This window comes from Arcicella sp. GW821-FHT09D11, assembly GCF_059416265.1.
Genome location: NZ_JBWKOV010000001.1, coordinates 382,742 through 440,412 on the forward strand (window position 1 = coordinate 382,742; position 57,671 = coordinate 440,412).

At 35.4% G+C, this 57,671-nt stretch carries 49 protein-coding genes and 1 tRNA gene (2 of these 50 running past the window's edge); 28 read left to right on the top strand and 22 right to left on the bottom strand.

The features are described 5' to 3' along the window. From AC07N0_RS01495 to tsaD, 3 genes are all read right to left on the bottom strand, one after another. On the bottom strand, positions 1–1,067 hold the 5' portion of the coding sequence (locus AC07N0_RS01495; RefSeq protein ID WP_494587852.1) for a DEAD/DEAH box helicase. It extends 196 nt beyond the left edge of the window; the window shows 1,067 of its 1,263 coding nt (coding positions 1–1,067); the start codon lies at positions 1,065–1,067; its stop codon lies off the left edge, out of view. Between the two features lie 127 nt (positions 1,068–1,194). After that, entirely contained in the window at positions 1,195–2,307 is a 1,113-nt protein-coding gene (locus AC07N0_RS01500; RefSeq protein ID WP_494587853.1) for a DEAD/DEAH box helicase, read from the bottom strand. Positions 2,308–2,427: 120 nt separating this feature from the next. Continuing rightward, positions 2,428–3,426 carry a tRNA (adenosine(37)-N6)-threonylcarbamoyltransferase complex transferase subunit TsaD gene (gene tsaD, locus AC07N0_RS01505; RefSeq protein ID WP_323246167.1) on the bottom strand — a complete coding sequence of 333 codons (999 nt, stop codon included), beginning with the start codon at positions 3,424–3,426 and terminating at the stop codon, positions 2,428–2,430. 123 nt (positions 3,427–3,549) lie between these two features. Here tsaD and AC07N0_RS01510 point away from each other — a divergent pair, with 123 nt between their 5' ends. Continuing rightward, positions 3,550–8,079 carry a translocation/assembly module TamB domain-containing protein gene (locus tag AC07N0_RS01510; RefSeq protein ID WP_494587854.1) on the top strand — a complete coding sequence of 1,510 codons (4,530 nt, stop codon included), beginning with the start codon at positions 3,550–3,552 and terminating at the stop codon, positions 8,077–8,079. A gap of 1 nt (position 8,080) precedes the next feature. On the opposite strand, the gene dapF is transcribed toward AC07N0_RS01510, so the two are convergent. Continuing rightward, positions 8,081–8,857, bottom strand: a complete 777-nt coding sequence (gene dapF, locus AC07N0_RS01515) for a diaminopimelate epimerase (RefSeq protein WP_494587855.1) — start codon at positions 8,855–8,857, stop codon at positions 8,081–8,083. 37 nt (positions 8,858–8,894) lie between these two features. After that, positions 8,895–9,416, bottom strand: coding sequence for a DinB family protein (locus tag AC07N0_RS01520; protein ID WP_492800472.1), 522 nt, complete (start codon positions 9,414–9,416; stop codon positions 8,895–8,897). Positions 9,417–9,535: 119 nt separating this feature from the next. Between AC07N0_RS01520 and AC07N0_RS01525 the strand changes: the two genes are divergently transcribed. The 3 genes from AC07N0_RS01525 (at position 9,536) to AC07N0_RS01535 (ending at position 10,144) form a co-directional block, all read left to right on the top strand. Then, positions 9,536–9,609 (top strand) — tRNA-Asp (locus AC07N0_RS01525). An 82-nt stretch (positions 9,610–9,691) separates the two neighbouring features. Then, positions 9,692–9,907: a restriction endonuclease subunit S gene (locus AC07N0_RS01530; protein ID WP_494587856.1), complete on the top strand. Its 216-nt coding sequence runs from the start codon at positions 9,692–9,694 to the stop codon at positions 9,905–9,907. A gap of 60 nt (positions 9,908–9,967) precedes the next feature. Next, positions 9,968–10,144, top strand: a complete 177-nt coding sequence (locus tag AC07N0_RS01535) for a hypothetical protein (protein ID WP_494587857.1) — start codon at positions 9,968–9,970, stop codon at positions 10,142–10,144. A gap of 187 nt (positions 10,145–10,331) precedes the next feature. Here the strand turns inward: AC07N0_RS01535 and AC07N0_RS01540 are convergent, their stop codons facing one another. From AC07N0_RS01540 to AC07N0_RS01555, 4 genes are all read right to left on the bottom strand, one after another. Further along, entirely contained in the window at positions 10,332–11,753 is a 1,422-nt protein-coding gene (locus AC07N0_RS01540) for a RagB/SusD family nutrient uptake outer membrane protein (RefSeq protein ID WP_494587858.1), read from the bottom strand. Positions 11,754–11,795: 42 nt separating this feature from the next. Beyond that, positions 11,796–15,305, bottom strand: a complete 3,510-nt coding sequence (locus AC07N0_RS01545) for a TonB-dependent receptor (RefSeq protein ID WP_494587859.1) — start codon at positions 15,303–15,305, stop codon at positions 11,796–11,798. Positions 15,306–15,486: 181 nt separating this feature from the next. Continuing rightward, positions 15,487–16,587, bottom strand: a complete 1,101-nt coding sequence (locus AC07N0_RS01550; protein ID WP_494587860.1) for a FecR family protein — start codon at positions 16,585–16,587, stop codon at positions 15,487–15,489. A 132-nt stretch (positions 16,588–16,719) separates the two neighbouring features. Next, positions 16,720–17,328, bottom strand: coding sequence for an RNA polymerase sigma factor (locus AC07N0_RS01555; protein WP_494587861.1), 609 nt, complete (start codon positions 17,326–17,328; stop codon positions 16,720–16,722). A 233-nt stretch (positions 17,329–17,561) separates the two neighbouring features. Here AC07N0_RS01555 and AC07N0_RS01560 point away from each other — a divergent pair, with 233 nt between their 5' ends. The 4 genes from AC07N0_RS01560 (at position 17,562) to AC07N0_RS01575 (ending at position 20,402) form a co-directional block, all read left to right on the top strand. After that, the gene (locus tag AC07N0_RS01560; protein WP_494587862.1) at positions 17,562–17,786 is read left to right on the top strand and encodes a hypothetical protein; all 225 of its coding nucleotides are present in this window, start codon (positions 17,562–17,564) and stop codon (positions 17,784–17,786) included. Next, a complete protein-coding gene (locus AC07N0_RS01565; protein WP_492800505.1) occupies positions 17,786–18,526 on the top strand; it encodes an ATPase in 741 nt (246 codons plus the stop codon). Before AC07N0_RS01560 ends, AC07N0_RS01565 begins: the two co-directional genes overlap by 1 nt. A 93-nt stretch (positions 18,527–18,619) precedes the next feature. Then, positions 18,620–19,672 carry an arginyl-tRNA--protein arginylyltransferase gene (locus AC07N0_RS01570; protein WP_494587863.1) on the top strand — a complete coding sequence of 351 codons (1,053 nt, stop codon included), beginning with the start codon at positions 18,620–18,622 and terminating at the stop codon, positions 19,670–19,672. Between the two features lie 61 nt (positions 19,673–19,733). Then, entirely contained in the window at positions 19,734–20,402 is a 669-nt protein-coding gene (locus tag AC07N0_RS01575) for a Rossmann-fold NAD(P)-binding domain-containing protein (protein WP_494587864.1), read from the top strand. Here the strand turns inward: AC07N0_RS01575 and AC07N0_RS01580 are convergent. Beyond that, positions 20,399–21,523: an adenylate/guanylate cyclase domain-containing protein gene (locus tag AC07N0_RS01580; RefSeq protein WP_494587865.1), complete on the bottom strand. Its 1,125-nt coding sequence runs from the start codon at positions 21,521–21,523 to the stop codon at positions 20,399–20,401. The two genes, AC07N0_RS01575 and AC07N0_RS01580, sit on opposite strands and share 4 nt — an antisense overlap. A 268-nt stretch (positions 21,524–21,791) precedes the next feature. Here AC07N0_RS01580 and AC07N0_RS01585 point away from each other — a divergent pair, with 268 nt between their 5' ends. From AC07N0_RS01585 to AC07N0_RS01610, 6 genes are all read left to right on the top strand, one after another. Continuing rightward, positions 21,792–22,538, top strand: a complete 747-nt coding sequence (locus AC07N0_RS01585) for an acyl-CoA desaturase (RefSeq protein ID WP_494587866.1) — start codon at positions 21,792–21,794, stop codon at positions 22,536–22,538. A 99-nt stretch (positions 22,539–22,637) separates the two neighbouring features. Next, positions 22,638–23,450, top strand: a complete 813-nt coding sequence (locus AC07N0_RS01590) for a phytanoyl-CoA dioxygenase family protein (protein WP_494587867.1) — start codon at positions 22,638–22,640, stop codon at positions 23,448–23,450. Between the two features lie 140 nt (positions 23,451–23,590). Next, positions 23,591–23,977, top strand: a complete 387-nt coding sequence (locus AC07N0_RS01595) for a group III truncated hemoglobin (RefSeq protein WP_494587868.1) — start codon at positions 23,591–23,593, stop codon at positions 23,975–23,977. A gap of 211 nt (positions 23,978–24,188) precedes the next feature. Then, positions 24,189–25,268 (top strand): efflux RND transporter periplasmic adaptor subunit, encoded by a 1,080-nt coding sequence (locus AC07N0_RS01600; RefSeq protein WP_494587869.1) that lies wholly within the window; start codon positions 24,189–24,191, stop codon positions 25,266–25,268. Further along, positions 25,265–26,524, top strand: a complete 1,260-nt coding sequence (locus tag AC07N0_RS01605) for an ABC transporter permease (protein WP_494587870.1) — start codon at positions 25,265–25,267, stop codon at positions 26,522–26,524. Before AC07N0_RS01600 ends, AC07N0_RS01605 begins: the two co-directional genes overlap by 4 nt. A 1-nt stretch (position 26,525) precedes the next feature. After that, positions 26,526–27,209 (top strand): ABC transporter ATP-binding protein, encoded by a 684-nt coding sequence (locus AC07N0_RS01610; protein ID WP_494587871.1) that lies wholly within the window; start codon positions 26,526–26,528, stop codon positions 27,207–27,209. Positions 27,210–27,285: 76 nt separating this feature from the next. Here AC07N0_RS01610 and AC07N0_RS01615 read toward each other — a convergent pair whose 3' ends face one another. Further along, positions 27,286–29,388 carry an alpha-amylase family protein gene (locus AC07N0_RS01615; protein ID WP_494587872.1) on the bottom strand — a complete coding sequence of 701 codons (2,103 nt, stop codon included), beginning with the start codon at positions 29,386–29,388 and terminating at the stop codon, positions 27,286–27,288. Between the two features lie 165 nt (positions 29,389–29,553). Here AC07N0_RS01615 and AC07N0_RS01620 point away from each other — a divergent pair, with 165 nt between their 5' ends. Then, positions 29,554–30,540 carry an alpha/beta fold hydrolase gene (locus AC07N0_RS01620; protein ID WP_494587873.1) on the top strand — a complete coding sequence of 329 codons (987 nt, stop codon included), beginning with the start codon at positions 29,554–29,556 and terminating at the stop codon, positions 30,538–30,540. A gap of 245 nt (positions 30,541–30,785) precedes the next feature. Here AC07N0_RS01620 and AC07N0_RS01625 read toward each other — a convergent pair whose 3' ends face one another. Both AC07N0_RS01625 and hemN read right to left on the bottom strand, forming a co-directional pair. Next, positions 30,786–31,622, bottom strand: coding sequence for a universal stress protein (locus AC07N0_RS01625; RefSeq protein WP_494587874.1), 837 nt, complete (start codon positions 31,620–31,622; stop codon positions 30,786–30,788). Positions 31,623–31,808: 186 nt separating this feature from the next. Next, positions 31,809–33,170 carry an oxygen-independent coproporphyrinogen III oxidase gene (hemN, locus tag AC07N0_RS01630; RefSeq protein WP_494587875.1) on the bottom strand — a complete coding sequence of 454 codons (1,362 nt, stop codon included), beginning with the start codon at positions 33,168–33,170 and terminating at the stop codon, positions 31,809–31,811. 242 nt (positions 33,171–33,412) lie between these two features. Between hemN and ccoS the strand changes: the two genes are divergently transcribed. The 9 genes from ccoS to AC07N0_RS01675 all read left to right on the top strand — a co-directional run bounded on the left by ccoS (position 33,413) and on the right by AC07N0_RS01675 (position 44,393). Then, a complete protein-coding gene (ccoS, locus tag AC07N0_RS01635; RefSeq protein ID WP_309913645.1) occupies positions 33,413–33,556 on the top strand; it encodes a cbb3-type cytochrome oxidase assembly protein CcoS in 144 nt (47 codons plus the stop codon). 141 nt (positions 33,557–33,697) lie between these two features. Continuing rightward, positions 33,698–35,830 carry a cytochrome-c oxidase, cbb3-type subunit I gene (gene ccoN / locus AC07N0_RS01640; RefSeq protein ID WP_494587877.1) on the top strand — a complete coding sequence of 711 codons (2,133 nt, stop codon included), beginning with the start codon at positions 33,698–33,700 and terminating at the stop codon, positions 35,828–35,830. A gap of 305 nt (positions 35,831–36,135) precedes the next feature. After that, positions 36,136–37,038: a cbb3-type cytochrome c oxidase N-terminal domain-containing protein gene (locus AC07N0_RS01645; RefSeq protein ID WP_494587878.1), complete on the top strand. Its 903-nt coding sequence runs from the start codon at positions 36,136–36,138 to the stop codon at positions 37,036–37,038. A gap of 195 nt (positions 37,039–37,233) precedes the next feature. Continuing rightward, on the top strand, positions 37,234–38,646 hold the full coding sequence (ccoG, locus tag AC07N0_RS01650) for a cytochrome c oxidase accessory protein CcoG (RefSeq protein WP_494587879.1): 1,413 nt from the start codon (positions 37,234–37,236) through the stop codon (positions 38,644–38,646). 290 nt (positions 38,647–38,936) lie between these two features. Continuing rightward, entirely contained in the window at positions 38,937–39,362 is a 426-nt protein-coding gene (locus AC07N0_RS01655) for a FixH family protein (RefSeq protein ID WP_494587880.1), read from the top strand. Positions 39,363–39,435: 73 nt separating this feature from the next. After that, positions 39,436–40,149 (top strand): sulfite exporter TauE/SafE family protein, encoded by a 714-nt coding sequence (locus AC07N0_RS01660; protein ID WP_494587881.1) that lies wholly within the window; start codon positions 39,436–39,438, stop codon positions 40,147–40,149. Positions 40,150–40,237: 88 nt separating this feature from the next. Continuing rightward, entirely contained in the window at positions 40,238–41,062 is an 825-nt protein-coding gene (locus tag AC07N0_RS01665; RefSeq protein ID WP_492800529.1) for a universal stress protein, read from the top strand. 231 nt (positions 41,063–41,293) lie between these two features. Further along, positions 41,294–43,195 carry an AAA domain-containing protein gene (locus tag AC07N0_RS01670; protein WP_494588396.1) on the top strand — a complete coding sequence of 634 codons (1,902 nt, stop codon included), beginning with the start codon at positions 41,294–41,296 and terminating at the stop codon, positions 43,193–43,195. Positions 43,196–43,367: 172 nt separating this feature from the next. After that, on the top strand, positions 43,368–44,393 hold the full coding sequence (locus tag AC07N0_RS01675; RefSeq protein WP_494587883.1) for a 2-hydroxyacid dehydrogenase: 1,026 nt from the start codon (positions 43,368–43,370) through the stop codon (positions 44,391–44,393). 68 nt (positions 44,394–44,461) lie between these two features. Here the strand turns inward: AC07N0_RS01675 and AC07N0_RS01680 are convergent, their stop codons facing one another. From AC07N0_RS01680 to AC07N0_RS01695, 4 genes are all read right to left on the bottom strand, one after another. Further along, complete coding sequence (locus tag AC07N0_RS01680) at positions 44,462–46,057, bottom strand: hypothetical protein (RefSeq protein ID WP_494587884.1); 1,596 nt, start codon at positions 46,055–46,057, stop codon at positions 44,462–44,464. 44 nt (positions 46,058–46,101) lie between these two features. Continuing rightward, a complete protein-coding gene (locus AC07N0_RS01685; RefSeq protein WP_492800532.1) occupies positions 46,102–46,833 on the bottom strand; it encodes a hypothetical protein in 732 nt (243 codons plus the stop codon). A gap of 470 nt (positions 46,834–47,303) precedes the next feature. Beyond that, positions 47,304–47,675, bottom strand: coding sequence for a hypothetical protein (locus AC07N0_RS01690; protein ID WP_494587885.1), 372 nt, complete (start codon positions 47,673–47,675; stop codon positions 47,304–47,306). A gap of 11 nt (positions 47,676–47,686) precedes the next feature. Beyond that, complete coding sequence (locus tag AC07N0_RS01695) at positions 47,687–48,097, bottom strand: hypothetical protein (RefSeq protein ID WP_492800534.1); 411 nt, start codon at positions 48,095–48,097, stop codon at positions 47,687–47,689. Positions 48,098–48,257: 160 nt separating this feature from the next. Here AC07N0_RS01695 and AC07N0_RS01700 point away from each other — a divergent pair, with 160 nt between their 5' ends. Both AC07N0_RS01700 and AC07N0_RS01705 read left to right on the top strand, forming a co-directional pair. Next, positions 48,258–49,847, top strand: a complete 1,590-nt coding sequence (locus tag AC07N0_RS01700) for a sensor histidine kinase (protein WP_494587886.1) — start codon at positions 48,258–48,260, stop codon at positions 49,845–49,847. A 45-nt stretch (positions 49,848–49,892) separates the two neighbouring features. Further along, positions 49,893–50,951, top strand: coding sequence for a response regulator (locus tag AC07N0_RS01705; RefSeq protein WP_494587887.1), 1,059 nt, complete (start codon positions 49,893–49,895; stop codon positions 50,949–50,951). Between the two features lie 3 nt (positions 50,952–50,954). Here AC07N0_RS01705 and AC07N0_RS01710 read toward each other — a convergent pair whose 3' ends face one another. The 4 genes from AC07N0_RS01710 to AC07N0_RS01725 form a co-directional block, all read right to left on the bottom strand. Then, positions 50,955–51,599, bottom strand: coding sequence for a DUF3267 domain-containing protein (locus AC07N0_RS01710; protein ID WP_494587888.1), 645 nt, complete (start codon positions 51,597–51,599; stop codon positions 50,955–50,957). 60 nt (positions 51,600–51,659) lie between these two features. After that, a complete protein-coding gene (locus AC07N0_RS01715; RefSeq protein WP_309913598.1) occupies positions 51,660–52,397 on the bottom strand; it encodes a LytR/AlgR family response regulator transcription factor in 738 nt (245 codons plus the stop codon). A 54-nt stretch (positions 52,398–52,451) separates the two neighbouring features. After that, the gene (locus AC07N0_RS01720; protein ID WP_309913595.1) at positions 52,452–53,552 is read right to left on the bottom strand and encodes a sensor histidine kinase; all 1,101 of its coding nucleotides are present in this window, start codon (positions 53,550–53,552) and stop codon (positions 52,452–52,454) included. A gap of 216 nt (positions 53,553–53,768) precedes the next feature. Then, the gene (locus AC07N0_RS01725) at positions 53,769–54,428 is read right to left on the bottom strand and encodes a histidine phosphatase family protein (RefSeq protein ID WP_494587889.1); all 660 of its coding nucleotides are present in this window, start codon (positions 54,426–54,428) and stop codon (positions 53,769–53,771) included. 148 nt (positions 54,429–54,576) lie between these two features. Here AC07N0_RS01725 and AC07N0_RS01730 point away from each other — a divergent pair, with 148 nt between their 5' ends. Together AC07N0_RS01730 and AC07N0_RS01735 are read left to right on the top strand one after the other, a co-directional pair. Further along, positions 54,577–55,002, top strand: a complete 426-nt coding sequence (locus AC07N0_RS01730; protein WP_494587890.1) for a hotdog fold thioesterase — start codon at positions 54,577–54,579, stop codon at positions 55,000–55,002. Between the two features lie 141 nt (positions 55,003–55,143). Beyond that, positions 55,144–56,397: a chorismate-binding protein gene (locus AC07N0_RS01735; RefSeq protein ID WP_494587891.1), complete on the top strand. Its 1,254-nt coding sequence runs from the start codon at positions 55,144–55,146 to the stop codon at positions 56,395–56,397. Positions 56,398–56,402: 5 nt separating this feature from the next. On the opposite strand, the gene AC07N0_RS01740 is transcribed toward AC07N0_RS01735, so the two are convergent. Beyond that, positions 56,403–57,671, bottom strand: partial view of a hemolysin family protein gene (locus AC07N0_RS01740; protein WP_494587892.1) — the 3' portion only. 33 nt of this gene lie beyond the right edge of the window; the window shows 1,269 of its 1,302 coding nt (coding positions 34–1,302); its start codon lies beyond the right edge, outside the window — the gene reads right to left on this strand; its stop codon occupies positions 56,403–56,405.

Consider the following 57,671-nt stretch of genomic DNA (forward strand, 5'->3'; position numbering starts at 1 on the left):
AAAGTTTTCTCTTCACTATCACAGAAAGAATACGCCGTACCATTTGCTCCTGCCCTGCCTGTACGTCCAATTCTATGCACATAAGTTTCAGGAATATTTGGAATATCAAAATTGATTACATACGCCAAATTATCCACATCAATTCCTCTGGCTGCAATATCAGTAGCGACAAGCACTCTAGTTGTCTTATTTTTAAAGTTTTCTAAAGCTCTTTGGCGTGCATTCTGGGCTTTATTACCATGAATGGCCTCGGCTTTAATCTCATATTTTGCCAATACCTTTACTACTTTATCAGCACCATGTTTTGTACGTGTAAAAACTAATACTGTTTCAATGGATTTATCTTTCAAAATATCCATCAACAAAGCATTCTTTTGGTCTTTTTCTACAAAATATACGGCTTGTTTAATGGTATCTGCCGTTGATGATACGGGTGTTACCTCTACTTTAACAGGCTTATAAAGAATATTATCTGCTAATTTTTGAATTTCTGGAGGCATCGTAGCTGAGAAAAACAAAGACTGACGTTTAGCTGGTAGAAAAGTTAAGATTTTCTTGATGTCATGCACAAAACCCATATCTAACATACGATCGGCTTCGTCAAGGATAAAAACTTGAATATCTTTCAGGGTAATAAATCGCTGATTGATTAAATCTAACAATCTACCCGGAGTAGCTACTAAGATATCTACGCCATCTTGTAAAACATCTGTCTGACGCCCTTGTTTTACACCACCAAAAATTACGGTGTGCTTAAGTCCTGTAAATCGTCCATAAGCTTTGAAACTATCATCTATTTGTATGGCTAATTCACGTGTGGGCGTAACAATCAATGCTTTGATGGTTCGCTTGGCACGATGTTGAACAGGATGTTGCGTTAAAAGTTGTATGGTAGGAATGGCAAAAGCTGCAGTTTTGCCAGTACCCGTTTGGGCTACTCCTAACAAATCTTTTCCTTGAAGTATTGCTGGAATCGCTTGAGCTTGAATAGGTGTCGGAGTACTATAACCTTCCTCAGCTAGTGCTTTTTGGATAGGTTCAATTAAATTTAATGCTTGAAATGACATGAGAATGTTGTTAAAAACGAAAAGGTTTTGATATGCAAAACGAGCATATAAAACACTACAAATCAAATGATTGTTTATTTATAACAAACGTTAAATGTTACCGTTTAGTTACAAACATTAGTATTTGTTATAATTTTCTAAATGAAATATTCAACAATTTAGAGAACTCTGAAATTCTTTTTACCTCTGATTGACTAACAAAGCAAATCGAAATACCTCTTTTGCCCGCTCTGGCAGTTCTACCACTTCGGTGAGTGTAATATTCTGGCTGGTCGGGTAATTGATAGTGAATAACATACGCTAAGTCATCAACATCAATCCCTCGGGCAGAAATATCAGTGGCTACTAATATTTTTAATTTATGGTTTTTGAAAGCACGCATTACTTTGTCTCGCTCGCTTTGTTGCAAATCTCCATGAATAGCATCTACCGCTATATTTTTGCTGACAAGTTGTTTCGTCAATGTTTGTACCGCTACTTTGGTTCTACAAAAAATAATGCCTGTAGAAGCACCCATCGTATTCAAAAACTGAAGCACATAATTAAACTTCTCGCGTTCATCACACACAAAAAATTGGTGTTCTATCAGGTTATTCACCACTTCGCTTTTACTAACTTGAACCGTATGCGTATTTTTAGACATATAAGTGTCTACCAATTTCTGCAAAGCATTTGGTAAAGTAGCCGAAAATAGCCATTTTGTACCATCATGAGGTATTTGTCTTAAAATGCTATCTAGTTCATCTTTGAAACCCATGCTTAACATTTCGTCGGCTTCATCCAAAATCAAGGTTCTCACAGCCGTTAAACTCACTGCTTTTCTTGCTAGCAAATCAATTAACCTCCCTGGGGTAGCCACAATAATTTGTGTTGGTTTTGATAATGCTCTTAGCTGAATATCTATTTTTTCGCCTCCATACACTGCTTCAACAAATATTTTTTCAGGAGCATATTTTGTCAGTTTAAACAAATGCTTGGCTATTTGTTGACAAAGCTCACGCGTGGGCGCTAATATCAATGCTTGTACTTCTTTTGATTTAGGATTGACCTTCGTCAATAACGGCAAACCAAAAGCAGCAGTTTTACCTGTTCCTGTTTGGGCTTGTCCGATAAAATCGTTTTGATTCTTTAATAAATATGGAATTGCTTTTTCCTGTATTTCAGTAGGCTTATTGATGTTCATTTCAGTCATTGCTTGGATGAAATGCTCAGATATGCCTAATTCTTTGAATGTTGCCAAAATTGTGTTTTTTAAGTGACAAAGGTAAGGAAATATTAATGAAGAAGTCCTTTGCCAGAACATGATATAAAAAAGGGCTACAAGTTTGGTTACTTGTAGCCCCAAAAAGATAAAGCACAATTACCAAGCCATTCTTGGTAAAGGGCTTACATCTTGTGAACAAAATACTCCTTTTTCTGCTTTGAAATGCGCTGCCATCGCTATCATTCCTGCATTATCTGTGCAGTATTGAAAAGCAGGTATGTATACATTCCAGTTTTCTTGCTCACCCATTTTTTGCAATGCTGTTCTTAGTCCAGAATTAGCGGAAACGCCACCAGCAATGGCAATTTCTTTGATTTTATATTGCTTAGCTGCCTTTTTAAGTTTTTGTAATAATATTTTTATCAAGGTAGCCTGCATAGAAGCACAAATATCTGCTATATTTTCCTCTACAAAATTGGCATTTTGCTTAATCTCTTTCTGTAAGAAATATAGGAAAGACGTTTTAATGCCTGAAAAAGAATAGTTCAAGCCTTGCATCTCTACCATCGGAAAAGGGAATCTTTCAGGGTTTCCTTCTTTGGCATATTTATCAATCAATGGCCCGCCTGGGTAAGGTAAATTCAACAGTTTTGCTGTTTTATCAAACGCCTCTCCTACCGCATCGTCTTGCGTTTCACCGATTACTTCCATTTCTAAAGGCGAACGTACAAAAACAATTTGCGTATGTCCACCACTCACGGTTAAGCATAAAAATGGAAAATTTGGCTTGGGTTCGTCAATAAAATGTGCCAAAACGTGCGCTTGCATGTGGTGAACATCTATCAAGGGAATATTCAAACCCATTGCTAAAGCTTTTGCAAAGGAAGCCCCTACTAATAATGAACCTAAAAGACCCGGTCCACGTGTAAAAGCAATGGCATTTAGGTCATTTTTTGTTATCTTCGCTCTTTCAAGTGCCTCTGCCACAACAGGTACAATGTGTTGTTGATGTGCACGGCTTGCTAATTCAGGTACAACCCCACCCCATTTTGTATGAATGGCTTGGCTTGCTACAATGTTGGAACAAAGTTTGCCGTTAATAATTACAGCCGCTGAGCTGTCATCACATGATGATTCGATTGCTAAGATTGTCATAATAATGCAAAGATAATAAATGCTAGTTGATAGAACATATATAAACCTAATACCTTAGTAATTCTGTAGTATACCCTAAAGCTTATTCTTAGCATTTAACCCGTTTTATATAGTAAAAAATAAATGTTCATAAAGGTTTCTAAAATACTGACAAAAATAATTCTCTACACGGTAGTAGGCTTATTGTTGTTGGCTGTTTTAGGTTCTTTGGCTTTGAGGAGTTCTTATTTACAAACCAGAATTGCTCAATATTACGCACCTAAAATCTCCCAGGCACTTGGCTATCCTATCGAAATTGATAAAGTGACCATCCGTTTTTTTGATGAAGCTACGCTGGAAGGTGTAAGAGTAAAAGATTATCAGCATCACCAAATGATTGATATTGAAAAGCTCGACCTTGATTTTCAATTAAAAAGTCTTTTACAGGATTCTCTTAAAACAAAACTGGATTATGTAAGGCTATATCACCCTAAGGTGGGTTTAGTAACTGATAAAAACGGAGATTTGAATATTGATGAATTTATTCGTCGAATTAATAAATTGACGGCTTCACCCACACCAGACCCTAAGCATAAACCAACGCCTTTTATTATTAGTGAGGCTGATATTGTAGAAGGAATTTTTAGCATGAATGATGAGTCAGAACCCTATATGAACGACCGAAAATCATTCGACCATTATCATTTCAAGCTTCATGAATTAAATGGACATCTTAAGAATTTTACTTTAATAAGAGATACTGTTACTTTTCAGACAACGCTAAAAGCCTACGACCGTTCGTCTGACCTCAGGATTAAAACCCTGAAAACACATTTCTTGATTTCGGATACACAGATGCGTTTTGATGATTTATTACTGAAAGTGAATAGTTCGGTAATAAGGAATAACATCGTGATGTCATTCAAAAGTCAAAAAGACTTTAAGCATTGGAATGCTAAAGTAAAAATGCACGCTAATTTCGATTCTTCGGTAGTAGTAGCTAACGACATTGCTCGCTTTGTAAATGATATGTATCAATACAAAGATGTGTATTATCTGAATGGCAAATTTGATGGAACAGTCAATGAGTTTAAGCTTCATAATTTTGATTTATACTTCGGGCAAAAATCTAAACTGCGGGGTGATTTTTCGTTTAAGGGACTTCCTAATATTCCTACAACAGATATGGATTTCAACATGCGAAAATCGTATGTTTTTGTCAATGACTTAGAGAAATACATTGGGAAAGATCCCGTAAAAGCCATTGAAAAGTTTAATAATATTACTTTTGATGGAGCATTTAAAGGGACGACTTCTAATTTTAAAACAACGGGTTTGATTACCTCCGATTTAGGAAAATCAGAGGTGGATGTAGCCATGGTTTTAAAAGCTAACGAAGCCAATTCTACTTATAAAGGTTCGTTGAAATTAGAAGATTTTAAATTAGGCAAACTAATAGATAATGCAGGCTCGTTGGGTGATATCTCTCTTTCTGGAAAGATAGAAGGCATAGGTTTTTCACTCAAAAATGCTAGTCTGAATTTTGATGGAACCGTTCAACAAATTACTTACAACGATTATAATTACAAGAATATTGATATTAATGGCAAATTAGCCAAAGAGCTTTTTGATGGTAGAATTGCTGTTAAAGATACCAACTTGGTGCTTAACGTATTTAGTAAAGTAGATTTACGCAATGGCAAAAGCGATGTAGATATGCTGGGGAAATTATCTAAAGCTAATCTAAAAAACCTTCATTTCACAAAAGATGACTGGCGGATTTCTACCATCCTTGATGTTCAATCGAAAGGGAAAAACATTGATGAATTAGTAGGCAAAGCAAAGTTTATTAATACGTATGTTACGCTAGATAAAAGAAACTTAATTCTGGATTCTCTTTATATTACTTCAACCATTGAAGACGTAGGACGACAATTAAATATCGAATCTGATTTAGTAAACTTAGACTTCAAAGGTAATTTTAAACCTAGTCAGGCTTTCGAGGATTTAAAGGTTCTTGTTGAGGAATATAAAATTTATTTTGTGGGTGACGAAGCTACTAGAAATGCATATTATGCCAAAAAGCCATTAACACCTCCACAGAATTATCAAATAGACTATCAATTCTACCTCAAAAACTTTGACCCAATCTTAGGCTTTTATTACCCCGATGGGCATATTTCAAAAAAGACTTTGATAGAAGGTACTTTCGGAATTAGTAATACTTCTACCTTTTCGCTTAGTTCCAAAATAGATACATTGGTATTGGGACAAAAATATCGTTTCTATCAGTCGGATATAGATTTGAATAGTTCGAAATTCTATAATACGCCAGAAATACTAGCGTCTTTGATTCTGAATTCCAAAAAACAAAAACTTGGCGTATTAGCCCCTACCGTTAACCTTGAAGCTGAAGCGTCGTGGGCAGTAGATAGAATTGGATTTACGAGTGGTCTTAAACAAGAAGGGACAACTAACCAAGTAAACTTGAATGGAACTTTACAGTTTATTCAAGACGGTTTGGCCTTGCAATTTAAACGCTCTAAGTTCCATTTATTAGATCAAGATTGGAAGATTAGTCCAGATAACTCACTGACAATTATTGGCAACGAAATCACGGCGAAAGACTTATACCTGAGCAATTTAGACCAATTGATAGCCTTAAACGGTACGCTTTCGGAAGATTCGCTCAAGAACCTGACATTTAAAGCCAAAAATTTTCAGCTAGAAACCCTAGCACCTATCATTTCATTGAATATGAAAGGGTTGGTGAATGGAGAGGTTGATTTAAAAAACATTTATAAAAACATAAACGTTGATAGTCGTCTGAGCATTAAAGATTTATATGTTGATAATTTCTTGATTGGAAATGTAACGGGTGACGGTATTTTTGATAACGAACGCCAATTGGTTGATATCAACTATTCATTGGAACGTTTGCAAAGTCAAGTGTTGACAATCAGAGGTATTTATGACCCTAAGCAAGCAGAAAATTCGCTAGACTTATTAGCGACTTTGAACCAGACAAACCTGCAAATTTTAGAGCCTTTTACGAAAGGACTTTTCTCTAAAATTGGTGGCGTAGCCATTGGAACAATCAATGTTTCAGGAAAACCTTCGCACCCAATTTTGGAAGGAGCAATTGATATTAAGAGAGGAACGTTGTTCTTTGACTACCTTAAATCGACACTAAACTTTGAAGATAAAATCACGTTTGAGCCTGATGAAGTAAGGGCAAAAAGTCTTCGCCTTACAGACGACGAAGGGAATAAAGGTACGTTGAAAGGCAGTGTTTTCTTTGATGGTGACAAGACATTTAATGTTCAGTTAAGTACGACGATGAATCGTTTCAAAATTTTGAATACTACCAGAAGAGATAACGATACGTATTATGGCACCGCCTACGCAACAGGTAAACTAAATTTAGGTGGTACGTTTGATAATTTAACTATTTCAGCCGACTTAAGAAGTGACCGTGGAACAAAATTATATATTCCACTTGATAAAGCCCAAGATGCTGGGAACCAAGAAGAGATTGAATTTATGAGTGCGAGAGTAGCCAAAGATTCTCTCAATAAAAACTTAGCCCTTGATAACACCTCAACCAGTGGTATTAAAATGGATTTCAACTTTGAAATTACGCCTGATGCTTATGGTGAAGTACAGTTCGACAAACAAACTGGGGATATTATGCGTGCCAACGGGTCGGGTATTATTAACCTGAAAGTGGATACCAGAGGAGGCTTTGATATGACGGGGGATTATAACATAGAGCGTGGAGATTATACCTTTACATTTCAGAATATCATCAATAAAAAGTTTAATATTCAACGAGGAAGTAAAATATCATGGTCGGGTGACCCATACGAAGCCATCGTTGATATTCGTGCCTCTTATACTCAAAATTTAAGTTATCTAGGCTCAGTAATAGACTCAACAGGCAGGGGAAAAGAATTGCGTAGTAAAGCAGATTATACTCGTCGATATCCAGTAGATATTACGATTAATTTAAAAGATAGGCTTTTGCAACCTACCATTTCGTTTAATTTGAGAATGCACGATTATCCTCAAAACCCTGATTTTAATTCGGCTGTTACCGCTTTTGAAAACAGGATGAAAACGGATGAACAAGAACTAAACAGACAGGTAAGTAATGTGTTGTTGTTAGGACAAATGGTTTCGCAGACGAATGCTAGTGCCTTTGCGGCAGCTAACTTAGTCAGTAACTTAACGGAGCTATTATCCAATCAGTTGAGTAATGTATTCTCTAAGATTGACCAAAACCTAAATGTTGACTTATCCCTCAATGGTAATGGGCTGAACCAAGATTTAATCAATAATTTACAACTTAGGCTTTCTTACAATTTCAACGACCGTTTCAGAATTACACGAAGCGGAGGATTTACTACGGCTACCAATCAAACAAATGCCCAATCACTTATTGGCGACTGGGCATTGGAATGGTTTATTACGAAAGACGGAAGCCTAAGATTTAAAACATATAACAGAAACATTCAAACATCCATTTTAGGGGCATTGAATACCTACCAGACGTTTACTTCGGGTGGCGCTAGTTTACTATACACCAAAAGTTTCAACTACTTATTTATTAATAGAAAGAAAGCTAGAAATCCACTAGCCCAAACAGACGAGCCAGTTATTGTAAATCCCTAGTTTAAACGGTCAAATCAACTTCACCTTCAAAAGCTCTGATGGCAGGGCCAATCAAGAAAATGTTTTGGTAGCCGTTTTCAGTACGCTCGAATTCAATCCTTAGCTGTCCGCCCATTACTTTGATATCCACATAATTTTCAAAGCCCAAACGAATATTAGCAGACAAAGCACAAGCTGTCACTCCTGTGCCACAAGCATAAGTTTCATCTTCAACACCACGCTCATACGTACGTACTGATAAAGCGTTTTCGCCAGTCACCTCCACAAAATTCACATTGGTTCCTCCCTTACTTACAAAAGGTTCGCCATAACGTATAGACTTGCCAGTATTGAATACATCATAGTTAGCTAAGTCGCTCACATACGTTACATAATGTGGCGATCCAGTATTCATAAAATCATATTCGGGTGTTTTATCTATTTGATTGACATCAATCATTTTTAATGAAATTACCTCTTTAGTCACCTTAGCTTCATGTTCACCATCAACGGCAATGAATACGGTAGAGTCGCCAATAATACCTAAATCATGAGCGAATCTCACTAAACATCTACCACCATTACCACACATTGAACCTTCTGTACCATCGGCATTAAAGTAAACCATTCTGAAATCATAGCCCTCAGCCTCTTGCAAGAGCATTAAACCATCTGCTCCAATCCCAAAACGACGATGACACAAATGGGCAATCAATTCTTGTGAAATAGGAAAAGTTTTTGAACGGTCATCTACCACTACAAAATCATTACCAGTACCTTGATATTTATAAAACTTCATCTTAAATGTATTCTACTGTTTTATATTCCTTAAAAATCTACGCAATATTATAACGCTCTTTTAATATATTCAAATGGTGGCGTTCATGTCCAGCAATCATCCAAACCAAAGCCCTTGCTGAAACTGCATTTCCATTCGCTATACCAATCCTCGAAGCCACTTCTTCAGAGAACGATGAAAACAGCGCGATAGAGCTTTCTCTTACTAAACGATACTGTTCTAACAAAGATTCAAAAGACTGTTCATTAAAATCAGAGGCATCCATGTATTCATTTTCATCAAAACTGGGTAAAGATTGTTTTTCACCCCTAGCAATCGCCAAAGCTCGGTAGCCAAAAATGCGTTCAGTATCGGTGAGGTGACCTAAAATTTGTTGAGGAGTCCATTTTCCAACCGCATATCGATACTTTTTTTGCTCTTCAGACAAATTTTTATATAAATTTTTCACTACATCTTTCTGCACCATAAGTGCTTCAATAACATTTTGACTTTCAACCTTTTCTATATAAAAAGAAAAATACTTACCATCAGGAAACTCGTTTTCAAAAGGTTTTCTCATTATTTTTTTTGATTTTTTTTTGACAAAGGTATTGTATTCTAAAATAAAACGACTAATTTTGCATCACAATAAAACAACGGGGTAAACGAAAAGTTAACAAGTTGTTAAAATTGCAAAAAGGTTTGGTAGTTCAGTTGGTTAGAATACATGCCTGTCACGCATGGGGTCGCGGGTTCGAGTCCCGTCCAGACCGCAAAAGCACTCAGAAATGGGTGCTTTTTGTGGTTTTATGAGAGTTTCAAAAGCTTTATATTTATTTGGATCAATCGGAATAGTTGGGGGGAGATATACCCTTTTTTACATCTAAAGATGTTGAAAATGGAGCTTTTGTGGTAAACACTTTACAATTTATTACAGAAATAGGTCTACAAAATTGTAGTAGCAAACTTTTCCCAAAAGGAACAATTTTTATAACTGCGAGAGGAACTGTTGGCAATATCAATATTGCATCGCAAAACATGGCAATGAATCAATCTTGTTATGCTTTTTAAGGAAAGAATAATGTTAATTATCCTTTTTTGTATTTATTTGTCTCTGATATTATTTTACAATTGAAGGCAAAAGCAAATGGCTCTGTATTTGATGCAATTGTTTCAAATGATATAAAAGCAACCACTTCTGCAATCCCATCTAATGAGATAATAAAGAAGTTTGATGAAATTGGAAAGTATATATTTGAAAAAATATTGTCAAACAAACAAGAAAACCAGCAACTCGCCCACTTATGAGATTGGTTATTACCGATGTTGATGAATGGGCAAGTGGTGGTGGAGTGATGGGATAGTAATAAAGTAAACAACCCTTCTATTTAAAAGCTACCTTGACTAAAAGAGTTTATTTTAATTAAAGCCATCCACATATACAAAATCCATATGGATGGCTTTAAAAACCCCTTACCAACCCCTATAAATCAATTTAATTATACCCATTATTCTGTGTAATACCAGCATTTTGTGAACGGACAATCTGAGGGATTGGTAATAATAATTTATCGTTGGTAATGGCTTTGCCTTTGGTTGCTAATAAAGATAAAGCCCTGTTACTACGTTTTAAATCAAACCAACGGTGGAATTCTAGGGCTAATTCTACTCTGCGTTCGTGTTCTACTGCCAGACTTATCGTCGAGTAAGCGGCTGGATAATTGGTTTCGCCAAATTTTGGTAGTCCTGCTCTGGTTCTTACTAAATTCAAGTAGCTTGCTTCGCCTGTAGCCTCAGCCAACATCAATAAAACATCAGCATAACGCAAAACCATAAAATTGTTATTGGCTAATGGATTTCCTCCTCCTAGTACGGCGTTGGTATGTACCCATTTAATTGGATATTTCTGGGCAATAAATGTGTTTCCATTATTATAGCCCAACGCAATTGACAAGTCGCGACGAGGGTCTGTACTTTCATATTCGTTGTATAAATCATCTGTTACTTGGTTCATGCCTGCTCCGTAAAATCCTAAGAAATTATTATTTGGATAAAACGTTTGGTAGTATCTGCTATAAGGTGCCGATACTGAACCTCCTAAGTATTGAATCTCGAAAATTGATTCTTTTGTATTCTTTACGTTTGGTCCCCAAAGACTTGCATAACTTGGCAACAGGGCATATTCATTACTATTATAAACTTCTTTCAAAACCGCAACAGCTGATGTTTTATCGCCCAAGGTTAAATATACCTTTCCTAATAACGTTTGGGCTGCTCCTTTTGAAGCACGACCAACTTTTGTACTTGGTATGGCTGAGGCCAAAGGTAATTTATCAACAGCAAAAAGTAAATCCTTTTTAATTTGCTCGTATACTGCTGATTGAGGTGAACGGAGGATAGCATACGCTTCATCACCTGTTAATGGTGTTGTTACGATGGGTAAATCTCCCCAAGTTTGAACCATATTAAAATAATATAAGGCTCTTAGAAACTGCATTTGGGCTTTTACTTCATTTTTATAAGCTGCACTCAAATTAGCTCCTTCAATTTTATTCAAGACAATATTGGCACTAAAAATCGATTTGTAATAGTCTTGCCAAAATTGGTAAACCATCGTATTGGTGGTCATTAATGAGTAATCTTTAAATTGCCATTTATCAGCTTGAATACCTGAAATATTGAACATAATAGCATTATCACTCATTTGTTCATTGCAGTATGATACTGGTCCTTCAGGATGATATATCGTATAAAGAGAAGCATAGGCTGAATTGACAGCCAATTCAAAATCATCAATACTTTTGAAATTATCTGCCGTAGCATTTGAAATGGGGGCTAACTCCAAGAATGAATCCTTACAACTTGTTGCCATTAAACAGATGGCTAACAGGACGTATAATTGTTTAATTTTTTTCATTGTCTTATCTGTTTTGAGGTTCCTTGAAACCAAAATATCTTCTTAAAAATCGAATTTAGCACCAATCGTAATTACTCTTGGAATTGGATATGAACCATAGTCAACCCCTACAAAAGCGCCATTTGGTGCATTTCCTGAGGCATTTAGCCCAGTTGAAGTATTTCCATTGGCTTCTCCTGAGAAACTCGAAGCATTATAGGTAGTATTTTCAGGATCATAATTGGTATAATGACTCCACAAGTAAACGTTCTCAGCATTCATATAAATACGCGCTGTTTTTATCGGTAATTTTCTTAAGATACTAGCAGGTAAGCTATAAGAAATACGGATATTTTTTAATCTTACGAATGAGGCATCTTCAACCCATAAGCTGGTAAATTGGTCTTGAAAGCCCGTTAAACCCAATGTTGCTCTGAAGTGCTGTCCGTCCCCAGGGTCAGTTTCCGAACGCCAACGATTAGCGACCCCTGAATACATATTACGTCCATTATTCCAAAAACCAGAGTAACGGAAGTTTTGATTAACAATTTCGCCCCCAAATGTTCCTTGAAACATAAATGAGAAATCGAAGCCTTTATATGAAAAAGTGTTATTCAACCCCGCCATAAAATCAGGTTGATAATTTCCTAATGTCGTACGGTCATCTACAGTAATTTTTCCATCACCGTTTACATCTCTGATAATTGGGTCACCTGGGTGTGTCGTTGAATAATGTGGATAAGCATCTACTGCGGCTTGATTTTTGAAAACGCCATCCACTACATATCCGTAAAAGTTAGAAATAGGTTGTCCAACTTCTGTTTTTACTGCTACCACAAAGTCTGTATACGTAATAGGTGCATTACTTTGACCTAATTGTAATACTTTGTTACGGTTCAAACTGAAATTAAAATCAGTCGACCAACTGAATTTGCCTTTTACATTTTGTGTATTCAAGTTCAACTCAATCCCCTTGTTCTCCATTTTACCAATATTGGTCAATTGCGTTGCAAAACCTGTAATGTCAGGCACAGGAACATTCAATAACATATCGTTGGTAGTAGAATTATAATATTCTGCTGATAAGCCAATGCGATTATTCAATGCTTTTAAATCAAAACCTATGTTAAATTGAGTAGTACGCTCCCACTTTAAATCTGTATTAGCAATGTTAGCAATGGTCAATCCCGGTGCTAAGGTTGTGCCTGATACATAATTTGAAGAGTTCAACAAGCTTTTTGAACCATAATTTGGAATTTGGTTGTTTCCCGCCATCCCATAACTCACTCTTAGTTTAAGGCTACTTATTGCATTGACATCTTGCAAAAAGCTCTCGTCTGATATCATCCATGCGCCAGATATAGAAGGGAAATACCCCCAACGAGTATTTGAGCCAAAGCGAGAACTACCATCACGACGAATAGCGGCTGTCAGGAAATATTTATTCTGAAAATTATATTGTGCTCTCGCTAAATATGAAAGCATAGACCATTCAGAGGCATTGGTAAAACCGCTTGATACAACCCCTGCATTAAGGGTTTCAACCAAATCATTAGGGAAACTTCCAGAGGTAATCGATGCAAATTCATTGCGTTGTTTCTGAGCTGAATAGCCTAATAATACATTGACATTATGTTCTCCATACGACTTTTCATAACTCAATGTATTCTCACTTAGCCAGTTAAACGTATATCCACTGGTTGAATATCCTTCGGCTGCTAACACTCCCGAATATCCGTAACCTTGTTTGTTTATCCGATAAGAATTATAACGAGTATTATACAAATTGGCATTGATGCTGGTTCTGAACTTCAAACCGTCGATTATTTTATATTCTAAAAAGGCTGTTGCTAGCGTATTAAAAGTTTTATTTTCTTTATGGATATAACGTGTTAGTGAATATGGATGCCATAAATTCAAATCGTTATAAGCCACATATTTGTTCCAAACTGAATTAGGGTCACGATAACCGATGTTGCCATTTTCGTTGTAAACAGGAAATATAGGGTCGCTTTGTAGGGCTAAACTCACGACATCACTTTTACCTTGCGTTCCATCAGTACGGTCGAAAATACTGGTTACGCCCAAATTCAGTCCGATTGTAAATTGCTCGCTAAGTTGATGTTTGATGTTAGAGCGGATAGAAAGGCGTTTATAATAATTTTCGTCCAACACTGCCTGCTGATTAAGATAAGCCGCTGAAAACATAAACTGTGTTTTGTCTGTCCCACCTGATGCAGATAATTGTGCATTTTGCGAGGGAGCTACTCTGAACATCACATCTTGCCAATCAGTCCCTTTTCCAAACTGTTGTGGATTAGTTAAAAACTCGTCAGGTATTTTATAAGTTGAAGTACGAACGCTATTTGGGTCTGAAGCCTTATTCTTAGCTGGATTTAAATCTACCCACGCATTATTATGCGCATCAATATAATAATCAATCCATTGCTGAGCATCCATCATAGATACTCTTCTTTCTACACTTTGTACGCCAGATTCATAGCCTACGCTAAAGGTAGTTTTTCCTGCTTTGCCCAATTTTGTGGTTACTAAAATAACGCCATTTGCTCCGCGTGAACCATAAATTGCCGCTGACGAAGCATCCTTCAATACCTCCACCGATTCAATATCTTGTGGATTAATCATATTCAAGTTAAAGTTTTCTAAAGGCACACCATCTACGACAAACAATGGGTTTGTCCCTGCCGTGATAGAACTAACACCACGAATACGAATAATAGGCGAAACCCCTGGTGCTCCTTGCCCCTGCGAAATGTTTACCCCAGCAATCTGACCAGCCAAAGCTTGCGTAACATTACTAAAAGAACGGTCTTGAAATTGTTTGAAATTAACAGACGACACAGCCCCTGAAACCGCTCTTTTGCTTTGTGTTCCATAACCTACTACTACTACTTCATCTAAAGATTTTTGGTCGACAATCATCGAAATATTGAAAACTGTTTTATTCCCTATTGTTACTTCTTGTTTTCCATACCCTACATAACTAAATACCAAGACGGTATTTTCATTGGCAACGTCTATTTTGAACTGTCCGTTGGCATCTGAATTTGTGCCTTTAGTTGTTCCTTTGATGGTGATGTTTACACCTGCCAAGGGATTGCCCTTTTCGTCCTTTACTGTTCCAGAAACACTTTGCTCGACGGCAAATTCTTCCTTGCTTTCCTCAATAATATTCAAGGATTGAGAAGCATTTTCCAATTTTCTTAATACAATTTGCTTGTTTACCAAAACATAGGTTACCGCTAACGGCTTGAGTAAACGTTCGAGCACTTCTGCCAGTTTTTCATTCTTGGCTGATAAAAAGACAAGTCGCTCTAATGGCACTACTTGTGAGTTATAAGAAATGCGTATTTGAGCAGTTTTTTCAATTTTTTGCAAAGCTGACTTCAGCGCAATGCCATCAATCGATACACTGATTTTTCTATTGAGTTCTTCTTGGGCTGAACTCTTAGCCCAAGAGAAACTCGTGAGAGATAAAATCATGAAAAACTGTAGTCCAGCTATTTTCATAATAGTAAGCCATAAGGCATTTGATTGTCGATTTTTTTTCATATAATTGTTCGTTTTTGGAATACAAAAGCACAAAAAATCCCCTTCCCCTCGCTAAAGGGTTTATGTTCATCAGGCATCAAGGGGATATAATATTAAGGTGTTAGCGGTGGTGGTACATTGCTAATACCTTTTTTGTGTCTATGGAGGTAATGTTAAAGGAAAAAGCATAACATGTCTTATTTTATTGGTTACAACCTCGTGATTGAATAATAATCTTTTCGTTTACTACTTCAAAACGAGAATTTGGCCCTATTGCTTCACAAATCAATTTTAGTTTTTCAAATAGCGGTTCGTCGGCTAGGCTTGTCGTTAACGAGCAATCGGCCAGTAGTTTTTGGTCAAAATAGATAGAAATACCATAGGCTTTTTCAAGTGTTTGAAAGATTTCACTAATAGGCGTATCATTAAATTCTAACGTAGGCGTACTACTCGAAGTAATTGCCAAAATTTGCTCAGGTTTAACATCCGACTGGTTAGCACTATGGTTTTCATTGTTCACAATTACCTGTTGATTAGGCAATAATATGATGGTATTGGCACTATTATCAACATTAGAATCTTCTTTTGGAAAAACCATCACTTTTCCTGTTTTCACAACTACTTTTACGTCTGTAGATTGTAAAAAAGCTTGAACTGTAAAGCTTGTTCCCAATACCTTTACTACAACGTCTTTAGCGTGAACTAAAAAGGGATGGTTAGCATTTTTAACTACTTCAAAAAAAGCTTGTCCTTTTAAATAAACCTCTCTGTTGTTAGCATGCTCAAAAGTTTCAGGAAAACTTATTGTACTATTCGGTTGTAAAAGTACAGTACTGCCATCTGGCAATTCCACAGGTATTTTTTGAGCCGTAAAGTTTTCTTTCTCAATCAGTTTCTGATTGGTTTTATTCACAAAAAGTTCTTGTGAAATATTTTTCTGCCATAGATAAGTCGCTAGTCCGAGTGTAAGCAATAAGGCTACTGACGCAACCATTTTAAAAAGTGATTCCCTATTTCGAAAAATTCTTAAAGGAAAAGATGTGCTATTATTGGCTGTGTTAATGACACTTAGGGTTTTATTAACTAATAACTCTACTTGAAAATCACTCACCGATTCTTCTTTCAAGGCAGTAGCAAGGATAAAGTCAGTAGCTTGTTGTACAATAGTATGTTGCTGAGGATTTTCATTAACCCACATTGTCCAAAAGTCATCAGGATTTTTATAGCCTGCATTCTTAACCCATTGAACAAATGTTGGTTCAAAGACAAAATCATCTATCGTATAATCATTATATTTTTTCATAAAATAATAATATGCTTTCTATATACAGTAGAAAGACTGCAATAGGCTGATACTGCTTTTTTAAATAAAAAAAATAAAATTATTTATAATAAACTGGTATTCAGATTATTATAAATAATATGATAGGAAAATTTAATTAATATAAACCACAAGTAGACTTAACCATACAGCATCATTTGGAAAAATTGTCCGTAAAAAAGTAAGGGCTTCGTGAATTAAATTACCAACTGTTTGATACTTCACACCCATAATATCAGCTATTTCCTGATTAGTAAGTTCTTTGAAGTATTTTAAATAGATGGCTTCTTTTTGGCGTTTAGGAAGGCTATTAAGATGCTGATTAATAATTTTTACACGATGCAGTTCGGTTTCATTTTGAATTATTTTCTCTTCGATAGAAAAACCAATATCAAAATATCCATCAGATGCTGAATTGTCGTATTGAGTAGCAGTAAAGACATTTTTCTTGACTTCTGTAATAATTCTTCGTCTTACCGAAGCAAAAATATAGGCCTTTACAGAACCTACATCTTCTTTGAGCGAGCATCTGTATTGCCAAAGCTGGATAAATACTTCTTGAATACAGTCTTCAATGACAGCATCGTCACTAATCATTTTTCGTCCATAACTTATCAGAGGCTTCGCATAAAGCCTTAAAAGAGTAGCCAAGGCTTCTTCGTCCCCATTACGCAAATCGTACCAAAGGGCTAATTCATCATATCGTGAAGACGAATATAACATAAGTTATGGGTTGAGTTAAACAATTATTAAACACCAACAATTGGTTTACATAGAATATCAATAAATAAAAAAGAAAAAATACTAAAATTCTACTCAAAAAACAACCTCCTTTTATTAATTATTTTTTTCGAATACTTTCGTTTCTATTAAAATACAAATAATAATATTAATATCTGCTGTAGTTTTTTATCTTTGTTTAAGGGTAAATTCATATTAACGAAAACATCTATCTTATGCTTAGTGAACAAGAACTTGATTATTTAGAACAACAAATTCCACTTTTAGCGGAGACTGCTACTAAGCAAGCTTATTGGCAAACGCTTGCATCAGGTGATAAGGTGATGATTGCTAAGGATGGGCAATTAATTGAAGTTTCGCCTAATGGAAACAGAAGAATTATTAGGGAAATTGATAAACCTATAAGGGTTACTAATCGTTTTTTTAAAATTAAGAAGTAATGGACGTTCCGCGATTAAGAATATTTGCCGGGCCTAACGGTTCAGGAAAAAGTACTATTAAAACTGTAGTATCCTCAAGTTTGCTAGGACATTACCTTAATCCTGATGATATAGAAAAGGAAATTAAGAGTAATGGATACTTAGATATTACAAGCCTAAATATTCATACTCGTCAAGAAGAAGTTGTCTTTTTTTTCAGTAAACATCCACTAATCAATAAAACAGCATTAGGTGTTTTTGTTGATAAAATAACGTATAGTAAACAAGGATTCATAAGTTTCGACAACGTAGGGTTTGATTCCTATATGAGTGCAATTTTAACAGATTTTCTTAGACATAAGTATTTAGAAACAAATCAATCATTCACCTTTGAAACAGTAATGTCATCACCTGATAAGGTAGAAACCTTAAAAAAAGCACAAATAAAAGGTTATAGGACATATTTGTATTTTGTAGCCACAGAAGACCCCTCTATTAATTTATTAAGAATAAGTCATCGTGTTAAAATGGGTGGTCATGACGTACCAGAAGATAAAGCTGTTCAGAGATACTATCGCTCCTTAGAGTTATTGTTTGAAGCTGTTAAACATACAAATCGAGCTTATATTTTTGATAACTCGGATGAGGATAAAACTTGGATTGCTGAAATAACTAATGGAACAGATGTTGAATTGAAAGGTGATGAGATTCCCACGTGGTTTCAAAAATATATACTTGATAAACTTAACTCAAATCAATAAATTAGCAAGCATACCTTTCCCTTCCACTTTTATCAAACAAACATTTTCCTTATATTTATAGCTAGTTTTATATTAAAATTTTACTGTTTCTAGATGTTTGCTAAATTAATCTTTCCTGATGCTATACACCCCGACGACCTAGATAGTTACCTTTATGATGGATGGTTCAGAATGGGACAAACTATTTTTACTACTAATTTTCTAAAATTCTCAGGTACTATCTATAGTGCTATCTGGCTAAGAATTAATTTATTGACTTTTGAAAAATCAAAAACGCAACAAAAGCTCTATAAACTCAATGCTGATTTTAGGGTCGAGATTCAACCTATTCACCTCACTAGCGCTCATGAAGACCTTTTTCAAAAATACAGGAACCATATTGCTTTTGATGCTTCGCCTACGCTTGAAAACCTCCTCTTCAACAATGGTGTCAATAATGTTTATAATACCTACGAGGTAAATGTTTACGATCAACATACATTAATTGCTACGGGATTTTTTGATTTGGGTAGTACTTCCTCGGCTGGTATTACTTGTTTTTATGACCCTGACTATCGAAAACATAGTTTGGGTAAGTTTCTGATGTATCAGAAAATGGAGTTCTGCCAAAAACTTGGACATACTTATTTTTACCCTGGTTATTTTGCTCCTGGCTATCGTTTATTCGACTATAAATTAGATTTAGCTAAATCAAGCCTTGAATACCTTGATGTTTGTACTGATACTTGGCTTCCGTTTAGTCAGTATGACCCCAATACCAATCCTTTAGTAATAATGACTGATAAGCTTAGTCAATTATCAGCCTCTTTAACAGAAATAGGATTTGAACATACCTTCTTTCAATATGAATACTTTGATGCAGACTTAATGACGAGCTTGAATGCTTTGAATTTATTCGATTTCCCTGTCTTTATTTATTGTTTTGAAGTAGATGATACGAATACTAGTCCAATGATTGTATATGACGTGCGAGACAATCAATTTCATTTGATGTTGTGTTCTAGTGTTTTCAGAACCCATAGCGACTATAATATTGATGACCATTATTCTACTAATTTATTAAAAACAGTTAAGCACTTATACTCAACCGAATCTGTAAGAATAATGTCAGATATTATTTCTATGTCTTTGATTAAAACTGTATAGGGGTTAATAACAATACTTCAATTTTTTATATGTAATTTAAAAGATATATTTATCCAAAATTATGAAGAAAAAGATAAAAGCAATCATTACAGGGACAACAGGTATGGTTGGCGAAGGTGTTTTACACGAATGCTTACTGCATCCACAAGTTGAAACGGTTTTGGTTGTAAACAGAAAACCTTGTGGTATCAATCATCCAAAATTGATTGAAATTATTCATCAGGATTTCTTCGATTTTTCTTCTATTAAGGATTCCTTATCTGATTACAACGCTTGTTATTTCTGTTTAGGGGTTACTTCTTTAGGGAAAAAAGAACCCGAATATACTAAGCTAACCCATACACTTACGCTTCATATTGCAGGAATACTCAGTGAATTAAACCCTGATATGACTTTCTGTTACGTTTCTGGGGCAGGTACTGATAGCACCGAAAAAGGGAGAAGTATGTGGGCAAGGGTAAAAGGCAAGACAGAAAACGATTTGATGAAACTGCCTTTCAAAAACGTTTTTGCTTTCAGACCAGGCTATATTCATCCAACTGATGGTTTAAAAAATACCCAGCGGTACTATTCTTACCTTAGTTGGTTATTCCCTATCTTTCAAACACTCTTTCACAACTATGTTTGTACACTCACACAGCTTGGCTTAGCCATGATTAATGCTACGTTGGATGGATATAAAAAGAAAGTTTTAGAAGTAAAAGATATCCACGAATTAGCAGGCATCTAAAACTGTTCGATACTCATAATTTCAATAAGATTCCGTTTCCCCTTTAATAAAACCTCTCCCATTGATTGTACAATGTATTTTTCTGTTACGTTGGCACAGTCAACCATTTCTTTAGAGGCCAATAAATATTTACCATGGTCATTACAGACACTTTGAATCCTAGCCGTAGTATTCAAGGTATCGCCATGATAGGCAATGTCTCTTTTTATATCTCCAATTTCTACAGCCGTTACTTTGCCTAAATGAAGCCCTGCTTTAAACTTTGGCACAAAGCCATATTCATTTTTATAGGCCTCTGCTCTTTTGTTGAATTGTGCTTCGCAAGCAAAATAAAAAGCGATGCATGATAAATCCCTTAGTCCTTCAGATTTTGCCCATGAAATCACAATCTCATCACCTACATATTGATAAATTTCAGCACGAAACTCAGGTACTACATAATTAATATCCATAAAGCTCTGTTGAATAAAAGCACTGTATTTAATATGTCCTAAGGTTTCGGCAATGCTAGTTGACGACTGCAAATCCATAAACATAAATACTCTTTCTTCTTCTTTGGGCGAGCGATACCTTCCGAGCAAAAGTGGCAATAATACACCAGGTCCAAATTTTTTATTCATCTGGTTGATAAAACTGATGAAAAGATTCATGAAAAAAGTATAAATAAAGAACAACCAAAAGATATACTTCCATGACTGGTCATTGAGCTCTATATGATTTGCATTAAACATCGGGGCAATCATCCGTTCAAAAAGCACAAACCTGATGATAGAGAAAAGTATGAGGAAAACGATAAAAGAAAGAATACCTTTTAGGATGAAGACTCTGCCGAGTGATTTGCTTCTGAAAAAACTATTTTCTAAATAATATTCTATCATTCCAAAAAAAGTACCATACAAAACACCTAGAATGATTGCCAGAATAAAATTAGAAAATGCAGAGTTTTGAACCACAAGCACGAACTCAGAAGAAAGCGAACGAACAAGTAAATAATTGATGGCTCCAAAAAATAGATGTGCTATAATCCAAAAATTTATTTGGATTGATAAATGGGTGAATAAGGGGTATTTAAAAGTTATTCTCCTAGCACGACTTGTATAATCTAATTTTTCTGCTGACATATCAAATTTTTATCAAAATGTAACGCGGTTCTGAGGCTCAAACCAACTACAACAAATAAAGCTATTAAGTTCTAAAGCACATAAGGCTTGGTTAATTAATATTCAAATATTTTCTGAGTACCTAATATTAAAGCTTCGAACACCAATGAAATAATTAAAGATGGTGGGTGTACAAAATCATGCTATTATTAATCATCCTCAGTATCTCCACTGATTTTTATCATATTTTAAGCCTAGCCCTTGCCATAATTTTGTAAAAAAAACTTATATGGCAATTTTAATTTTCTTTGTAGCACACTGGTACTTATCATTATTCTCGCAAACATTCTTTTTACATCGCTATGCAGCACATCAGATGTTCACGATGTCTAAAGGTTGGGAGAAATTCTTTTACTGGTTTACTTTTATTACTCAAGGCTCTTCATTTTTAAGTCCAAAAGCTTATGGTATTATGCACCGCCTACATCATGCTTATGCCGATACCGAAAAAGACCCTCACTCACCAAGTTATTCAGATAACCTTTTCCACATGATGTGGAAAACGAAGGATTATTATAATGCTGTATTGAACGACCGTGCTGGCATTGAGCCTAAATTTTTGAAAGGTGTTCCCTATTATGCCTTGGTTGAAAAACTAGGAGATAAATGGTTTGTAAGAATTGCTTGGGGTGTTTTATACACTTTGTTTTATATGAAATTTGCTACGCATTCTTGGGAATATGCCTTATTACCCATCCATTATTTGATGGGACCTGTTCATGGCGTAATCATCAACTGGTTTGCTCATAAATATGGTTATGTCAATTTTAAAGTAAATGATACAGCTAAAAACTTATTACCTTTTGATTTCTTGATGATGGGTGAATCATACCACAACAATCACCATAAATTAGGCGGTAGAGCCAATTTTGGTATCAAATGGCATGAATTCGACCCTACTTATCCAGTAATCTTAGTACTGAATTTATTACACGTCATCAAACTAAAACGCAATAACGACTTGAATTATATGTAAAATAAGTTGTGAGTTAGTGAATTGTGAGTTAGAGACTTTAACTAAAATCACTAACTCACAATTCACTAACTCACAACTAACTCTCAATCACAACTAATCATGGACTTTGAGGCAAAAACTTTTACGCTTGGTGAGCAAATAACACCTGAACAAAAAGCGTATTTCGACCAATATGGATTTATTCATTTCAAAAATTTTATTTCAAAAGAAACCGTTGAAGCTTTCAAAAATGAGGCACACCGTGTAGAAAAAGAATGGCTTACGGCAGGTATCGATAAGATGAACGGAATACCTCTCAAATTCGGAAAAGATGAAAAGGGTAATCCTATGATTCAACGTTTATGCTTTTTATCACAACACAGTGCTATCTTGCATGAGTATTTACAAGATCCTCGTTTAAAGGCTTTACTAACTTTGATTCCAAATAATGCGAATCGCATTGGTGAAGATGAAAAAGATGGTTTGGTTTTTAATCATTATGTAAATGCTGATAACAGTAAGTTCTCGCAAATGGGTTGGCATACAGATAGTCCACGAGATTTATTTTTAGGACAAAAAATTCTGAAAATGCTAAATGTGGGTACACATTTGGATGATTGCCCGATGGAAAACGGAGGATTAAGAGTTTTACCGGGTACACATCGATTGAATAAGATGAAAGTGTTATTTTTGAAAAAACAATTCATCGACCATAATCCTGATAAAAACGAAGTTGGTTTAAATATAGAAGCAGGCGATTTAACCGTACACGATGGTGACCTTTGGCACAGAGTAGAAGTTTGCCCGTTTACAGGTGAAAAGTCACGTAGAAGAGTGATGTATTTCCCGATTGTTCAAGGAAAATATCAACCCAAAGATCAAAAAAGCAAAACACCCTTTTACCATAAATTGGGTAAATTAGTTGTGAAGTAATAGTTGTGATTGAGTGAATTGTGAGTTAGTGAATATTTCAATAGCTTAGTTGAAATATTTACAGAAAATTCGAAATAGTTCGTTAAACAAAATTTAACAATTACTAATTCACAATTCACTCAATCACTAAATAATCTCCCATGAAAAAAGACTTAGAAAACCGAGCAGACATTGAACTATTAGTCAATAGTTTTTATGATAAAATACGTGATAATGATACTTTAGGCTATATTTTCGACGAAGTAGCCAAAGTAAACTGGGAAAAACATTTACCTAAAATGTATAGTTTTTGGGAGATGATTTTATTCAATAAAGACGGTTATGAAGGACATCCCCTTCGTCCGCATCTTGTAATTAACAATCAACATCCGTTAAATCCAGAACACTTTAATACATGGCTTGAGCTTTTTGAAGCCACCGTCAACGAACATTTTGAAGGAGAAAAAGCAACTGAAATTAAAAGTAGGGCTAAAAATGTAGCGTTGTCATGGGCTTTTAAAATACATCATTTCAATCAACCAGCTTAATAGAAAGAAACGCTAGAGTGATACTTTAGCTACTAATTGATTCACAAAAAACATTAAAGTCTCATCATTAATCTTTGGTTTTTCGCCAACATATCACATAATAATTATAAAAAATACAGCATTAAAACTATTTTATTTTCTACGCTGAATTCGGTACTTTTGAGAAATCTCATAAATACATTGCCCTAAGTACATTTATAATCGAAAACACATGAAAATAATCTATTTTCTATTCCTTTCCCTCCTACTCTTCTCTTGTAAAAAAACGCAAGAACAAACTCAGCCAAAGATTATCAATATTTCAGAATCTGTGTATGCTTCTGGTATTGTAAAAAGTAAAAATCAATATCAAGTATTTTCTAAAGTAAATGGCATTATTGATGAGCTTTATGTGAAAGAAGGTGATTTTGTACAGAAAGGACAGCCTTTGATGAAGATCTTCAATCAAACTAGTAGACTAAATACAGAAAATGCTGCTTTAATAGTTGAAAATACAGCTATAAATGCCAATGCTGATAAATTGAAAGATTTGAGTATTGCGATAGACTTAGCCCATAAAAAACTTCAAAATGATTCGCTGTTGTTTCTTCGTCAAAGTAACCTTTGGGCACAACAAATAGGTACAAAAGTGGAGTTTGAACAACGGGAATTGGCTTTTTCAAATGCTAAAACTGCCTACCAGTCAGCTATTTTGAAGTATAAAGAACTAAAACGGCAAGTTAATTTCTCTGCGGCACAATCAAAAAAAAACCTAGCCATTAACCAGACAATAGAAGCAGACTATACGTTGAAGAGTGAATATATAGGTAGGCTCTATAGTCTTCAAAAAGAAAAAGGTGAAATGGTTAATTTACAGACTGCCATAGCCGTAATAGGTGACGCCAATATGTTTAGTCTTGAACTACAAGTAGATGAAGATGATATAGTAAGCGTAAAGATTGGACAAAAAATCATGGTATCAATGGATAGTTACCAAGGCAAAGCTTTTGAGGCTACAGTGTATGAAATAGACCCTTTGATGAATGAAAAAACGAGGGCTTTTACGGTAAAGGCAAACTTTACCAAGCAACCAAAACTATTGTATCCAAACCTAACGGTAGAAGCAAACATTATCATTCAGACCAAAGAAAAAGCATTGACCATTCCTAGAAACTATTTGGTAGATGATAGCTATGTACTGAATGAAAAAAATGAGAAAGTTAAAGTAAAAATAGGCTTAAAAGATTATCAGTCTGTAGAAATCATTTCAGGTTTAACCGCACAAGACATCATTTTAAAACCTGCCAAATGAACGCAAAACTCATCATCAGCATAGCCAAATCATTATTATTAGCACGCTGGCGACAAACGCTAGTAGCGGCTGTGGGGGTTACTTTTAGTATTACCATGTTCATTACGCTGCTAGGATTTATGAATGGTCTAAACGACTTATTGGATAATTTAATCCTGAATCGTACTCCACACGTTAGGCTTTTTAATGAAATCAAAGCCAATAAAAACCAACCTATTGATATTTCAGCACGTTATAAAGCCTATCATAATTTTATTCGTTCTATCAAACCTAGTGGTAATAGTATCGAAATTCGTAATAATGGGCTCATCATGCAGGCACTGCGCAATGATGATAGGGTATTAGGTATTTCACCTAAAATGACAGCTCAAGTATTTTATAACGTCGGGGATATCGATATTACTGGTGTAGTAAATGGTATAGATGTAGAAGCCGAAAGCAAACTGTTTTTCTTTCAAGACTACGTTACAGAGGGCTCGTCACTTGATTTAAAAAATGTACCTAATAGTATTATTCTTGGAAAAGGAGCTGCTGACAAAATGTTGGCTAAAATTGGCGATGTTATCCAGATTACAACTCCCAAAGGCGAACGTTTCCCACTAAAAGTCGTTGGTTTTTTTCAATCGGGTATTGTTGAAATTGATAAAGTACAAAGCTATGCTTCAATAAAAACGGCACAGAAATTATTAGGGCAAACCAATAGTTATGTAACAGACATTCAAGTAAAGCTAAAAGATATGAAACTAGCTCCTGCTTTGAGCAAGGAATATGCACATATTTTCGAAACTGATGCCGAAGATATTCAAACTGCCAATTCGCAATTTGAAACTGGGAGTTCTATACGCACGTTAATTTCTTATGCCGTTGGTATCACCTTACTGATTGTGGCTGGTTTCGGCATATATAATATCTTGAATATGATGATTTATGAGAAAATGGATACTATTGCCATTTTAAAAGCAACGGGATTTTCAGGGAAAGATGTCAATAGAATCTTTATTACGATTGCCCTGAGTATTGGATTCTTTGGTGGAATTACGGGTTTGGCTTGTGGTTTTTTGCTTTCTTCTATCATCGACCAAATTCCATTTAATACAGCAGCCTTGCCTACTGTAACGACTTATCCAATCAATTATAATCTTAAATTTTATTTGATTGGAATATCCTTCTCGTTAATCACAACCTATTTCGCTGGACTTTTTCCTGCCAGAAAAGCAAGTAAAATTGACCCTGTGGACATTATTAGAGGAAAATAATATGCAACACTCGACCATCATTGAGGCAAAAGCCATCAACAAAAGTTTTCATGACCCTATAACAATCCCTATTTTGAAGGATATTAACTTTTCTATCAATAAAGGTGAGTTTACTTCTATCGTCGGGAAATCAGGTTGTGGAAAATCTACGCTGTTATATATTCTTTCTACGATGGATACCGACTATGAAGGCGAATTGCTGATTGATGGCGTTAGTATGCAAGACAAAAAAGAGCAGGATTTAGCCCGAGTGCGTAATGAAAAGATTGGCTTTGTATTTCAGTTTCATTATTTATTGAATGAATTTACGGTATTGCAAAACGTAATGTTGCCAGGCTTAAAGCTGAATAAATACTCTGAACAAGAATTAGAACATCGAGCGATGGAACATCTAAGGAAGCTAGGCATCGAAAAACAAGCGATGAAAAGTGCCACACAGCTTTCGGGTGGAGAAAAACAAAGAGTTGCGATTGCCAGAGCCTTAATCAACGACCCGCTCATTATTATGGGCGATGAACCCACAGGAAACTTAGATAAGAAGAATACAGAAGTGGTTTTTGATATTTTTCAACAACTAGCCATAGAATATCAACAAGCCCTACTTATCGTTACCCACGACCCAAGCTTCGCCAGTAGAACTAATCGGATTATTGAGATGGAGGATGGTAGAGTGATTAAGAGTTGAAAGTATTGCCTTAAAGCCATAAATACTCCAACTCCTTTTTGTAAAGAAATCTGCACAAATTAGCATAACCATCAAACTATCTATCCATTACAATACCTTCATACTCTCCTATCTTAGCTAATTTAAAACTGATAAAGCCATCTTCCCAAACATATTTTATTGAGGCTTTAGTACTTAAATAATACACCTCAGTAGGTCTAAAACTGGTCTTAATTTTAAAAGAACGTTCGTACACAGGTAATGCATCAAAATACGAATTACCGCTAAAGCCCGTCAGATTAATTAAGTGCATAATTAGCCCATCCGTATTTTTTGCAGATACATTAGTAGTAATATTCTTACGATATTCCTGCAAGATTACCTCTATGCGTTCGGGTACATCGGTTTGTATTAGTTCAGTGGCTTTGGGCATGATATAATCTACGGCGTCTAACAATATATTTTTATGTTGCTCATAGCCGTGTAAATAATATAATTTCCCCAAATTGATAGGCAAAATAATCGCTTTACTCTTGGGAAATTCTTTCATTGCCATGGCAAAATAATTGGTTGGCTCGTGCCCTCCAATAATTTCTGGCGGACCAGGTCTTCCTTTACTTAGAATAGGCAAAAAGGTTTTATCTGCTCCTGAAAAATCGTATAACCCTAAATTAAATTTCCAGAACAACATTGTTTGCAATTTGAATCTTTTAAAGACATCCGCATTATCTGGTTTTAAATAAAACCCCGAACCTTCATGGTCTTTATTAATGATTTTTGCCCCAAACAAGCTTTGTAACGTTTCGGGACTGTCAAAAAATGTACGATTTGTGGCTATCAAATTGGTCCCTGCACTACTAGCTTCTTGTAGAATTTGTATGGCTTCTGGTTTTAGGTAAGTGATTTCTGGAAGGATAATCAACTGATATTTTTTTACTTTCTCTGCTAAATTCGCTATTTGGGCATCTTCAATAATATCAAAGGGAATATGAGCTTCTTTCAACATCAACTGAATTCCTCTGTATTCTTGCATGGGGTCGCCACTTGGCCAAGAGCCTGGGGCAATCAAGGCTATTTTGGCTACTGAGGTATAATTACCAAAATAAGCTTCGTGTTTTTTATGAAAAGCATAAATCTTTTTGAATACTGGGAAATTTCTTTCGTCTTCATAACCACGCATATCTCCCATCATACTCAAATCTAAGCCTGAACCATTAGCGATATTTTCGTAAAGTCTAATGCTTACCTCCTCTGGTTCGGCTGCATTATAGCGTGACTGAAAAGAAATTTGTTGAATGCTACTATTACTGATAATGTGTTGTGGAAAGGAGTTTCGGGCATTATTTACATTATCAGAGGCAGTATAAGGCCAATAAGGCAAGTTGCTGGTCTGAGATTCATGTCGAATAATATCAACGTATTTATCCAAATAAGTGCAAATAGCAATCTGTTCATTTTTAGACTTTACCAGTTTGTGCAGTTTCTCTGACCAATCTTCAATCGTACTTTTTTTGAAGGCCAAGTATTTTTGAAAAACAGGGTCGGCTTTGTCTTCTACAGTGGGCAAGGTCAACCCATTGCTATATTCTGCAAAACGTTTTTTATCATATTCATTTTGGTCTATTCCCTGATATTTTCCTTCATAAGGATTATTTACTTGGTAGCCAGGCATATTCAAGAAAATACCATCTATCGGGAAAAAATCTATTACCTCCTCAATAATTTTAAAAGCTTTTTCTTGTACATAAGGAGCATTAATTGATACTACATACATATCGGTATTGATAATCCGCTCATTTTTGGGGGAAATATAACACCAATCTGGATGAGCTTTAAAGATGCTTTCTTGTACTCGACTAAAATCAAAACGGACAATTACTTTGATATTATGCTGGTGGCATTTCTGTACTACTTCTTTCAGCATATTATCTTTCATCCACGGATTTTTGTAATGAAAATCTAGCTTGGTGTCATAAAATGCCATAATTCCTCCCGCATTGATGATTAAGGTATTGGCAGAAAAAGTTATCAAATCTTTTACCAATGAATCTGGATTGAGGGTTGCAGCCTCATAAGCAGGAAGATTGGTTTGGATTACTCGGAGATTATTTCGTTTCCACCAAAAATCGGTGTTTGATTCTTGAGAAAATACTAGATTGGTCAAAAAAATAAAGACTATCGATAAGAAAGATTTTTTCATGTGTTAATGCTTGAGAGTGAACAAAATAAAAGTAAAACAAAAATCTGAAAGTAAAGGAAGGGTTTATAGGCAACAATATTTTCTTTTACCTTATATTTTGATGATAGACATCTGTTTTTATGAAGTTTGTATATTTACCAAATATTAAAACAAAACCTTATTTACATGAAAAAACTTTTTATTATCGTACTATTATTATCCTTAGTTAAATCAGCTTTTGCTCAACAAAAATTTTATCAGATTGGCGATTATCCTTTAGAGAATGGACAGATTCTGAAAGACTGTAAAATTGGCTATCGCACTTTCGGAAAATTAAATGGGGATAAATCGAATGCGATATTAGTACCTACATGGTTTACTGGGACGAGTCAACAAAAATCTTTTATCGCCAACCCAAGTGATATTGCCGACAGCACTAAATACTTTGTCATCGTTGTAGATGCCCTTGGCAATGGCGTTTCCTCCTCTCCTTCTAATAGTATTACCCAAAAAGATAAACTTTTTCCCACAATCAGTATTCGCGATATGGTGAATACTGAATATAAACTGGTGAAAGAATCGTTAAAAATCAATCATTTATATGCAGTAACAGGTATTTCAATGGGTGGGATGCAGTCTTTCCAATGGATGATTAGTTATCCTGATTTTGTTGATAAAATTGTACCTATTATTGGTAGTCCAAAGCAAAGTTCTTATGACAAATTGTATTGGAATCTACAGTTGAATATTATTGAGAGAGGTCAGTATTCCAATGAGACTATGAAGACTATCAATGCCTTACATCAATTAAACTTATGGACGCCTAGTTCCAGAGAAGAAAATACACAGTCGGACGATTATGCTAATTATATCAAAAAGATTGAGGAGGATGCATTGAAACTAAACCCTTATGACTGGGCGATACAATTAAAGGCAATGATTAATCATGATATTTTTCAAGGGAAAAAACCAGAAGAAATTGCCACAAAAGTAAAGGCAAAGGTAATGATAGTGGTTGCTATTCAAGACCACATGGTAAATCCACAAGCGGCAATTCGTTTTGGAAAATTATTAAAAGCCCCGATAGTAGAGCTTACGGGCAATTGTGGACACATGGCTACTTCTTGTGAAGGGGATAAAATGCGTGCTCATGTTAAAGGCTTTTTGGATTAGGTTTTATTTTTAGGCGGTGATTTAGGTTCTACTGATTACCCATAAGTTTATAAATTATTAATAATCAGATGCTTATCTCTAGCGAGGGACTTAAGTCCCTCGCTAGAGATAAGGGCTTCAACGCTTGGTTTTAAAGACTATTTATGTACATTTAAGCTAATTTGATCAATAATAACATTTCTATTTCAACTTTTTAAAAGATGTGGGTAATCAGTAGGGCTTAACTCTCCGCCTAAAAATAACCTTTATAACTCTTCTTTCAACTGAAAAGTAAGTACAGGTAATGGAGAACTAAGAATTACTTGTTTAGACTTACTAGGGTCTACAATCTGACTTAAGAAATTACGATGATGAGAAGCTAGTACAATCAAATCTGCACCTTGCTTTTTAGCTGCTTTTAAAATACCCTCAGATACATTGTCAGCTTTGATGGTACTGATTTCAAAGTTTTCTTTCACAAAAGTACCCTTTATCTGATTGATAAATTGTTCATCTGATTGAATATTGGGTTCAAATGAAGCTTCTATTTTTACAAGATTTACTTTAGCCTTTAATTCGTGCGTGATAGCAAACAATTGTGCTAATATATCACTTTCATCAAATTCTAACTGGGTAGCATATAACACTTGTTTGATAGCTACATTTTCTACATGTTGAGGAATTGCTAACACAGGAATAGTAGATTTGGCTGTGATATGTGCAGCATTACTGCCTATTAGCTTATTCAAAAATCCACCAGAACCTGTTCTACCAATTACTAATAAATCTATTTCATGTTTTTCAATAGTATCAAAAACACCAGATGTAACATCATTTAATTCTAGCAATGTTTCATATGCTAAGCCCGCTTCTTTTATTTCTTTTACGAAAGGAGCAAACTGTATATTCATACTTTGAAACTGCTCATTTACAGATTCTAACATCAATAAAGAATCACCATAGATGCCAGGCTCTGTATAATAAGGTAAATAAGTATGTAATAAATAGATTTTGGCCTTATAAGGCTTTGCTATTAAGATAGCATATTGTAAAGTTTTGTGTGAGCTTTCCGAAAAATCGGTTGCAACTAAGATATTTTTCATGGTTTGTAAATTGGTTTAATACAAAACGCTGTATTTTTTGATTTATTAGACTAATGAATATCAACCTTTTATTCGAATTTAGTCATATTAAAAGCATTATGATTTTATAAATAAATTTTTATACCAACTACTAACGAATAAAATCCAAAATCTACCTTGTAGATTTACTTTAGGATAAAACAATCCCTAAACTGTTTGCGAAAACAATTTCTTTGCTGTATTTGCTTGTAACATTCTTTTGTCAAAAGCCATGCATATATTTCTAATAAAAGGTCGTGCTACTGGGTTTACTTCTAACGAATTTGCATCATAAGTCAATAGTCCGTCCTGCTTAAAGCCTTCTAGCTTTTCAAACAGTGTTTGTTTTTCTTCAAAGCTAAATGCTTCGTCATCCCAAGAGGTAGCAAGCTGACACATAATATCAAGAATCTGCTGGCGTACTGTTAAATCCTCCTCTGTCAAAATATGTCCTTTCAAAATCGGCAGTTCATTATTCGCTATCATGTTTTGGTACTCATCAATATCCTTCACATTTTGTGAGAAAGCACTCCAAGAATCACTAATTGAGGACACTCCTAGCCCCAACAATACCTTTGTTTGGGTAGTGGTATACCCCATGAAGTTTCTGTTTAAGGTACCTTGTTGCATGGCTTTATACATAGCATCGTGCGGTAACGCAAAATGATCCATCCCGATTTCAGCATAGCCGTTTTCTTCAAAAAGCATTCTGCCTGTTTCGTAAAGCTTCAGTTTTTGTTCAGCCGAAGGTAAATCTTCGTCTTTAAAACCTCGCTGGCCACTTCCTTTAATCCAAGGCACATGTGCATAAGAATAAAAAGCCAAGCGGTCGGGTTGTAATTCAATCGTTTTAGCAATAGTGTCCTCAATAGATGATACTTGCTGAAAGGGTAAGCCAAATACTAAATCGTGGCTAATAGACTCATAACCGATGGCTCTACTCCATTCCGTTACTTGTCTTACGTTTTCAAAGGGTTGTATTCTATGAATAGCTTTTTGAACGATAGGGTCATAATCTTGTACCCCAAAACTTACTCTTTTAAAGCCTATATCATATAATGTTTTGAGGTGTTCATAAGACGTATTATTAGGATGGCCTTCAAAACTAAATTCATAAGCTGAATTAATAGTGGCATGTTTTAAAATACCATTTATTAATAAATCCAACATTTCTGGCGCAAAGAAACTCGGCGTACCGCCTCCCAAATGAATTTCAGCAATGCTCGGCTTTTCAGAAAAATGATTCAAATACAATTGCCATTCTTTCAAAACCGCCTCTATATAAGGTTTTTCTACCTGATGATTTTTAGTAATACGCTTATTGCATCCACAAAAAGTACAAAGACTTTCACAATAGGGAAGATGAATATATAGACTAATACCTGTGGCGGTATTGGTAGTTTCAAAAGTATCACTTAACGAAGACAACCACGCATTTTCTCCGAAACTATCATCCTGCCAGAAAGGTACCGTCGGATAGCTTGTATAGCGTGGGCCGGGTACATTGTATTTATTAATTAATGTATTCATAAGTGGTGATTAGTGATTGGCATTTCAAATTCCTAGTTATCATTTGTTTACTATAAATGATAACGTTGTTTAAATTATATTGATTACTTAGCTCAAAATTAGCTTTAAGTCCTCACCAAGTCTTATGATTTTTATCAGTTTAGTTACTGATAAATCCTTGTATAGGCTCTGACTTATCTCATGGGTAAAACAAGTCTTTTAGGCGAATTTTGAGGCATAAATAATGCTAAAATCTTCAAAAAATGCAAGTTATCTTCTTTATGATTGGTATAAGTTTATTGATGGCCCTAGGTTTTCTTGGGGCTTTCTTCTGGTCGATGTCTAAAGGACAAAATGATGATTTACATACACCCGCTATGCGCATTTTATTTGAAGACAAAGACTAAAACCCTCCCCACCATGAAAAACAACACACAAAATCAAAACAGTCAAGAACAGAAAAAATGTACCTGCGACAAAGACTGTAAACGATGCAAAGCCATTAAAGAAATTGACTTTGAGCTAATTAACCAGAAATAAATAATATCATGTCAGCGATCAATACTAATGTAGAACATTTTGAGTACGACAATAAAATCGTCCGAAATTTTGCACTTGCCTCTATTATTTTTGCCATAGTGGGCTTGCTAGTCGGAGTACTTATTGCCACTCAACTCTTTATGCCTTCTGCCAACATTACGCAATACTTTACTTTTGGCCGTATTCGTGCATTACACACTAATGCTGTAATCTTTGCCTTTGTAGGAAATGCTATTTTTGCAGGAATTTATTATTCTTTACAACGTCTTTGTAAAGCCCGTTTGTATAGCGATTTATTGTCGAAGATTCACTTTTGGGGTTGGCAATTAATTATTCTATCGGCTGCCATTACGCTTCCTTTAGGGATGAGTACCTCTAAGGAATATGCAGAATTAGAATGGCCTATCGATATCGCCATTGCCTTGATTTGGGTAGTATTTGGTATCAATATGTTTGGTACTATTCTAAAACGCCGCGAACGTCACTTATACGTAGCCATCTGGTTTTATATCGCTACTTTCGTTACTATTGCCTTATTGCATATTGTTAACTCATTGGCTATTCCAGTATCATGGACAAAAAGCTATTCAATTTACGCAGGTGTACAAGATGCCTTGGTACAATGGTGGTACGGACACAATGCTGTGGCATTCTTCCTGACAACGCCATTTTTAGGGTTGATGTACTATTTCTTACCTAAAATGGCTAACCGTCCTGTATATTCTTATAAATTATCAATCCTCCACTTTTGGTCATTGATTTTCTTATATATCTGGGCTGGGCCACACCACTTACTTTATACAAGCTTACCCGACTGGGCACAATCATTAGGAACTGTTTTCTCTATCATGCTGATTGCTCCATCTTGGGGTGGTATGATTAACGGTTTGCTTACGCTACGAGGTGCTTGGGATAGTGTACGAGAAGACCCTCGATTAAAAATGATGGTAGTGGGTATTACGGCCTACGGTATGGCTACTTTTGAAGGGCCGATGCTTTCGTTGAAAAACATCAATGCTATTGCTCACTATACCGACTGGATTCCTGCACACGTACACGTAGGAGCGTTGGGTTGGAATGGCTTCCTTTCATTCGCCATCATGTATTATATGATTCCTAAGATTTATGGAAACCAGATGTTCTCTAAAAAATTGATGAACGCTCACTTCTGGTTAGGTACTTTAGGGATTTTGTTCTGGGCTGTGCCCATGTATATCGCTGGCTTTACACAAGGGATGATGTGGAAAGAATTTACAGCAGAAGGTAATTTAAAATATGCCAACTTCTTGGAAACTACCCTACAAATTATACCAATGTACATGATGCGTGCCTTAGGTGGTGTTTTCTACTTATCTGGTGCATTGATTGGTGCTTACAATATCTTCAAAACGATGTTAGTAGGTAAACTAGTAGCCAACGAAGCTGCTCAGGCTCCTGCATTAGAGAAAGTATTCGTAGCACAAGGAACTGATACTTACTGGCATAGATGGCTCGAACGCAAACCAATGCCTTTGTTAGTAGGTGCTTTAGTAGTAGTAGCAATAGGCTCTTTGATTGAGTTGATGCCTACTTTGATGGTAAAATCTAATGTGCCAACCATCGCTTCGGTAATGCCTTATACGCCTTTAGAATTACAAGGTAGAGATTTATACATTCGTGAGGGTTGTGTTTCTTGTCATAGTCAGATGATTCGTCCTTTCCGTTCAGAAACTGAAAGATATGGCGAATATTCTAAAGCAGGCGAATTTGTGTATGACCACCCATTCTTGTGGGGTTCAAAAAGAACAGGGCCAGATTTACATCGTGAAGGCGGAAAGTATCCAGATTCTTGGCATTATCACCATATGCGTGAACCAAGTTCTATGTCGCCAGGCTCTATTATGCCTAACTATGATTGGCTGTTAACGCAAACGTTGAATAGTTCGAATACAAAAGACAAACTAAAAGCCATGAAGACTTTAGGCGTGCCTTATGATGAATACGCTATTCAGCATGCTGATGAAGACCTTAACATTCAAGCAAAAGGCATTGCAGATAACTTAGCCAAAGAGGGCATTAAAGTTACTCCAGACAAAGAAATCATTGCCTTGATTGCTTATCTGCAAAGAATAGGTACTGATATTAAAAAAGGAGAAAAGTAAATTTCCCTTCCTGTCACCACTATTTAAATAGCTGATAATCAAAACATACACCAATAGCCCTTCTGTATGTCTCCCCTTCTCTTAATGAGAAGGGAGCAGAGGGTGAGGTTCCTTTTTTAAACAACCAAGAAGATGTTCAGACAATTGCTAAATAAAGTTCAAGGAGCTGATGTTCCTATAATTACTTCTCTTCTGATATTTTTTGTGTTTTTCTTAATGGTCGGAGTTTATCTGTTCATTATTGATAAAAAACACCTTCAGTACATGAGCCACTTACCCCTAGAGGAAAACAATTAAGACAAGCGATGAAAAAGATATATATATTCTCATTTTTATTAGGCTCGCATCAAATCTTTGCAGCCGATACTCCACAAAAAGAGTACTTTTTCGGTGGTATCAAAACTGGTGAAGACCTCCTCATGGTCTCATTATTGGGCATTTTAATCATTGTTTGTATTATTATTTGTTTCCTTGCCTACGGATTACAGCAAAAAGTGAATGCTTATTTGAAGCCTATACAGCAAATTGATGATGTTTACGAACAAGCGATGCAAAATCGTACTTTCTGGCAAAAATTAGCCAGTTTGAAGCCATTATCAATGGAAAAGGATTTGGAAATGGAACATAAGTATGATGACATTGCCGAGTTGGACAACCCTACTCCTCCGTGGTTTATGTACCTTTTCTATGCTACTATTGTGTTTGCAGTTATCTATTTAGTAGGTTTTCATATCATTGGTAATGGTAAAATTATGGTAACAGAATATACTGAGGAGGTAACCATTGCCGAAAAAGCCCGCGAGGAGTACATGAAGAAATTTGCCAATGCTGTTAACGAAGACAATGTAAAAGTGTTGGGAGACCCTAAATCGTTAGAAAGTGGAGCTAAAATTTATACACAAAACTGTGTGGCTTGTCACGGAGAAAAAGCGGAAGGGAAAGTTGGACCAAACCTTACTGACGAATTTTGGCTACATGGTGGCTCTGCAAAAAATATATTCCATACCATCACCGAAGGTGTACCCGAAAAAGGGATGATTTCATGGAAAAAGTCATTGAATCCTATTCAGGTACAGGAGGTGCTTAGTTATATCGTTTCATTGAAAGGCACTAACCCGCCGAATCCGAAAGAACCTCAGGGAGAAAAATACGACGCCTCTGAAGCCTCGACAGATTCAACAGCTAACAAAACCACAAGTGTTCATTAAAGTAAAATTGATACAATCCCCTAAGCGTCATTAAAACACACTTAGGGGATTTGCTTTCTAACATTAAACAGATAAAATCGTAATAAGAAGTGATTAGAAATTAGTTATTGGTGATTAGAAAACACTCACATTTCGATGAGTAAAATAACATAAACTAATTATTACAGTCACTTACGATGATTATTTGCAAAACTTATGAAACAAGCAAAAATTGATACCAGTAATTATCGCGACCATCTCTCGAATGTTACAGAAACTGGTAAGCGTATCTGGATTTATCCTCGTATTGTTATCGGAAATTTTTATAAACTTCGTACCTACTTTTCATGGTTATTATTAGGTCTACTTTTCGGTCTTCCTCTTATTGAAGTTGATGGTCACCCTGTGTTTATGTTTAATGTTATTGAAAGAAAATTCATCTTCTGGGGTGTTCCCTTTTTCCCTCAAGATTTCCATTTAGTAGCCATTGGTTTACTTACTTTTATTGTATTTGTCATTCTCTTTACGGTTATTTTTGGTAGAATTTGGTGTGGGTGGGCTTGTCCGCAAACTATTTTTATGGAAATGCTTTTCAGAAAAGTAGAGGTATTGATTGAAGGCGACCATAATGCCCAAAGAAGATTGGATGCCGAAACTTGGACAACTGAGAAAATCTGGAAAAAGACCCTTAAACATGGTATTTTTGTATTGCTTTCTTTCTTGATTGCCAATACTTTTTTGGCTTATATTATTGGTAAAAGAGCATTATTAGCAATCATGCTAGATAATCCACTCGACCACCTCGCAGGGCTTTTCGCTATCATTATTTTTACGGCTGTTTTTTATTTTGTATTTGCTCGTTTTCGCGAATTGGTTTGTATTGTAGTTTGCCCGTATGGACGCTTACAGGGGGTAATGTTGGATAAAAAATCCATCGTTGTGGCTTATGATTTCCTTAGAGGTGAGCCTCGAGGGAAAAAACAAACTGTTGAAGAAAAAAAGGTAGCTCCTGTAGCACATGGTTCTTGTATCGACTGTAAAATATGCGTGCAAGTTTGTCCAACAGGTATCGACATCCGCAATGGTACGCAATTAGAATGCATCGGCTGTACGGCTTGTATCGATGCTTGCGATGAGGTAATGGATAAAATCAGCGAACCGCGCGGATTGATTCGCTATGCTTCTCAGGAAGGTATCGAGCAAAAGACCAAACTAACATTTAATACCAGAATTGCTTCTTATTCTTTTATACTGGTGGCTTTATTAAGCATTTTGGGTTATTTATTAATGACCAGAAATATTATTGAAACCACTATTCTGAGGGCTCAAGGGCTTACTTATCAGGAAAATAAAAATGGAACGGTTTCAAACCTTTATAATGTACAAGTATTGAATAAAAGTTATAAAGCTATGCCCGTACAGTTTAAGATAAACCAACAAAATGCACAGATTAAAATGATTGGCAAGGCTTTGGTAGTTCAACCTGGGGAATTAGCCGAATCATCATTTTTCATTGAGATTCCAAACAAATCACTCACCGATGGAAGTGTGAAATTGGATATTGAAATAATTTCAGAGGGCAGAGTAATTGATCATGTAAAAACAAAATTCCTCGGCCCGATTCTTTAAGGGAATTTAGGACTCTAGACTTGAAGACATTAGACGCTAGACTTTGGGATTGTGGACTTTAGGACTTGAAGATGTTAGATTTTAGACTAGAGGATTATGGATTTTAGTCTAAAATCTAGCGTCTTATGTCTTCAAGTCTAGTGTCCTAAAGTCTTCAAGTCCTAAAGTCCATAATCCTAAAGTCTAGCGTCCCAAAATCCAAAAAATAACTCTTTTCATACAAAAGACTAACAAAACTCATATTTTTTTATTGTTTAATCCCATAGCTTTGAATCATAATAATAACAAATATGAACTGGGGTAAATCAATCATTTTATGTTTTATACTTTTTGCCAGCTTTATTGGTACAATGGCTTATAAAATGGCTACTGCCAAGGTAGATTTAGTAAATAAAGATTACTACAAAAACGAAATAAATTATCAAGATCAAATTAATAAAAGAAAGAATTCATCCAATTTCAATGCTGGCAATATCATGACTTATTCATCCGATAATCAAACATTAAGAATTGGTTTTCCAACAAAGGTAAATAATGGCGTTATTACTTTCTTCAGACCATCTGACAAACGTTTAGACTTTACTGTACCTGTTAAAAAAGAACCCGTTTTCAATTATTCAACCGAAAAATTAGAAAAAGGTAAATGGAAAGTACAGGCTACATGGACAGATGGAATCAGAGAATATTATCTTGAAGATGAATTTATTGTTCGTTGAGTACAAATAAAGATTATGCTTTAACCATTTTATAGATACGGCCTTACAATCCGTCCAAGTTTGAATTGATAAAATGAATGTTCTTTTTTCCATAGCTTTTATGACGGGTCTGGCTGGCAGTTTTCATTGTGTTGGTATGTGCGGTCCTATTGCCCTAGCCTTACCCGTCGGAAAGCTTTCTTACATTCAAGCTACCCTTTCACGCATATTCTACAACCTCGGGAGAACGCTTACTTATGGGCTACTAGGCTATATTTTTGGATACTTCGGAGGACAAATTTTTGTAGCAGGTTTTCAGCAACAGTTATCTATTTCAATTGGTTTGTTGATGCTCATTTTTATGATTCCCAACAAATTAATTTCGTTCTATCCTTTTCAAAAGTTACCTTCTTTCATAAAAAGAAGTTTCGGTTCGTTAATAAATACCCATTCACTAATTAATTTCGCATTTTTAGGAATGCTAAATGGACTTTTGCCGTGTGGTACTGTATACCTAGCATTGGCTGGCGCTACAGTTACCACATCGCCCATTGAAGGGGCTATGTTTATGGCATTTTTTGGTTTGGGAACTTCTCCATTAATGTTTTCTGTTAGTATTTTACCTAAGTTTTTAAGTTTAACTACTCGACAAAAAATCAATAAGTATTTACCCGTATATTCTTTTGTATTAGCGTCTTTTTTTATAGTTCGAGGATTGAATCTAGGAATCCCTTATATTAGCCCAAAATTTGAAAAAGTACCCCTTAGCCAAAAAATTTCAGATTGTCACGGAAAAATAAATAATTAACAAAAAATATTCATACTTATCTGCTTTCGTGCTCGTTAATATTATGTACGGCTTCGCTAAATCAAGCCTGATTTAAACAAATACAGTCATGAAAAAAATACTTGTTCCAACCGACTTTTCAAACCTTTCCCTACTTGCATTAGATGCAGCGGTTGAGATTGCACAACAATCAAAAGCGGAAATTTTACTTTTCCATGTTCAGCCTTTACATTATATGGTAAGTGCTGATCCATTTCCAGTAACAATGATGCCAAATTTAGATTTGGATTTATATAAATATGAGGTAGAAGATGCAACTAAGAAATTACACGAAATTGCAGACGCACCTATTTACGATGGTGTAACCATTACTCCTATTTTAGCAGATAGTTACTTACCCATTGAAGATGCCATTACTCAACAATCGGATGTAGATTTAATTGTGATGGGTTCTACTGGCGCTGATGGCTGGAAAGATTTATTAAGTCATTCAAATGCCGAATCAGTTATCAGAAATTCGCATTGCCCAGTATTAATCGTAAAACAAACTGAGAAAAAATTCAAGATGAAACGCATTATGGTTGCGGTAGATTTTGACACTAAAATTACAGCTAGTTTTATTCATAAACTACAAGCTACCAAAGCTAAATTGACCTTTGTATTCATTAACACACCAGATGGTTTTGAAGATAGTCATACTACTACCCAAAAGATGTTTAAACTTGGTGAAGAGTTAGGTATTAAAGAAATCGATTTCTTGATTTACAACTATTATAATATTGCCAAAGGAATTGTAGCTTGTGCTAAAGATATGAAAACTGACATGGTTGTATTAACAACTAATGGCAGAAAAGGCTTGAGCTTGTTATTTGCTGGTAGTATCACTGAAGATGTTGTTAATCATTCAGATATTCCTGTATTAGCACTAGTTTAAAATCAAGTAGTGTTGATTCAAAAGCGACTTTTTCAGGTGAAAGAGTCGCTTTTTGTTTTTAAATATCGTTATAGCCACCTGTCAACACCGCCATGATGAGAGCAAGTCATCATTTTCTTTCTTTATTACTCTCCCATATTTTTATACCCGAAAGCTTTATCAAGAAAAGCTTGCATAGCCTTCATTTAAACAGATTTCTTCATGAAAGTCAATAATCCATTACCTTTGTATATGGATTATTTTAAAAAACTACTCAACTTACTAAAAACTGAGCGCGACGAAAGCCTAAATCAGTATATCCAACTTACCGAAAAATCATCCGTGAGCGAACGTAGAGCAAACGGACTTACGTGGTATCCGATTGCCATAAGAGGTTCTGAAATTGGCCGTGGAGATTATTTAACGGTTGAAATTGAACGTACTACCCATCATGACCTTTCCCATCAATTTAGGTTTGGTATGCCTGCGGTGCTTTTTAGTAACCACGACCCTCAAACTGATAGAATAGAAGGTACAATTACCCATCAAAATGGCAATCGTTTAAAAATTACCCTCAAAACAGACGAATTACCCGACTGGAGCCGAGATGGTAAGCTAGGCATTGATGTCTTGTTTGATGACAATAGTTTCGATGAAATGCAGGCTGCTCTTAAACAAGCCTCTGCCCTTAGCGAACAAGCTAATACCAATTTGGTAAAAGTACTTATTGGCGAAAAAACGCCTACTTTTCAAACAGACATTAAAGCGGTTACTATTCCAAGTTTAAATACTTGGCAAAATGAGGCCGTCAATAAAATACTAGCTGCCAACGAACTAGCCATTATCCATGGCCCTCCGGGTACAGGTAAAACTACTACGCTGATTCAAGCGATTAAAGCCCTTATCCAACGAGATAGTCAAAAAATTCTGGTAGTGGCACCAAGCAATACCGCTGTAGATTTACTTAGCGAAAAATTGCACGAAGAAGGACTAAATGTATTGCGTGTTGGTAATCCAGCCAAAGTAAATGAAAAGCAATTGGCGCTTACCCTTGATAGTAAAATGGCTGACCATACGATGCTCCGTGATGCTAAAAAACTTAAAAAACAGGCTCAGGAATACAAAAATATGGCACATAAGTATAAGCGTAGTTTCGGCAAATCTGAACGAGACCAACGCAAACTACTTTTTGATGAAGCCCATAAAATCATGAAGGAAGTCGGTAATACCGAACAGTACATCATTGATGACATTGTAGGCAAAGCACAAATTATTACGGCTACTTTGGTGGGGGCAACTCACTACACAGTTAGAAATCTGAAATTCGATACAGTAATTATTGATGAAGCTGGACAAGCACTTGAACCTGCTTGTTGGATTCCGATTCTAAAAGCACAGAAAGTAGTATTGGCAGGTGACCATTGTCAGCTACCGCCTACTATCAAATCAAGTGAGGCGGCAAAAAATGGACTGAATAATACCTTGTTAGAAAAATGTATTGCTTTACACCCCGAAGCAGTTACTTTATTGGCCGAACAATATCGTATGAATGAGCAGATTATGGGCTATTCTTCTAAAGTATTTTATTATAACAAACTAAGGGCTCATGCGTCGGTCGCTAAACGTACTCTTAAAAGTGATAATACACCATTACTATTCATTGATACTGCGGGCTGTGGTTTTGAAGAAAAAATAGAAGGCACTAGCTCTACTAATCCAGAAGAAGCAATGTTGTTGATGAAACACCTCAGCCTTTTTAGTGATGAATTGGCATTGGAATATAAGCCCGAAGATTTCCCGACTGTCGCAGTTATTTCGCCCTATAAACAGCAAATCAAGTTATTAAATGAGCAATTACTCCATACGCCTGCTTTGCAAATATTTACGGATAAAATATCTGTAAATACGATTGATAGTTTCCAAGGACAGGAACGTGACATTGTCTATATCAGCATGACAAGGAGTAACACGGAAGGAGCTATTGGCTTTTTATCAGACATTCGCAGAATGAACGTAGCAATGACCCGTGCTAGGAAAAAACTAGTAATTATTGGCGATAGTGCTACGTTGGCTCAGTTCCCTTTTTATGCAGATTTTATAGAATATACCGAAAGCCTAAATGCCTACCAAAGTGCATGGGAGTTCATTAATTAGTTTTACTGTCTTCAATCAATAATTCAACTAACAAATATCATAGTTTAGGGATAAACAAGGGGGTAATTTTGATGCAAGAAAAACAGAGAATCAGTAATTATTTATCTGTTTTCTGAGACGTTAAATGAAGCGATAGTAAAGTCAAAATTATCACTCAATTAAACCTAAATCCATGAAGACTTTTTTTTATAGTGTCAAAGAATTTGAGAAACAATACCTTATTAATGCCAATCAGGACAAACACGAAATTAGTTTGAGTACCCAGAGTTTAGCAGCTGAAACCGCCATTTTATCTGCTGGCTATGAGGCCATTTCAGTGTTCACTAACGATGATGCCTCGGCAGAAGTCTTAGAGCTTCTTCGAGAAGGTAGGGTTAAATATATTGCTACACGGTCAGTGGGAACAGACCATATCGACCTTGTAACAGCGAAACAGATGGATATTAAAGTAGGTAATGTTCCAGCCTATTCGCCTTATTCAATAGCAGAACACAGTATCGGTATGATGCTGGCATTGAATAGAAAATTGATTTTAGCCAATGCCAATGCCCATCAGTATCAATTTGATTTAGCTCCGTTAATTGGTTTCGATATGCACGGAAAAACCGTAGGCATCATTGGGTTAGGGGAAATCGGTTCGATTGTCGCCAAGATTCTACATGGTTTTGGTTGCAATGTATTGGTTTATGATGTTGTTGAAAAACCTGAAAAATCTTCCGAATTCAATTTTACGTATGTTTCGTTAGATAGACTCTATGCTGAGTCTGACATCATTACTTTACACGTACCTTTTACGCCAGCTACAAAATACTTGATTAACCAAGAGAGTATTGCTAAAATGAAAGATGGAGTAATGTTGATTAATACTAGCAGAGGAGGAATTGTTAATACTAAAGCAATTTTTGAAGCCTTACAGTCAGGAAAGATTGGGTATTTAGGACTGGATGTTTACGAAAATGAACGAGGCATCTTTTTCAAAAATCACGAACCTAGCGAGAAAAAGGATGAGCTTTTGTTAGCACTCATGCACTTAGAAAATGTGTTAGTTACAGGTCATCAGGCATTTTTAACGAATGAGGCTTTGACGAATATTGGAGACAAAACCATCGAAAATTTAAGCGATTGGGAAAACGAATATTATAAAGAATGCAACTCAAAAATAGGTAAGGTTGCACATTTAGAAGAATTATTACATTAGTTTTAGGGTGGATATATGAAAAAGGCTTCCGAATTCGGAAGCCTTTTTGTTAATAGCTTACTTTTTATTTACTTACATAAAAACGATGGTAAGCTAAAAGTAGAATTCAACTCCGCAGAATTATCAATCCACAAATCGTTCTGATAGTACCAGATACCACCAAGATTAAACATAAAGTTATACTTTTCCCCTCTGATTAATAAAGTTGATTGAGCTACCAATTTATTATCAGCCGTCGCCTTTAATGTTCCTATACTCGTATAGCCTTTTCCATCTTTTAAGTCTGCCGCTGCTTGAACATCCCCTATTTTGAATGGATAACCATTATCACATTTAGGAGTAATCGTTATTTTAACATAGTTGATAGGACTTATCAAAGTAACATCAACATTTGTCACAGCATTTACATTGGTACAACTTACATTCAAAGATTTAGTAAACAATACTTTGCCTGTAATACTTGTAGTAGTAATGGTTAAGTTAGACGACGTTGGGGTATTACCACCTATCTGACCTTGTACAAAAAGTTTGCAATTCAAGGTTACTCCTAAGCCATGCGATTCGTTAAATAAAATTCTTCCGCTATTATCTACCACAGTCGTTTTAACGGTCTCTCCTGTATACAAAGGATCACTTAATACATTCAATTTCAGGGTTGAACATTCAGAAAGTAAGTCACCACAATAAAATTCTGTTAAATGATTTACCGAAGCCACAAATTCCAAAACACTTCCATTTTTCTTCACAATGGCTGTTCCTTCATATTTAAGTGTTTTAGCATCTGCATCATAACTTGCAAAGTTTAAAGCATCTCCCTCTTTAATATCTTGTCCAGCTGAGTTTTTGGTACCTACTCCAAACTGAAACTTGATTTCAATTGGTGATGAAAAAGTTTTCACCTTCTGACTATTTTCATTAGAAATCACAGCACTTACTGCCGAAATAGGATTAATACTAAAGTTTGGGATTACATTATCATTTTTATCCACTACTTTCATCCCAGTTTGTTGCTTGTTAACAATTACACTAGCCTTTTGTGGGTCTATCTGTACAAGTACAACATTTAATTTACCTGCTACTGGAACGCCCGCTCCATCTTTCAATGTTATTCCAGCGCCGATACTCAAGGTAGCAGAATGACTACTCCCTGCCAATGCTGGGGTACTTATCTGAATGGCTTTCGTAGTTTTTCCTGTATTATCAGCATCCTCTTCTTTTTGGATTACCGTTGTTCCTGTTGGTGGCGTAGCAATTTTTGTAAGCTTAACAATTACTTTTTGATCAGTAGTGCTTGTAATTTCTACAGGTGTTATCTCTTTTAAATAACCATCTACTGCCGTTACTATCGTAAATTTAACTGGTGCTGTTGTACTAGCTGTAGTACCAGGCTTTAATGCCAAAATCATGATACCATTTTTAGGTTTATAAACCTTTTTATTAAAGCTATCTACAATTTTTGCTGAATCACTCCCTGCAATATGCACATCTATGGTGCTTGGTAATTCTCCTAAATTATCATTCGCTTGTGAATATTGAACGATAATATTGGTGCTTACAACTGCATCAGGAAATTTGAATTTTACCCCTTCTAAAGGTGGAGTACAGGAATAGCTTATTGTGATACAAGCCAAAAGTAATATTGCGTAAGTAATATATTTTTTCATTGTGTGATGTCGTTTTAAGTTAATATCATTACCCTTGAATTAAACTATATTTTAATTCGAACAGAAAAAGATAATTTAGGAATAAAAGAATAGTTCTTCACGTTATTCTGAATACTCAGGATGTTGGCATCAGTAATCAATGTTTCAACCACACCAGAACGGTCTAAAGCTAATTGAGGTGAACCTGAATAATAAGCACCCATCTCAAAACCAAAACCTACACTGCTTTTCGGAATTGCTCGTCCAAAACCTAAGCCTAAATAAGGGCGGATTTTATTGCCTGTAACTTTCAAATTTGCTTTTCCAAAATCCTGTGCATCTATTTCAAAATCTGATGCAAATTTAAACTTACCTGTTTTGACCGTTGGTTCTGCCATCACTTCTGAATCTCCAGTACCATAAGCTAAACCTGCTACCAGTTTAAAAGACTTTCTCTTGAATGGATGAAAGTCAACAAGTGCATCTATTTGAAGAGATTTAACCTTGGGAGTAATATCAAGGTCAGAAGCACCATCTCCAAGTGATACGGTTATGGGAGGTGTGACAAACATACTTACATCCAAGTAGTTAAAGCCAACTCTAAGGTTGATAGAATTGTCTAATTTAAGTGCCTGAGCGACTTCAGCACCAAAGCCCATTGTTCCAAACTGAACACCTATAGAGTTTCTTCCATAAATATGTTCTGTTAAAATCGGTGGTGTCTGCGACGGGGATGATTGAGCAATTACATGGGTCGTCATGCCAAATGTCAGCAAAAAGTAGAATAGCTTTTTCATTAGTTCAAAAATATATGATTTAGTTATAACGTTTAATTTATTTTTAATAATAAGGATTCGAAAATTATATGTTCCTACGATATATTATAATGTTAAAATCAAAAATATAACTTTATTTTGATTTTTTTGATTTTTTTCAATAAAAATAAATAAATAGCCGAGAGGACGAAAATATAATTTTATTTTCATCTGCTTGATTTTTTAAATAAAATGACGACATACTGGAAGAACCCAAAAATATAAATTTATTTTTATTTTTTTGGCTTTTACGAAAAAAAATGGATTTAGTGGAGCAGACAGGAATATCGTCCTGCATGAATAGTCTTTAAATATACTTTATTAATACCAATAAATACTATATATTAAAAAAAAACATCATTATAGGCTTAGTTGATTGCCTATTAAAAACAAATAGGAGCCTACCCATGATAAGTAAGCTCCTTTAAAACTTAATTGAAATCAGCGTTTATTTATAGTATTTTGCTAAGGAATTGATACAGTTTATGCTTAGAAAAGTTAAAGTCTTTTTCAAGCATTTCGAATGCCGATCTTTGGCGTTCATGAATTAGCTCCATTTGTTCGTCAAACAGAAAACGTCTATTTTGGGCATAATCTACAAAAGCACTTTCCTGAGTTTTGATACCAATCAGTAAATTTTCGCTTACTTCATTAATATGAGTAAATCGCTCATCGAACGTATCTACTTCTTTTAACAATTCCTCCTCCGTATTTTTACTTTTAACCTCTTCTAAAAGCGTTTGGAAGTACTTTACTTCATCAGCAAAAAAAGCTAATGATGCTATCCATTGATTATTTTCATGGTGACATACTTCAAATTTCATAACTATTGGGATTAAAGAATTTTTGATAAACACTTATAAAAATCATTTTTGGTATGAATAAACTCTTTCTCAAAAACTTGATAACGTTCACGAAGTATATAATGCTGGTTATAAATCTCTTCTCCTAATAAAAACTCTCTCCCCAATGCATCGTCTTCAAAACCCCATTGCTCTTGATTGATTAAGTGTACTAATTCATCCGACTCTTTATATAAATTTTGCCATCTTGTTTCAAAAATAAAAGCTTGATTCAATACTTCCAATAAAGTGTTTTTTGACTTCACTTCATCAATGAGTGTATAAAAGTACGTTAATTCTTCCCGATAAAAAGTTAAATTTAGTAGCCATTTGATATTTTCTTTATGATAAACGCCATATTTAAACACCTGTGTATCATAAACGTTTTTTGTTATCTCATCCATATTTTCAACAATTTGATAATTAAATATTTATATCATAAATTTCTTTAACTTTTGGGGCTTTAGCTATCATTAGAATCATATCAGGAACTGACATATATCAAGTTTCTTGCGTTGATACCTGTCAAATTTGTACCTTTATCATATATTAATATCTTTTACTATGGACTTCCCTATCAATAGCCTACTTTTAAAATCAATTCTAGAAGATACCCCAACGTTTATGGGTATCTACAATATCTATACCAATCGGTATGTCTTCATTAATAAAGTAGGTTTAAACATGTTTGAAGTTAGCGATATAGAGGAGTTTGCTGCAAAATATCCAGAAGGCTTTAGAAAAGATAAACTGAATTTAGATAATCGTAACGAAATATATGAGCATGTAAAAACCAAGCAAACTAGGATTGAAGAAGCACTCTTTCAGACTTCAAGCAAGCTTCAATTTTGGGGAACACTTCAAATTTCAATATTTGAAAGCGAAGGGAAGGAATATTACTTGGTTAGAATCAATGATACTACCTATCAAAGAAATGCTGAACAGCAACTAGAGGACGATAACAACCGTTTTGAAGCATTATTTATGCACGCTGCTATCGGGCTAGTCATGGTTGACCGTGAAGGCAAGATTATTTTATCAAACCGTTTTGCCAATGTAATATTTGGCTATGAAACGGGTGAATTAGAAGGGCAATTACTAGAAGTATTGATTCCACACAATATTAGAGAGAAGCATCGCGAAACATACGAAAATTATACCCATAAGCCACAGTCAAGACCCATGGGTATTGGGCTTGACTTAAAGGCTCGTAAGAAAGATGGCACCCTTTTCCCCGTAGAGATTAGTTTAAGTCATTTTAAATCGGGCGGCAAGCCTTATTATATTTCTTTTATTAATGATGCTACGTTCAAGAAGAAAGCCGAGACCGATTTATTAATAAAAACTACTGAAATACAGAAACTGAATAATAGTCTTGAAAAAGAAGTAGTAAATCGTACGAATGCTTTGGTTGAAACGCTAAAGAACTTAGAGCAATCTAAAAAAGAGCTTGAAGTTGCCCTTAACAAAGAAAAAGAATTGGGCGAGCTAAAATCAAGGTTTGTTTCAATGGCGTCGCATGAATTTAGAACACCCCTTACAGCCATTCTTTCGGCGGCTTCATTAATTGAAAAATATGTTAAAACTGAAGAGCAAGATAAAAGAGAACGCCATACACAGCGAATTATGAATGCTGTGGGCAATTTGACTGATATATTGGAGGAATTCCTTTCTGTAGGTAAACTAGAAGAAGGAAAAGTATATGCTAAGTTGGCTAATTTTGAATTGCCAACACTAGTCGAAGAAAGTATAAACGACTTAAAGAATATGCTTAAGAAAAATCAGCGAATAGATTATCAGCATTTCGGTGATACTATAGTATGTCTTGATAAATCGTTGTTCAGGAAAATCATTATTAATCTAGGCTCTAATGCGGTGAAATTTTCAAATGAAAATACAACGATAAGTATATCTACAGAAAAGCTTGAAAAAATGCTTATTCTTAAAGTATCCGACCAAGGTATTGGTATTTCAGAGGAGGATCAAAAACATTTATTCGACCGCTTTTTTAGGGGTGCTAACGTTACAAATATTCAAGGAACTGGTTTGGGTTTGCACATTGTGGCACGATATACGGAGTTACTTGGTGGACAAGTATTTGTAGAAAGTAAACTTAATCGCGGAACAACTTTTAGTATTAAGTTTGATTTATAATTTTAAACCACTCTTTATTAAAAAACATCTTAAATCTTGACACACATGAAAACAATCCTGCTTATCGAAGATAGTGATGACATCAGAGAAACCACTGCTGAAATATTAGAACTTGCTAGTTATAATGTTCATACAGCCGAAAATGGAAAAGTTGGGGTTGAGCTTGCCCAGAAAGTAAAACCAGATTTAGTAATTTGCGATATCATGATGCCTATCTTAGATGGTTATGGCGTATTGCATATTTTTAGTCAACATCCAGATTTACAAAATATTCCATTTATTTTCCTGACTGCTAAAGCTGAACGTTCAGACCATCGAAAAGGAATGGAAATGGGCGCTGACGATTACCTCACAAAACCTTTTCAGGAAATCGAACTTTTGAATGCTGTAGAAAGCAGGTTAAAGAAAATAGATAACCTTACGAAGGCCTTTAAAAATACCGAATCAGAAATAGAAGAGCTTTATCAGCAAGCACGTGAATATGTTGATATCAATTCTCTTTCTAAGGATAGGAAAATATCGAACATTAAAAAGAAGCAAATCATCTATACCGAAGGCGATGAGCCTATTAAGTTTTACTTTTTAAAGTCAGGCAAAATAAAGACGTATCAGTCTAATCGTGATGGAAAAGAGTTCGTTACGGGCTTATACAATTCGGGGGATTTTTTCGGTCATATCGCCATCATAGAAAGTAGTGAATACCAAGAATCAGCAGAAGCCCTTGAAGATTGTGAAATTATCGGTATTCCTAAAAATGATTTCTTAGAACTAATCACCAGAAACCAGTCTGTTGCCAATAAATTCATCAAAATGTTGGCGAATGATATCCACGAAAAGGAAAAGCATTTAACCCAAATGGCTTATAATTCTTTGCGAAAGCGTACGGCGGATGCACTAGTGATGCTATCAAGAAAATATAAAACTGAAAAACAAGATAAATTTTCAATCAGAATTTCCAGAGACGACCTAGCTTCGGTAGTGGGTACTGCCACAGAATCACTTATCAGAACCCTGAGCGATTTTAAATCTGATAAGCTTATTGAAGTAAATGGTAGTGAAATTACGATTCTTGAAGAACACAAGTTGGCTAACCTTAGGGGGTAAGCATCAATCTTTTTCAAAAAAATAAGACATTCCCTCTTCATCAATATCGTCATAAGTGAACATTTCTTTATGACGATTTTTTGTGTAATATTTAATCAAAATGAAATCTCCTAAGCAACCGTAAGTATGCAATATGAAGGTTGTAATAATCAACACCTTGTAGCTAGGAATAAATACCAAGGCTGTTATCAATGCCGAAGAAATCACGAGAAAAGGCATTACCGCCACGATGGCATTTTCTTTAAGGCTCATCACAAATTTTTGAGCATAAGCATATACCATCAAACTTTTGGGTGTCCAACCAAATCCTACTTTTTCAGCCCCCAATATTTTAAATACTAATCCATGAATACCTTCATGAATGGGTAATAAAATGAATAATAAGACTGGGAATGCTGCTGCTATTTGTCCAAAATCAATTTTTGCTTGCCCTATCTGTTTACTAATCACATATCCGAAAACGCCGCCTACCATTAATAAAGCCACAAAAATGATTTTTTGAGCAAGAGGCTTTTTCGTTTGATTCGAGCTAGTAGGTTTAACCCCTAATTCCCTCATCAAAAACTTCATCATCTCTTCAATCCTAAACGATTCAATCAATGAAAAATAATTAGGATTATGCAGTTGAGCAATACTTGGCTTTTCCATGTCAAAAAAATATGTTCATCAATTACGGTGACTGTCTGTAATTAATGAACATATCAATGTCTATAAACTTAATAATTCTTTAAAGCGAATGGCTTGGCGTCTAGAAATTTCGATTTTATCACCGCTTTCTCGCAAGGTTACTTGTAATCCTCCCGAAAACCAAGGTTCAATTTTCTGAATGTATTTTAGGTTGATAATATGTTTACGGTTGGCTCTGAAAAAGGTTTTAGGGTCTAATCTGTCTTCCAAGGCATTTAATGATTTCAGCACCAATGGCTTTTGGTCATCAAAATATAACCTTACATAATTCCCCATCGACTCGAACAAACGAACATTTCCTAAGCGTACAAACCAGCATTTTTCACCATCTTTTACAAATACTTGGTCATTTTCAGTTAATACTATTGTATTATCTTTTACTGTTTCTGTAAGTTGCTTTTGACGGTCAAACTCCTCCTCTACTTTCTGAATTGCCTCGCTAAGTCTGTGTAATTCTATTGGCTTTAGTAGATAATCTAGGGCATTAAATTCAAAGGCTTTAATAGCATATTCGTCGTAGGCCGTCGTAAAAATCACTTCTGGTACATTTCCTTCAAGGTCGCTTAGCAAATCAAAGCCCGTTTTGCCTGGCATTTGAATATCCAGAAACAATAAATCTGGATGTACCTCGTCGATAAGCACTACTGCTTCATCAGCATTAGCAGCTTCGCCAACGATATTAATTTTAGGAAAATTCTCTAGCAAGCGTTTTAACTCGTTTCTTGCCAAACGTTCGTCATCAACAATAATAGCCTTCATATTTAATTTTATGGTTTCTGATTAGCGGTATTATCCTTTATAACTAATCATACATTATATTGTCACTTTGGGTTTTACTATATTGGTTATTTTTGAAAACGGTGTATCTTTTTCTGGTTCTACTGAGGGTATCGGTATGGTAATCTCGGCTGTTACTACCTCTTTGGAAGCTTGATAAATTCTAAATTTAGACTCTGGTCCAAACAATAATTCTAATCTATGTGCAGTGTTTTCTAGTCCAAAGCCTCCTGATTCTGTCGTTTCTAAAATACCTGTATTACTGATAATAATCAATAGATTCTTTCCTACTAATTTTGCTTCTAAGCTTACGAATCCTCCTTTTACAGGCTTCGATACGCCGTGTTTTATGGCATTTTCTACCAGCGTTTGTAATAACATCGGCGGAACTTGCACGTGCATAGTATCTGGATAGACATTCTTTCTGATTTGCAGACGCTCTTCGTATCTTATTTTCTCTAAGGCTAAGTAATCATCAACAGTTCTTAGCTCTTCCGACAGCGAAACGGTTTTTCGTCTATCTGCCAATAAAGAACTTCTCAGAATATTGGATAATTGCGTAACCGCTTTTTGGGCTTTGTCGGGTTCTTCCAAAATCAACGCACGAATACTATTCAACGCATTGAACATAAAATGCGGATTCATTTGTGCTCTTAATACTTTCGATTCTGTTTCTTTTACCGATGATTCTAATCGTATTTTATCTACTTCTACTTCCGACTTCCGTTCAAAATAGTGTGAAGCGTAATAAAACAATGTCCAAATCATTAATGGCTTTGCCCAGCTAAATATGAATTGCATGACAAAAAAGAAAGACCATAGGTTTCGTCCTTCTTCTTCACGTAATAAATAAGAATCTAAAGGGATGTTCACAAACGCCATAAAAAACGACATAAACCCCACCGCTATCAATATGCGTGGGATTACTCTATCTATTGGCAATTCTACCCATCCGTATTTTTTTATTACTTTCCTGAAATTATGTGTAATTATAATGGCTACAACAACATTTAATAATGCCGCCACAAACCAATCTAAAGACCAACCGAAATCATTCGAATAAATCAAGGCCTCGTTGGCCAACCACGCTGACCAGCCGAATACTTGCAGAATCCAATATAACTTAGCTCTAGACATATTAATCTATTCAAATACACTTCAAATAAAAGCGTATATATTTATTTACTACCGTTTCTTCTATCCTTTTTTATAACAAATTAAGGCAATGTAATAAAAAGCAATGGAATTATTCAGTAAACGGAAGGTGGGGATGATAAACGGATAAAAGAAGAAATGAAGATTTGAGGGAAATATGTGTTGAAGTATTTTAACGCCATATTTCCCTGAATGATTTTATTCAACGATTAGGTCGTCTAAGTGAGAAAGGTCATTTTCTAATTCTACAGAAAACTTACCTTGTTCATAATCATAAGTAAGTTTGTATAAACAAAGGTTGGCATGTTCAAAGGTATCCATTTCGTGTAGCTCTCGTTCAAGCAACAATGTCAAGATTATCCTAATAGCCCTGCCGTGCATGGCTACCAAAATTGTTTCTTCGTCCGAACGCGATACAATTAAATCTATCACGGGCTTCTGGCGAGTTAATACATCTAGTGGACTTTCTCCTCCTTCAGAAGGCATATCTACCTTTCCATTAATCCAGCCGTCTATTAATATTTTATAATATTCGTTATCAACATCATTAGGTACTTTTCCTTCACGTACTCCCCAACTGATTTCGTTAAGTCCTTCGTGTTGTTCCCAAGGAAGCCCTTTTTCAAGGAATTTTTTTACCGATTGGTGGGTTCTCTTTAAAGCAGAAGTATACACTTTATCAAAAACAATACCTTGATACTTTTGATAGAAAGCTTCAGCCTGCGCTTGTCCTAATTCATTCAAATCAGAATCTACACCACTGCCTTGAACTATTCCCTGACGGTTGAAGTCTGTTTCTCCATGACGGATTAAATAAATGGTTTTAACTTTTGGAGTTTTTGATTGGTCGTTAGACATTGATTTGAAGGATTATATTTATGGCAATCTTAATAAAGTATTTCTCGCCTTTTTTCAACTTTTATAAAGTTAATCAATAAAATAACAATTTACTTTGACTAATTTCCCGCAAAAATACAGTTTTTGAACATAATTCATACCATCTGACATGATAAAAACATCCTATACCCTCGAACAATTGAATGAAAGAAGTGCAGGTAACATGGTAGGCTACTTAGGAATCGTATTTACCGAAGTTACAGATACTTACATTTCTGCTAAAATGCCTGTCGATGAAAGAACCAAACAACCTATGGGATTACTGCATGGTGGGGCTTCGGTAGTGTTAGCAGAATCGTTAGGAAGTATTGCCTCATGGATGGTTTTGGAAGACCCTGACAAGTACGCGGCAGTAGGAATTGAAATCAATGCGAACCATTTAAAGTCAGCACGTGAGGGCTATGTTTATGCCAAATGTTCTCCTTTGAAAATCGGAAGAACTATGCACGTTTGGGACATAAAAATAACCGATGAAAAAGGAGATTTAGTGTGTGCTAGTAGATTGACAACCGCTATTATTGAAAAACGTTTATAGTTGAAGCATATCAATAAAATACAAATTACTAATACTCAACATCTTAGAAAATATCAGGAAAATTTTAAGTTTTCTGAAACCTCATTACTATACAAGATGTTATTTTTACATCAATAATACATCACTATAAAACTTCAGGATATGACCCCGACTTCGGAATTTCATATTTTACAACAAACAAACAAATTAGCAAAACTCTGGCAAACGGCTTTTTCAGAAGGTTTTCCTATGGCGTTATGGCAATTGCCACAATCTACCGAGAAACAACTTATCATTGATCTTTCTGGGAGTACTCAGCGAAAAAAAACTGATTTAGATGAATTACCTGCGGGCTTTGTCATGAGTCCTTTTCAGGGTGAATCGTTATTCCTTAGAGGTGACCTATACTATCGTTTTGATACCAATAATCAAGAGATAGAAGATGCCATCAAAGGCAAAACCCTTGAAGCAGCAATTTTTGAAAAAAAATACCTACATTATTCAGACGAAGAAACAATTGAACCTGCGTCGGCGAAACAAGAAGAAGAAATAAGACTTAAGGATTCGTTAGACAGTAGCTTAGATAAATGGAATGGTGGTTTATACAATGAAATGATTTTTGCAGAAATGGTTTCCAAAGCTATTATAGCCATAGAAAATGGGGAAATGCAAAAAGTAGTTTTATCAAGAACTAAGAATGTTACTTTGCCCGAAAGCTTTGAGATTATCGATGCTTTCCAGAAATTGTGTAAAGCCTATCCTAATGCCTTTATCTCTTTAGTCTATTTACCAGAATTTGAAGCCATTTGGTTAGGTGCTACTCCTGAAACCTTAGTAAGCGTAGATGGGCAAGGGATTTTCAAAACGATGTCTTTAGCGGGAACTCAATCTGCCATTGGTGATAACGGAGAGATGCTTTCACCTATCAGCATTCGTTGGTCACATAAAGAAATTGAAGAACAAGCCTTCGTAAGCAGGTATGTGATTGAGTGTTTTAAGAAAATCCGTTTGAGAGAATATTGTGAGAGCGGTCCTAAAACCGTACAGGCTGGGAATTTGATGCACTTACGAACCGACTTTAAAGTTGATACCAAAGCCCTCAATTTCCCACAACTAGGCACTGTCATGCTTGAATTACTTCATCCTACTTCGGCCGTTTGTGGAATGCCTAAGGATGCTGCATTACGTTTGATTGCTGAAACAGAACTCCATCATCGTGAATTTTACAGTGGTTTTTTAGGCCCTGTAAATATTAAAGACGAAAGTCATCTGTTTGTCAACCTCAGAACAGTAAAAATTCAAGGAAATCACGCTACTTTTTTTGCAGGCTGTGGCATCACCGCAGATTCTAACCCTGTGAAAGAATGGTACGAAACAGAAATGAAAAGCCAGACTTTAATGAATGTAATCTTATAGATGACCTAGTGTTTCATCGTAAAAGATTCTGATTTCTTTTCGATATCTCCTATTATAAGCAACTTAACAATATCAATTCTGGCGTCTGTCATTTCAATGATTTGAAAGTTGAATGGGTGGAGGATAATCGTTTCATTAATCTCGGGAATGTCCTCATTAATGCTAATAATCATTCCGCCCAAAGTATCATAATCACCTTCGGGAAGATTCCATTCGTATTTATCGTTTAGGTAATCAATCTCTAATCTTGCCGAAAGCAAATAGGTTTTATCTTCAATTCGTTTTTCGGTAAGGTTTTCATTATCATCGTATTCGTCTTCAATCTCACCGAAAATTTGTTCCATTACGTCTTCCATACTTACTAAACCAGCAGTACTTCCAAATTCATCCACTACCAACGCTAACGATTTGTGTTCTTTAGAAAAGCGAAACAATAAATCTTTGGCAGGCATGGCCTCTGGCACAATAGGAATAGGCGTAAGAATACCCTGAATTTCTTTGGGTTTTTTAAACAATGCCAAAGAATGGCAATATCCCAATACATCTTCCATGGTTTCTTTGTAAATCAGTACTCTTGAATGACCACTTTCTACAAATACTTTTTTCAATTCCTCAATTCCACCTTCGATATCCACTCCTATAATATCCGTTCTTGGAATCATGCAGTCGCGTACACGTACTTGTTTGAATTCAAGGGCATTATTGAAAATCTTTGTATCAACCTCTGCTTCTTCTTCTGTAGATGTTTTACGATTAAGGTTCTGTAAATAATTATTCAAATCAGTCAAACCAAAAGCTGGTCTTTCTTCTGAATATTCTAGTCGTAAGATATTGTTAATAAACCATTTAGATAAACCTACAATTGCCCAAACCAATGGGTACATCAACGTATAAATAATCAGAATTGGAATGGCTAGTACTTCTAAAAAGCCGTCAGGATTCAATAAAAATATACTTTTAGGGGTAAATTCAGAAGTAGCTAAAATGATAATTGTACCGATAAAAGAAGCTATTAATCCAGCGGCTATTCCCGAAATGGGCAAATAGGCTTCTATTTCATGATGTAAATATCCTTCCATAAAGATACCATACGCTACCAAGGAAAGTGTATTCCCGATGAGCATCGTACCGATAAATTTTGAAGGATTTTTAAGATAATTTGAGATAATCTGCCCCGTGATTACTCCTTGTTTGGCTTGGAGTTCAAAGTACAGTTTATTGGCAGATACGAAGGCCATTTCAACCCCTGAAAAAAATGCCGAGGCTATAATGGC

Bases quoted from the DNA above. Each gene is read 5' to 3' on its own strand.
- AC07N0_RS01690 (WP_494587885.1), bottom strand. From the start codon at position 47,675: ATGAAATTTGAAGTATGTCACCATGAAAATAATCAATGGATAGCATCA.
- hemN (WP_494587875.1), bottom strand. From the start codon at position 33,170: ATGAATACATTAATTAATAAATACAATGTACCCGGCCCACGCTATACA.
- AC07N0_RS01710 (WP_494587888.1), bottom strand. From the start codon at position 51,599: ATGGAAAAGCCAAGTATTGCTCAACTGCATAATCCTAATTATTTTTCA.
- AC07N0_RS01510 (WP_494587854.1), top strand. From the start codon at position 3,550: ATGTTCATAAAGGTTTCTAAAATACTGACAAAAATAATTCTCTACACG.
- AC07N0_RS01540 (WP_494587858.1), bottom strand. From the start codon at position 11,753: ATGAAAAAAATTAAACAATTATACGTCCTGTTAGCCATCTGTTTAATG.
- AC07N0_RS01700 (WP_494587886.1), top strand. From the start codon at position 48,258: ATGGACTTCCCTATCAATAGCCTACTTTTAAAATCAATTCTAGAAGAT.
- AC07N0_RS01560 (WP_494587862.1), top strand. From the start codon at position 17,562: ATGCTTAGTGAACAAGAACTTGATTATTTAGAACAACAAATTCCACTT.
- AC07N0_RS01605 (WP_494587870.1), top strand. From the start codon at position 25,265: ATGAACGCAAAACTCATCATCAGCATAGCCAAATCATTATTATTAGCA.
- AC07N0_RS01735 (WP_494587891.1), top strand. From the start codon at position 55,144: ATGACCCCGACTTCGGAATTTCATATTTTACAACAAACAAACAAATTA.
- tsaD (WP_323246167.1), bottom strand. From the start codon at position 3,426: ATGACAATCTTAGCAATCGAATCATCATGTGATGACAGCTCAGCGGCT.
- AC07N0_RS01590 (WP_494587867.1), top strand. From the start codon at position 22,638: ATGGACTTTGAGGCAAAAACTTTTACGCTTGGTGAGCAAATAACACCT.
- AC07N0_RS01625 (WP_494587874.1), bottom strand. From the start codon at position 31,622: ATGAAAAATATCTTAGTTGCAACCGATTTTTCGGAAAGCTCACACAAA.
- ccoG (WP_494587879.1), top strand. From the start codon at position 37,234: ATGAAACAAGCAAAAATTGATACCAGTAATTATCGCGACCATCTCTCG.
- AC07N0_RS01550 (WP_494587860.1), bottom strand. From the start codon at position 16,587: ATGAAAAAATATAATGATTATACGATAGATGATTTTGTCTTTGAACCA.
- AC07N0_RS01730 (WP_494587890.1), top strand. From the start codon at position 54,577: ATGATAAAAACATCCTATACCCTCGAACAATTGAATGAAAGAAGTGCA.
- AC07N0_RS01695 (WP_492800534.1), bottom strand. From the start codon at position 48,097: ATGGATGAGATAACAAAAAACGTTTATGATACACAGGTGTTTAAATAT.
- AC07N0_RS01715 (WP_309913598.1), bottom strand. From the start codon at position 52,397: ATGAAGGCTATTATTGTTGATGACGAACGTTTGGCAAGAAACGAGTTA.
- AC07N0_RS01670 (WP_494588396.1), top strand. From the start codon at position 41,294: ATGGATTATTTTAAAAAACTACTCAACTTACTAAAAACTGAGCGCGAC.
- AC07N0_RS01570 (WP_494587863.1), top strand. From the start codon at position 18,620: ATGTTTGCTAAATTAATCTTTCCTGATGCTATACACCCCGACGACCTA.
- AC07N0_RS01610 (WP_494587871.1), top strand. From the start codon at position 26,526: ATGCAACACTCGACCATCATTGAGGCAAAAGCCATCAACAAAAGTTTT.
- AC07N0_RS01545 (WP_494587859.1), bottom strand. From the start codon at position 15,305: ATGAAAAAAAATCGACAATCAAATGCCTTATGGCTTACTATTATGAAA.
- ccoS (WP_309913645.1), top strand. From the start codon at position 33,413: ATGCAAGTTATCTTCTTTATGATTGGTATAAGTTTATTGATGGCCCTA.
- AC07N0_RS01585 (WP_494587866.1), top strand. From the start codon at position 21,792: ATGGCAATTTTAATTTTCTTTGTAGCACACTGGTACTTATCATTATTC.
- AC07N0_RS01555 (WP_494587861.1), bottom strand. From the start codon at position 17,328: ATGTTATATTCGTCTTCACGATATGATGAATTAGCCCTTTGGTACGAT.
- AC07N0_RS01595 (WP_494587868.1), top strand. From the start codon at position 23,591: ATGAAAAAAGACTTAGAAAACCGAGCAGACATTGAACTATTAGTCAAT.
- AC07N0_RS01580 (WP_494587865.1), bottom strand. From the start codon at position 21,523: ATGTCAGCAGAAAAATTAGATTATACAAGTCGTGCTAGGAGAATAACT.
- AC07N0_RS01620 (WP_494587873.1), top strand. From the start codon at position 29,554: ATGAAAAAACTTTTTATTATCGTACTATTATTATCCTTAGTTAAATCA.
- AC07N0_RS01720 (WP_309913595.1), bottom strand. From the start codon at position 53,552: ATGTCTAGAGCTAAGTTATATTGGATTCTGCAAGTATTCGGCTGGTCA.
- AC07N0_RS01685 (WP_492800532.1), bottom strand. From the start codon at position 46,833: ATGAAAAAGCTATTCTACTTTTTGCTGACATTTGGCATGACGACCCAT.
- AC07N0_RS01680 (WP_494587884.1), bottom strand. From the start codon at position 46,057: ATGAAAAAATATATTACTTACGCAATATTACTTTTGGCTTGTATCACA.
- AC07N0_RS01725 (WP_494587889.1), bottom strand. From the start codon at position 54,428: ATGTCTAACGACCAATCAAAAACTCCAAAAGTTAAAACCATTTATTTA.
- AC07N0_RS01665 (WP_492800529.1), top strand. From the start codon at position 40,238: ATGAAAAAAATACTTGTTCCAACCGACTTTTCAAACCTTTCCCTACTT.
- AC07N0_RS01575 (WP_494587864.1), top strand. From the start codon at position 19,734: ATGAAGAAAAAGATAAAAGCAATCATTACAGGGACAACAGGTATGGTT.
- AC07N0_RS01615 (WP_494587872.1), bottom strand. From the start codon at position 29,388: ATGAAAAAATCTTTCTTATCGATAGTCTTTATTTTTTTGACCAATCTA.
- dapF (WP_494587855.1), bottom strand. From the start codon at position 8,857: ATGAAGTTTTATAAATATCAAGGTACTGGTAATGATTTTGTAGTGGTA.
- AC07N0_RS01660 (WP_494587881.1), top strand. From the start codon at position 39,436: ATGAATGTTCTTTTTTCCATAGCTTTTATGACGGGTCTGGCTGGCAGT.
- AC07N0_RS01600 (WP_494587869.1), top strand. From the start codon at position 24,189: ATGAAAATAATCTATTTTCTATTCCTTTCCCTCCTACTCTTCTCTTGT.
- AC07N0_RS01675 (WP_494587883.1), top strand. From the start codon at position 43,368: ATGAAGACTTTTTTTTATAGTGTCAAAGAATTTGAGAAACAATACCTT.
- AC07N0_RS01655 (WP_494587880.1), top strand. From the start codon at position 38,937: ATGAACTGGGGTAAATCAATCATTTTATGTTTTATACTTTTTGCCAGC.
- AC07N0_RS01565 (WP_492800505.1), top strand. From the start codon at position 17,786: ATGGACGTTCCGCGATTAAGAATATTTGCCGGGCCTAACGGTTCAGGA.
- AC07N0_RS01705 (WP_494587887.1), top strand. From the start codon at position 49,893: ATGAAAACAATCCTGCTTATCGAAGATAGTGATGACATCAGAGAAACC.
- AC07N0_RS01520 (WP_492800472.1), bottom strand. From the start codon at position 9,416: ATGAGAAAACCTTTTGAAAACGAGTTTCCTGATGGTAAGTATTTTTCT.
- ccoN (WP_494587877.1), top strand. From the start codon at position 33,698: ATGTCAGCGATCAATACTAATGTAGAACATTTTGAGTACGACAATAAA.
- AC07N0_RS01645 (WP_494587878.1), top strand. From the start codon at position 36,136: ATGAAAAAGATATATATATTCTCATTTTTATTAGGCTCGCATCAAATC.